Genomic DNA, 57,671 nt, shown 5'->3' with positions numbered 1-57,671 from the left:
AGCCGCCCTTGTGCTTGTTGACCGTCTTCGCCGGGCAACCGAAGTTGATGTCCACCTGGGTAGCGCCCAGTTCGACGGCTCGGGCCCCATGGACACCCATCATCACCGGATCGGAACCGAGTAGTTGCACCGCCACCGGCACGCCGGCCCGGGTCCGGCAGCCGGACTCCAGCTCCGGGGCGTATTTGTGGAACACCCGCGGCGGCAGCAGGCCGTGGGTCACCCGGATGAATTCGGTCACGCAGCGGTCAATGCCGCCCACGGCGGTCAGGGTTTCCCGGATGGGCGCATCCACCAGGCCTTCCATCGGGGCAAGGAAAATTCGCATTCAGGCTCCTGAGGCGATGGCCTCACGACAACGGCACAAACAACAACGCCCCGGAGACCGGGGCGTTGAGGCGCCCGGGGCAGATTGCCCCGGACAGTACAGGCGGGAACAGAACCGGTCAATCAGCGTTTCACGTCAAACCGGTCGGCGTTCATCACCTTGGTCCAGGCGGCCACAAAGTCGTTCACAAACTTCGCCTGGTTGTCGTCCTGGGCATACACCTCGGCGTAGGCGCGCAGGATCGAGTTGGAGCCGAACACCAGGTCAACACGGGTCGCGGTGAACTTGGTCTTGCCGCTCTGGCGATCCACGATGTTGTACGAGTTCTTGCCGGTGGGCTCCCAGCGGTTGGCCATGTCGGTCAGGTTCACGAAGAAGTCGTTGGTCAACTGGCCAACGCGGTCCGTGAACACGCCGTGTTTGCTGCCACCGTGGTTGGTGCCAAGTACGCGCATGCCACCCATCAGGACGGTCATTTCGGCGGCCGTCAGGCCCATCAGCTGGGCGCGGTCCAGCAGCAGCTCCTCCGGCTTGACCACGTAGTCCTTCTTCTGCCAGTTCCGGAAGCCATCCGCCAGCGGCTCCAACGGATCGAAGGATTCCGCGTCGGTCATGTCCGCAGTGGCATCGCCCCGGCCTTTCAGGAAGGGCACGTGCACCGCGTGGCCTGCCGCCTTGGCGGCCATCTCGATGCCCAGGTTGCCACCCAGCACGATCACGTCCGCCACGCTCGCGCCGGTCTCGGCGGAGATCTTCTCATACACCTTCAGCACCTTGGCCAGACGCTGGGGCTCGTTGCCTTCCCAGCTATTCTGGGGCGCCAGGCGAATGCGGGCGCCGTTGGCACCGCCGCGCATGTCAGAGCCGCGGTAGGTCCGGGCGCTGTCCCAGGCGGTGCAGACCAGTTCATTCAGGCTCAGACCGGCTTCGGCGATCTTTTCCTTGACCACTTCCTCGATGTAATTGGTCTCACCCTGGGGGATCGGATCCTGCCAGATCAGGTCTTCCGCCGGCACGTCCGGGCCGATGTAACGGGACTTCGGCCCCATGTCCCGGTGGGTCAGTTTGAACCAGGCCCGGGCGAAGCAGTCCTTGAAGTACTCGGGGTCCTTCATGAACTTCTCGCAGATGGCGCGGTACTTCGGGTCCACCTTCATGGCCATGTCCGCGTCGGTCATCATCGGCATGCGGCGCACGGACGGGTCGGACGCGTCCACCGGCTTGTGCTCTTCCTTGATGTTGATCGGCTGCCACTGGTTGGCACCCGCCGGGCTCTTCGTCAGTTCCCACTCGTAGCCGAACAGCAGCTCGAAATAGCCCATGTCAAACTGGGTGGGGTTGGTGGTCCACGCGCCTTCCAGGCCGGACGTGATGGCGTTGCTGGCCTTGCCCTTCAGGTTGGGGTTGTGCCAGCCGAGGCCCTGCTCGTGAACGTCCGCGCCTTCAGGCTCGGGCCCGAGGGCGTCCGCATTGCCGTTGCCGTGGGTCTTACCCACCGTGTGGCCGCCAGCGGTCAGCGCGGCGGTTTCTTCATCGTTCATCGCCATCCGGGCAAAGGTTTCACGCACCTGCTCGGCGGTCTTTTGCGGATCCGGCTTGCCGTTCACCCCTTCCGGGTTTACGTAGATCAGGCCCATCTGAACCGCGGCCAACGGGTTCTCCATGGTGTCGGGCTTGTCGACGTTCTCATAGCGGTGATCCGACGGCGCCAGCCATTCTTTCTCGGCGCCCCAGTAGATGTCTTTCTCAGGGTGCCAGATGTCCTCGCGGCCATAGGAGAAACCAAAGGTCTTCAGACCAAAGGATTCGTACGCCACATTACCGGCCAGGATGAACAGGTCCGCCCAGCTGATGTTGTTGCCGTACTTTTTCTTCAGCGGCCACAGCAGGCGGCGGGCCTTGTCGAGGTTGCCGTTATCGGGCCAGGAGTTGAGCGGCGCAAACCGCTGGTTACCGGTACCGGCACCGCCCCGGCCGTCCGCCAGGCGGTAGGTGCCCGCCGCGTGCCAGGCGAGGCGAATCATCAGGCCACCGTAATGGCCCCAGTCCGCCGGCCACCACTCCTGGCTGTTGGTCATCAGCTCGTGCATGTCTTTTTCGAGCGCTTCGAAATCCAGCGACCGTACCGCTTCCCGGTAATCGAAGTCCTCCCCCATGGGATTGGTCTTCCGATCGTGCTGGTGCAGGATGTCCAGGTTCAGATTCTCCGGCCACCAGGCGGCTACATCCCCCTGCTCCTGCGTGTTGGAACCGTGCATCACCGGGCACTTGCCACCTGAGCTGCTGTTCTGTGTCATCTTCCTCTCCTTATTGTGTCGGCCGCCCGATGGACGGCGATACTTCATGTCTTTGACTGCGATGTCGTCGACTGCGGACACCGGACAAATGAAACAGTCCGATAACTATAGGTCAGATCCGGCATTCTGCCGTGCGGATTTCCAATGCCCCGCATAGGCAGTGACTATCCCCGTTCGGAGCCTGACTCAGCCACGTCACCACAGGCACCTGAGCTAGTGGGAACAGGCAAAATCGCCGTAATAGTCCGCCAGAATTCCCACACACTCGCGCCACGCCTGAAGGCGCTCGCCACTGAACCAGACTGACATAGCTGCTCCTTGCTGAACGAGTACCCTTAAACCATAGCCTGCCTTCGTCAGCCCGAGACAATTAATTAAAAATAAATTTTTAAAAGCTTTTGGCTATCGGATAGGTGCGGCAGAATCAGGGGCGCCAAGCGGCCCCGACGGCACTGACAACAACGGCGTTGCGGGAGCCTTACAGGCGTTCGATCGCGGAGAATTTGCCCCGGTCATCAAACACAATCCGGAAGCTGCCGTGAATGCCGTCACGGAGGAAAAAGCGGGAGAGAATGCGGGCGGGAAAACGCACGGTACGACCGTCCCGGGCAGTGGTGCGGACGTCGGTGGCGAGGCCCTGATAGAGCTTGACCCACTCATCGGGGCTGATGGAAATATCAACGATGATCTGGTGCATGTGGGGCCCGGTGAGTGGCGATTCTGTTAGAAACGGTTCGTCATGAACCGATCAGGATCGGGCGCCGCCAGCGGCGGCACCCGATCCCTGCACTCAGTTCGCCAGTTCAAGCAGCAGCCGGTTCAGTCGGCTGACGTAGGCACCGGGGTCCTTCAACTGCTCACCGCTGGCCAGGGTGGCCTGGTCAAACAGCACGGCGGACAGTTCGTTGAACCGGGATTCGCCGGTTTCCTTTTCCAGGCGCTGAACCAGCGGGTGGTCCACGTTGATCTCGAAGATCGGCTTGCTGTCCGGCACTTTCTGGCCGGCCGCTTCCATGATCTTCTTCATCTGGGCGCCCATATCGAACTCGCCCACCACCAGGCACGCCGGAGAGTCGGTCAGGCGGTTCGTCACCCGCACCTCCTGAACCCGATCGTCCAGCGCGGTCTTGATGCGCTCGATCAGATCCTTGTGCTCTTTGGCGGCCTCTTCCTTGTGCTTCTTGTCTTCCTCGGTTTCCACCTCACCCAGGTCCAGATCGCCCCGGGCCACGTCCTGGAACTGCTTGCCGTCGTACTCGCTGAGGTAGCCCATCATCCATTCGTCGATGCGATCGGACAGGATCAGTACTTCAAGGCCCTTCTTGCGGAACACTTCCAGATGCGGGCTGCTCTTGGCGGCGGCAAAGCTGTCACCGGTGATGTAGAAAATCTTCTTCTGGCCGTCCTTCATGCGGGCGATGTAATCGTCCAGGGACACGTTCTGAGTGGCCTCACCGGTATGGGTGGACGCAAACCGCAGCAGGCCGGCGATCTTTTCCCGGTTGCTGAAGTCCTCGGCCGGGCCTTCCTTGAGCACGGTACCGAATTCCTTCCAGAAGCCCTGATAGGCCTCGGCGTCTTTCTTGGCCATTTTGGACAGCATGTCCAGAACCCGCTTGGTGACCGCGGTGCGGATGCTCTCCACAGTGCTGTCGTTCTGCAGGATCTCCCGGGACACGTTCAGGGACAGGTCGTTGGAATCAATCACACCTTTGGTAAAGCGCAGGTACAGCGGCAGGAACTGCTCGGCGTCATCCATGATGAACACCCGCTGCACATACAGCTTCAGCCCCCGGGGCGCTTCCCGGTTGTACATATCAAAGGGCGCGCGCTTGGGCACATACAGCAGGCTGGTGTAGTCCAGCTTGCCTTCCACCTTGTTGTGGGACCAGGTCAGCGGGTCGTCGAAATCGTGGGCGATGTGCTTGTAGAACGCCTTGTACTCCTCGTCCTTGATTTCGGTGCGCGGCAGGGTCCAGAGCGCCGTGGCGTCGTTGACGGTCTCCTCCTCGCCGGCCTTGTCCTCGTCTTCGGATTCCGCCTTCATCACCACCGGGAACGAGATGTGGTCGGAATACTTCTTCACCAGGCTGCGCAGACGCCAGCCATCGGCGAACTCTTTTGCCTCGGATTTCAGGTGCAGCACAATCTGCGTGCCCCGCTGGTCACGGCTCACCGGCTCAATGGTAAATTCGCCGTCGCCGGCGGATTCCCAGTGCACGCCTTCTTCGGCAGAGGCACCGGCCTTGCGGGTAAACACCTCGACCCGGTCTGCCACGATGAACGCGGAGTAAAAGCCCACGCCGAACTGGCCGATCAGCTTGCTGTCCTTTTTCTCGTCACCGGACAGCTGCTTGAGGAACTCGGCGGTGCCGGACTTGGCGATGGTGCCGAGGTTGGCAATCACATCGTCGCGGCTCATGCCGATGCCGTTGTCCGTCAGGGTGATGGTGCCGGCGTCCTTATCGAAATCCAGGCGGATTTTCAGGTCGGAATCACCCTCGAACAGGCTGTCGTCTTTCAGCGCCGCGAAGCGCAGCTTGTCTTCGGCGTCCGAGGCGTTGGAGATGAGCTCGCGGAGGAAGATTTCCCGGTTCGAGTACAGCGAGTGAATCATCAGGTGAAGCAGTTGCTTCACTTCCGTCTGGAACCCTAGGGTTTCTTTGTTGGCTTCTACCGTCATGGTGTCTTTTGTCTCCTATTTACAGGGCAACGTAGCCTGAAAGGTCCGGTGGCTGGCCCGGTCCGGCAGGCCTGTCCAAAACACGCTGTGAATACGTCCGTGTACGCTCGGCTCCGCCATCCATGGCTCCGCACGGTTTTGGACAGGCCTGCCGGACCGAGCCGACCGACCAAGGGGTATTTCGACAACAACGCGACAGTCTGGGCGATCGGGCCGGAACGGGTTGCCGAAACCGTGCGGAGCCATGGATGGCGGAGCTCGAGCCGCCCATGGATGGCTTGAGGCGAGTTTCGGCAACCCGTTCCGGCCCGATCGCTTCCCCGAGGTCGCGGGTCATGCGGAGAAAGTGGGGACAGGCGGGCGCATTTCAACCCTCGGGAACGGGCTCAGTCTTCCAGCAGAAAATGCGCCCGGGCCGTGGCGATGGGCTCGGCGCGGGATTTCTGCCAGGCGGTGACCATCACATTGGCCACTCGATTGCCCTGGCGGGTCAGGCGGCACTCGGCGTAGGTCTCACGGTTGAGACCGGCGCGCAGGTAATCCAGGGAAAAGTCCACGATGCGGGGCATCCGGGGCGTGTCCTGATGCATCATCAGGTAAATCGCCGCCGACAGCTCCATGAACCCACCGATCACCCCGCCGTGAATGGCCGGCAGAATCGGATTGCCCAGGTTGGAATCCTTCCGGGGCAGCCGGAAAATCAGATCATCACCGAAGCGCTCGCACACCAGCCCGATCCAGTTGGCATAGGGAATCTGCTCCAGTACGCCGGAAAAATCGCCGGTTTCCCGGGCGTTCGCCATCAACTCGCGATCGGTCATTGCCCCTCCCCCATGATGCGTTCCCGGAACTGCCGTGGCATGGCCTCCTTACCGATGCGCATGAACGTAGCCACGCAGTTGGCCACCGTCTCGCCGCCGGCCTGGAACGCCTCGCAGCGGGTAAAAATGATGTTCTTGGTGATGCGGTAGGTCTGCGCCCTCGCGTACACCGGCTCGCCGGGCTGGGCCGGGCGCATGTAGTCCACCCGCAAGTCCAGGGTCGGGCACAGCTCGAACTCCTCCAGGGCGCAAAGAATCACGCTACCGGAGGCCGTGTCCATCAGAGTGGTGATGGCCCCGCCGTGGATCACCCCGGTGTCCGGGTTACCGATGATCTGCCGGCTGTAGGGCAGGCACAGGGTCAGCTCGCCTTCGCCGGCGTCGGTGACCGTCAATCCCAGGCCCCTGGCCTGGTTCAAGGTTTCAATAAACCGGGTTACCCGGTCGATTCGGGTCTGGTTATCCATCAGACACAGCCTGTGTTAAGCGTTGGTTTTTGAAGCGGATGCGCTTTTGCCGGCGGCCTCGGCGCGGGCCGTCAGGGCTTCATCAAACACCTTGCCGTCCTGCAGGGCCTGCAGGGCGTCGGAGCAGAATTCCCGGCGGTACAGGACCGCCACCACGACGGTGGACGCGACCACGAACGCGATGGGGCTGAAAAACCAGGCCACCACGGCCAAGGCGTAATAGTACGACCGCAACCCCAGGTTGAAGGCATCCCCGGCCAGGTTGCAAATGCTGCCAGCGCTGCGGGCGAACGCTTCCCGGGCCGCCGGGCTGGTCTTGCTGTCCTCCACCAGCGGGGCGCTGCCCACCATTACCGAGACGAAATTGTACATCCGCATCGACCAGGTGAACTTGAAGAACGCGTACACGAACACCACCAGCAGCGTGACCAGCCTCAGCTCCCAGATTTCCCGGCTCGGCACCGTGGAAAACGGCAGCGTGGCAAACACTTCCATCGCCTGGCTGGTGTAGCCCAGGGCGGTGATGATGCCCGCCAGGATCAGCAGGCAGCTGGAGGCGAAAAAGGCCCCGTTACGTTCCAGATTGCCTACCACCGACGCGTCGGCAATGCGGTTCTGCCGACGCAGCATCACCCGCATCCAGTCCTCGCGGTACAGGTCCAGGGTGTTGGAGAGACACGGCCGATCTGCGGCGCGGCGGCGAGAATAGTAGCTGTAGCCCAGCCAGCAGGCCATAAACCAAACCAGTGCCAGCAGTTCCAGCAGATTACTCATGTGCGGTAGGGTCCGGGGTCAGAAATGGAAAAGGAAACGGGACTATACTACGTCAGGACCCGGCGAGCCTCCAGATACCCGTGGCAGGCCCATGCCCGCCGGTCGCCTGGCCCAACGTTTTGTTATTACAGGAGCTGGATGTGCATTTGCAAAGGATCAAATCGTTGTCACTGGCGTTGATTGTCGCCACCGCCGGCCTGGCCGGCTGCACCGTTAACCCGGTGACCGGAGAGAAGCAGTTGTCCCTGGTTTCGCCCCAGGAAGAGATCGCCATGGGCGCCAACCAGTACACACCCACCCAGCAGACCCAGGGCGGCCAGTTCTACGTTGACCCGGAGCTGACCCTGTACGTGCGGAAGGTGGGCGAAAAACTGGCGGCGGTCAGCGACCGCCCTGACCTGCCCTACGAATTCGTGATTCTGAACAACAGCGTGCCTAACGCCTGGGCCCTGCCCGGCGGCAAGATTGCCGTCAACCGGGGCCTGCTGACCGAACTGGACAGCGAGGCCCAACTGGCCGCCGTGCTCGGCCACGAGATCACCCACGCCGCCGCCAGCCACAGCGTTCAACGCATGCAGAAAGCCCAGCTGATCAGCCTCGGGGTGGCGGGCCTGGGCTACGCCATTTCCGACAACCAGTGGTCGGCCCTGCTGATGGGCGGCGCCGCCCTCGGTGCCCAGCTGGCCCTGGCCCAGTATGGCCAGGGCGATGAGCTGGAATCGGACCACTACGGCATGGTGTACATGAAGCGGGCCGGCTACGACGTTCAGGCCGCGGTGAAGTTGCAGGAAACCTTCGTGAAGCTGAGCGAGGGCCAGGAGCAGGGCTTTGTGCAGGGGCTGTTTGCCACCCACCCGCCCTCAACCCGCCGGGTGGAGGAAAACCAGGCGCTGGCCAACAAACTCGGCACCGGCGGCTACCGCGGCGTGGAGGAATATCGCGCCAAGACCACCAAGCTGCGGGAGTACCAGCCTGCCTACAAGGCCCACGATGAAGCCCTCAAGCTGGCCCAGGAGGGCAAGTTTGACCAGGCCCTGGCGAAGGTCAACACCGCGATCAAGCTTCTGCCCCGGGAGGCCATGTTCTATGCCCTTCGCGGACGCATTTACAAGGAACAGGACCAGCTTCAGAAGGCCCAGACGGACTTCGACAGAGCGGTATCCCTGTACCCGGAAATGTTCGAATACCGGCTGTATGACGGCCTGAACGCCCTGGCCCTGAATCAGTTGGACGAGGCCCGGGAAAACCTGCAAGCCGCCAATCAGGTGGTGCCCACTTCCATCGCCTACCTGCGCCTTGGCGATATCGCCGCCCGCCAGTCCCGACGGGACGACGCCATTGCCAACTACTCGCAGGCCGCCAAGGCCGATGGGGACATTGGCAAGGAAGCCCAGCAGAAGCTGGCGAGACTGACCCAGTAGCATTTGCCGCAGCGACGACCAGGGACGGTCACTGGCCGCATTGACTTTTAGAGCAATAACTCTAAAAATCAGATCATCAACAGCCACAACGGATGATGGTCATGCTGCTCAAGCGAATTCAGCCCATGATGTTCCAGGCCCGGCGCCTTTACGTGGACATCATGTTTCAGGTGATGGGCCGCGCGCTCCAGGCGGTCAGTGAAGTCGATGAAACGGTTCGGAAAGAGGCCCGGGGACTGCCCAAGGGCCTCCTGTTCGAAATGACCGTGATGCCGTCCGGGCCCAGCCTGGTGGTGGAACACACCGGCGACGGCCAGTTCCGCTACCACGGCCAGATTGCCCCGCGCCCGGTGAACCTCTCCATCCAGTTCAAACACATGGCCCACGCGTTCCTGGTGCTGTCATTCCAGGAAAAGACCGCCGTGGCCTTCGCCCACGACCGCATGGTGGTGGACGGCGACCTCAGCTACGCCGTGCGCATGACCCGGGTCCTGAACCGCCTCGAGACCTTTATCCTGCCGCGCCTGATCGCCAAACGGGCGGTAAAGGAATACCCCGCCGGCCTTCACCTGCCGGAAAAACTGATCAGCGCCGCCCGCATCTACCGGCGCGTTGCCACCCAATTTCTGCAGACAGCGAGAGCCTGAATGAGCCAGTCCTACTACGAGTTTTTCTGCCCGGTGAAAGTGATCGCCGGCAAAGCCGCGCTTGAACACATGCCGTATGAAATCAACGGCCTGGGTGCCAAGCGCCCGATGATCATTACCGACAAGGGCGTGCGCGCCGCCGGCCTGCTGGACCCGGTGATCGCCGCCTGCGAGGAAGGTGGCCTGGAGATCGTCAGTATCTACGACGACGTGCCGCCGGATTCGTCCACGTCGGTGGTCCGGGACATCGCCGGCATCTACCGCTCCGAGAAATGCGACGCCATCATCGCCGTGGGCGGCGGCTCCGCCATTGATACCGGCAAGGCGGTGAATATCCTGGTGTCCGAGGGCGGCGACGACATTGCCCGCTACAGCGGCGCGGGCGTGCTCAAGCACCCGCTCAAGCCGTTCTTCGTGGTGCCAACCACCGCCGGTACCGGCTCCGAGGTCACGTCTGTGGCGGTGATCACCGATGAGAAAAAGCACGTCAAGCTGGCGTTCACTTCATCTTTCCTGCTGCCCAACGCGGCTATCATCGACCCGCGTATGACCCTGACGCTGCCGCCGCACATTACCGCGGCCACCGCCATGGACGCCATGACCCACGCCACCGAGGCGTTTACCTGCATGGCCAAGAACCCCCTGAGCGACGCCTACGCCACCGGGGCCATCAAGAAAATCAGCACCCACCTGCTCACGGTGATGGACAACCCCAAGGATGCGGATGCCCGGCTGGAACTGGCCCAGGCCTCCACCATGGCGGGTATCGCGTTTTCCAACTCCATGGTGGGCCTGGTGCACTCCCTTGGCCACGCCACTGGCGCCATCTGTCACCTGCCCCATGGCCTGTGCATGAGCCTGTATCTGCCGTACGTGCTGGAATTCAACCTGGAAAGCATCCGCGAGCCCCTGGGCGAGCTGCTGCTGTACCTGGAGGGCCCGGAGGTCTACGCCGCCACTCCGGCCAGCCGTCGGGCGGAAGCCAGTATCGCCGCCCTGCGCAAACTGCGGGATCAGTTGCACAAGCGCTGCCAACTGCCCCGCACCCTGACCGAAACCGGCAAGGTGCAGGAAGCCCAGTTGGATCTGATTGCCGAGCAGGCCCTGGACGACGGCTCCATCATGTTCAATCCCCGCGAAGTTACGGTGGCGGACGCCCGGGCGATTCTTCGCCGGGCCTGGGCATAAACCCGTTGGCGGCGGGGGTGCTCACCCCCGCCGCCAGGGGCGGACGGATCAGCTCATGCCCCGGCAACCTGTTCTGATCAGAAACATTGATGGAGAATCATTGAAATCAATGATCAATTCGGTAACATTCTTAACGCAGGCTGGCAGGGAGGTCGCCGGACCCGAATACCACAGTGCCTTGCTCCGCCGAGTGACGGATGGCTGAGCAACACTGGTAACGCACATGTCCCTCGCACTCTGGTAACGAGAGCCCCATGCCCGACCGCCATCGTCTCCGAATCCTCACTGCGCTGACCCTTCTTGGCGCCCTCGCACTCGTCAGCGGCCGCGCCGCACAAGCCAGACCCGGCGATGACGCCGAGCAGAGCCCGCCGCCCCCGGCCAGCGATAGCGGGCGGGAAATCCGCTTCAACATTTCTCCGAACGGCTATCCGCCATACCTGATCGTCGACCAGGCCGAGCCAAGTGGCATCATGTGGGACGTGATGAAACGGGTGACGGAAAAGCTCGGTTACACGTTAAAGGCGCTGCGAATTCCGCGCAAGCGGGTAGACCGCATGCTGTTAGGCGGGTACCTGGACGCGACATCCCGGGCCCGGGAGTGGGTCGATAATCCGGATGAATTTGTCTTTACAGACCCGATTGTGGCCATAGAGGAAGTCTTCTTCAGCCCGAAGGACTCGGATTTCCGGTTCCAGCAGGTCTCGGATCTGGCCGGCACGACCCTGGTCACCCACCTGGGCTATCACTACCCGGCGTTGCAGGCAGACCTGGACGCTGGCCGGATCAAGCGATTTGACGTCCCCCGGGACCAGGACATGTTCACCTACGTGCTGCACGGCAACGGCTTTGACGCCGCCATCGCCGACCGGCTGGTGGGCCGTTGGATCCTGCGCAACCAGGAGATGCGGGACGATTTCCGGATTTCCGAGCGCGGCATCAGCCACTACGGGTTCCGCATCATGATGCGCAAGGACTGGCAGCCGTTTGTCGACCGCTTCAACCAGGCGCTGGCCCAACTGCGTGACAGCGGCGAACTCGACAACATTCTCGCCAACTATCGATAGGCGGACGGGGCCTACTCCAGGCGACGCAGCAGCAACATGGGCGATACGGTGAGCACCGGCCGCAGTTGCCAGCGACCAAACAGCGCCACCACCGCGGCCGCCAGCAGGGGCAAAGGCACCACCACCGCCCAGTGCCAGCGGAACGCACCGTCGAACAACCGGAACTGAAGGGCGTACACCGCCGCTTCTGCCGACAGGACGCCAATCAGCCCCGCGAGGCCGCCCAACACGGCGAATTCCAGCAATGTACTTCGCACCAACAGGGATTGCCGACCGCCCAGGGTCCGCAGCAATGCCCCTTCCCGCTGCCGGTCCTGGAGCGTGGCGCTGACCACAGCCGCCATCACCACCAGGGCGGCCGCCAGAATCATCACCAGGATGGCTTCGATGGCCAGGGTGACCTGTCCGATGATGTCCTGGATCCGGGCGATGATGTCATCGATCTCCAGCACCGACACCGTCGGAAACGCCCGGGTAAAGTCGTTGAGTGCCGTTTTCCCCTCCGCTGGCAGGTAAAAACTGGTGATCCAGGTGGCCGGCATACCCTCCAGGCCGCCGCCCGGTGGAAACACCACGTAGAAGTTCGGTTTCATGCTGTCCCACTGCACCGTGCGGAAACTGGTGACCGGCTCGGTGAGGGTCTGGGCGCCAATCGTGAACGTCAGCCGGTCACCCAGGGCGAGGCCCAGCCGCTCCGCCAGCCCAGCCTCCACCGAAACGCCGGTGCGCTCATCGGGCCCGAACCAGTGGCCCTGAACGATGCCATTGTCGTTAGGGAGGGATTGCATCCAGGTGAGATTCAGCTCCCGATTCAGGGCGCCGATGTTCTTGTCGCCCACGGCCTGTTTGATGGGTTGGCCGTTCAACTCAGTGAGCCGGCCCCGGACCATTGGGTACAGGTCCGCCAGCGGCCGCCCCCGATCCTGCCAGAACCGGGCCACGTCGGCCCGGGCCTCCGGCGCAATGTTGATCAGGAAGTGATTGGGCGCGTCCGCGGGCAGTTGTCCCTTCCAGTCGTCCAGCAGGGACGTGCGCACCAGGATCAGCGTGGCCGCCAGCATGAGTGTCATGGCGAATACGGCCATCTGTGAGAGGCTGGCCCGGCGGTGCCGGTACAGCCCTACCAGGGCCAGGCGCCAGGCCGTGCCGCCACCGCGAATACGGCGCACGACGGCCATCAGCAGCGCGCCCAGTACGCCCAGAACCACCAGCACCAGAACCACGCCACCCAGAAGCGAGACCACCAGGGCCAGCTCACCCGCGTACAGCCAGACCAACCCGAAAATGGCAACGCCGGCTACGACGATATCCACCCAGACTGCCCGGGACGATTCACCCGATGCGCTGCGCAGGACCCGCATGGCCGGCACCTGGCGCAGCCGGCGAATGGGCGGATACGCAAAAGTAAACAGCGAGACGACGGCGGTGGCCAGGGCGGGCACCAGGGCGGCGGGATCAATGTTGGTGGTCACCGGGCGGTCCAACAGCCGCTCGAGCAGGGACGCCAGGGCCCAAAACAGCGGCAACGCTATGGCCAGGCCCGCCACCGTTCCGGCCAGCCCCCACATGACCAGCCGGCGCAAGTACAGGCGGGTGATGCCCTGGCCGTTCAGGCCCAGGGTTTTCAGAAGCGCCACGGTATCCCGCTGGGCGACCGCGTATTGGCGACTGGCCACGGCCACCGCGACGGCGGCCAGCAGCACCGCAAGACTGCCACCCAGCAGCAGGAACCGCTCCGCCCGCTGCAATGAGCGGGACAACGCCTCGCCGTCACGGATACTGCGCCACTCCTGGCTGGGCGAGAGCTGGGGCTTGAGCCAGGCCTCGTAGGCGGCAAGCGAGGCATCATCGCCGGCAAACAGGTATTTGTACGCCACCCGGCTGCCTTCCTGAATCACACCGGTACTGGCCACATCGTCCCGGTGCATCAACACCTTCGGGGCCAGGGCCGCCATGCTGAAGCCGCCGTCCGGCTCCCGTACCAACAGCGCGGTGATGGTGAGCTTGCGGTTGCCCACTTCCAGGGCGTCGCCCACATTCAGCTCAAGCAACCGCAACAACCGTGGATTCACCCAGACCCCGCCGGGCTCAGGCCCTCGCGACACGGTTTCCCTTGGGCCATCGGGCTGGCGCTGGATCTCGAGGGTGCCTTTCAGCGGATAGCTGTCACCGGCGGCTTTTACCGACACCAGCTGATAGCGGTCGCCGCCGACCACCATGGTGGAAAACTCGATCAACTGCCCGGTTCGCAGCCCATCCGCCCGGGCTTTTTCCAGCCATTGATCCGGCACTGGCCCGCCGTTTTCAGCATCCAGCAGGCGGTCCGCCGCCAGGAAGGTTGAGGCGGAGCTTACCAGGGTACGCTGTAACTGGCTGGCAAACAGGGCAATGGTCGCCACGGTGGCCACCGCAATCGCCAACGCCACCAGAACCACCCGGACATCCCGCTCGCGCCAGTCCCGCCTTACCGAGCCCAGCTTGCCTGCAGCGGCCATCAGGCGGTCTCCGCCCGGGCCGGCTCAGTCACCTGCCCAGCCTCAATATGGAGTTGCCGGGTACATCGGGCCGCCAGGTGCTCATCGTGGGTGACCATCACCAGGGTGGTGCCCTGCTCCCGGTTCAGGGCCATCAGCAGGTCCGAAATTGCCTGCCCGGTACGGTTGTCCAGGTTGCCGGTGGGCTCATCGGCAAACAGGATTGCCGGCTCGCAGGCGAATGCCCGGGCAATGGCCACTCGCTGCTGCTCGCCTCCGGAAAGCTGTCGGGGGGTATGACTCATTCGGTCACCCAGGCCAACCCGCTCCAGCAGCTCCCGGGCGCGACGATCCGGTGCCGGATTGCCAGCCAGCTCCAGCGGCAGCATCACGTTTTCAAGCGCCGTCAGCGCCGGCAGCAGCTGGAATGACTGGAACACAAAGCCCACTCGGTTGGCCCGCAGCTCTGCTCGCTGGTCTTCGCTCAGCTCGCTGATGACCGCGCCGTCCAGCTCAACCCGGCCTTCAGACGGCACATCCAGGCCCGCCAGCAGCCCCAGCAACGTGGTTTTGCCGGAACCGGACCGGCCGACGATGGCGACGGATTCCGCCCGATTGATTTCCAGGTTGACCCCTTGCAAGATCGTCAGCGTATCGGTTTCCAGGCGCACCCGATGGCTGAGCCCGGTTACCCGGAGCATGGGAGCGGCCGTTCGGGGCGTTCCTCCGGCGGTGGTTTCGGTGGTCCGTTCGACGAGGGGTTCGTTCGGTGAGGTCACGCGGGCTCCTGCAGTCCGTCCGTTTTCAATGAGGTCACATCGTTGTGTTGTTCAAGCATACGCTTACCGGTTTTGTCAGATCAGTCATTCTGTTGGCCGCGCTTTTCGTGGCCCTGCCGGCGGCGGCCGCCGACCGAACGCTGTTGATCCTTGGGGACAGCCTGAGCGCCGGCTACGGTGTGCCCACAGAGACCGCCTGGGTACAGCTCCTGCGCCAACGACTGGTGGACCGCGGGCTGGAACACTGGGACGTGGTGAACGCCAGCATCAGCGGGGAGACCACCGACGGTGGCGCCCGACGGCTGCCGGACCTGCTGGAGAAACACCGGCCGGACATCGTGATGGTCGAGCTGGGGGGCAACGATGGCCTGCGGGGCTTTCCGCCCGACGTTATCCGCGCCAACCTGACCACCATGATCACCGAATCCCAGAAGGCCGGCGCGCGGGTCGTGCTGGTGGGCATGCAGATTCCGCCAAACTACGGCCAGCGCTACACCGAGGCGTTCGCGGGGCTGTATCCGAGTTTGTCAGACCGGTACGGCACCGCCCTGGTTCCCTTCTTTCTGGCGGATATTTACAACCACGACGAACTGATGCAAAACGATGGCATTCACCCGACCGAAGCCGGCCAGCCTCGGCTGCTGGAGAACGTCTGGCCGGTGCTGGCGCCGCTGCTGGAGGCATCGGAAACCGCGCGGCGCTGAGGCGCTGAGCAGTGGTTCTCCCCTGACAACCGCCGTGGGCCGACGGCCTCAAGCGAGGTGGGTGACAAACCCCAGGGCCCGGCGCTCGGACCAGTAGTAGCCGTCCCGAGCCCGCTCGACAAACCCGACGTGCCCACCCCATCGGGGCATTTCCAGGGTGACCCAGGGGCCCAGGGCCTGGCGGGACTGCGGGTAACAGGCCGGTGACAGGAACGGATCGTCCGCCGCGTTGATCATCAGCGTCGGTACCCGGATGTCCGGCAGTCTTGGCAGGGCGGAGCAGGCGGCCCAGTATTCCCGGGCGTCACGGAAGCCGTGCAGCGGCGCGGTAAAACGGTCGTCAAACTGGTGAAAGGTGCGGATCTGGTCGAAGCCGTCTACGTCTATCCGATCCGGGAAGCGGCGGGCCTTTTCTTCCATCTTTGGACGAAGGTCTTTCAGAAACCGATTCATGTAGATGCGGCGGCTGGGCAACGCCAGCATGTCGGCGCTGCCCGCCAGGTCGCAGGGCACCGAATAGGCCAGCCCGCCGGCGATGCGGCTGTCGATGCGCTCTCCCTGCTGGGCCAGGTACAGCAGGGTGAGATTGCCGCCCATGCTGAAGCCGGACAGCATCGCGGACCGGTAGCCCGCGGCCAGGCCCCGCTCAACCACCAGCCCGAGATCTTCGGTGGCGCCGCTGTGGTAGAACCTGGGCTGCCGATTCATGACCCCTCCGCAGGAGCGGAAGTTCCAGGCCAGCACATCCCAGCCGTCCGCCAGCAGCGCTCTCGCCAAGCCGAGGATGTACGGCCGGCGGCTATGGCCCTCGAGGCCGTGGCTGAGAATGGCCAGGCGGTCGCTGCCCTGGCGATACCAGTCCAGGTGCAGTTCGTCGTCGTCCGGGGTCGGCAGCGTTTCCGTCTCCGGACCCTGGAGGGACACGGAACGGAACAGGCTCGGCCACACGGACTGCAGATGCCCGCTGCGCAGCCACAGGGGTGGCCGGTATCTCGCCGACTGGGACCGGACTGGAACGCTTTTGCTCACGATTTAACCTATCGAATTCAGGGGGTTGACGGCGTAAACCGAACGGCTTACCATGCGCGCCTCTCGACTGATGTTCCCCGATAGCTCAGTTGGTAGAGCAACGGACTGTTAATCCGTTTGTCGCTGGTTCGAGCCCAGCTCGGGGAGCCACCGAATTTCGAAAGGCCGCTGATCACCGTCAGCGGCCTTTTTTGTTGGGCGAAGGCGGGCCCGATACTCAGAACACCGCCCGCCGCTGGAGAAACTCTGTCAGCACCTGGAAAAGGGTGTACCCGTCCCGGGTGCCCGCCAGTTCCCGAATCGAGTGCATGCCGAACTGGGGTACGCCAATGTCCAGCGTGGTGACCCCGAGATTCGCGGCGGTCAGCGGCCCGATGGTGCTGCCACAGCCCATGTCACTGCGCACCACAAAGGTCTGGTGCGGCAACCCCAGTTCATCACTGATGTGCCGGTACAGGGCCGCCGAGCGGCTGTTGGTGGCGTAACGCTGGTTGTGGTTCACCTTGATCACCGGGCCCTGGTTCAGGATCGGCCCGTGGTTTTCGTCGTGCTTGTCGGCAAAGTTTGGATGCACGCCGTGGGCGTTGTCGGCGGAGACCATCATCGAATGGGCGATGGCCCGCGCCCTACCGGCGCCGCACCAGCGGTCCAGCACCGCACTCAGGAATGGCCCCTGGGCGCCCTCGGCGGACATGCTGCCCACTTCCTCGTGGTCGTTGCACACCAACAGCGCGCCCTCCTCACCGGAGGTGTGAATCAGGGACTGTACGCCGATGTAGCAGCTCAGCAGGTTGTCCAGGCGGGCGGACGCCAGGAACTCCTGGTTCAGGCCCACCAGCGCGGCACCCTGGGCGTCGTAGAAACCCAGCTCATAGCCCAGGATCTTGCTGGCCCGGACGCCGTCTTCCGATGCAATCTGCTCAATCAGGATCTGATCAAACCGGGTGCTGTCGTTGCCCGGCACCTGCATCAGCACGGGCGGCAGATCGGTCTGGGCGTTCACCGACCGGTTGCTGTTGGCCTCCCGGTCCAGATGAATCGCCAGGCTCGGAATAAACGCCACCGGGCGCTTGAAGTTCACCAGCGTGTCGCGCACGGCGCCGTTATCATCCAGGAGGGTTACCCGGCCGGCCAGGGACAGGTCCCGATCAAACCAGGGGTTGAGCAAGACACCGCCGTACACTTCCACACCCACCTGGAAATAGCCTTTGCGGCGCAGTTCCGGATTGGGTTTGACCTTCAGGCAGGGGCTGTCGGTGTGGGCACCCACCATGCGGATGCCCGCGTCGGCGGGATCCCTTTGGCCGGTGCGAAAGGCCACGATAGAGGACCCGTTACGAATAACGTAGTAGCCCTGCCCGCGCGCCAGCAACCAGTCTTCCTTTTCGTCCAGCGCCTGAAAACCGGCCGCGTCCAGGCGAGCCGCCAGGTTGGCGACGGCGTGCCAGGGGGTCGGTGAGGCGTCCAGAAAAGCCATCAGATCCTGCGTAAACTCAACGTGTTCCATGATGTCCCTGATTGATTGATAATACCGGCCACAGTATGGCATGAAGCGCTTGCCGCTCCTACCGTGACGCCTGCGCCCCACGCTTCAGACCAGAGCGCATCGGCCGCGCCCTGCCCGCTGACATGCCCCAACGCCTTCGGAGTTGCCCGTGCCCCTGCCCCGCTTTCTCGATATCGAATACTGCCAGACCGACGATGTCCTCTTCCCGACCGCCATGGCCTGGTCGCTGGAGGACGGACGCATGAAAACCGTGGTGATTGCGCCAGACGACGACTGGCTGCCGGACGACGGGGACCTGGGCGACGTGGACCTGGCGTACCTGGAGGAACAGGGTGTGCCGCTGATCGAACTCGCCCGGGAGCTGCACCAGGACCTGCCGGACCAGACGGTTTACGTGGACGGCCTGGACCCGGATGAGGTGCTTGTGGACAAAATCTTCAGCGCGGTGGCCCAGGAGGCCCCGTTTGAGCTGGCCCCCATTGGCGAACTGATTCCGGACCTGAGCCCGGATGACCTGGAGGACCGGCGCCGCCAGTACCTGATTGACGAGGGCCTGGAGCCCCGGCTGCCGGAAAACGGCGTTTACGGCCTGCTGATGCTGGCCCGGGACGCCGGGCTGATGGACGAGGACTGACCGGCACCGGGAACGCGCGACCGCGCCGGGAACTGTGACGAACGTCCGCGTAACACACCGTTACACAAGGCAGAATGCCCGGACGTTCCGTCAGCCAGGATCCCGACACCCCATGAAAGACCTGCGTTTCGCCCCCATCGCTGTTGCCACTGTGTCCCGAGCGTGTCATCGCGCGAGATTGTCTCCGGGGATGGCCCTGGGCCTGGTTGCGCTGGTCGCCAGCCCACTGGCCATGGCGCAGGACGACACCCCCAAGCCCCGGGCCGACAAGCATTACATCGGCCTGCTGGCCACCACCTTTGACCACCGGTCCGTCGGGCCTCTCGAAGAGGACGCCTGGGGCCAGGCCGGCACCCTGGTGGTCGGCGGCCACATCAATGATATGTTCCATACGGAATTTCGCCTGGGCGGCGGTTACGACGACGCCCAGGTACCGGACAGCGACCTGACCCTGTCCGTGAACTATTACGCCAGCTGGTACATGGGCCTGCATTACCCGATTACCGACTACGCCAATGTTTACGGCCAGTTGGGGTTTTCCTACATCAACGGCGACGCCACCCTGACCAACCTGGACCAGGACCGGAACAAACTGTACAAGGACTTCGGCTCGGAATTCCCAGCCAGCAGTTTTGCGGTGAACTGGCTGGCCGGGATTGATTTCGAGGTGTTCAGCGACACCTATCTGGTGTTCGAGGGCGGCAAACTGTTCGAGGACACGGACACCGGCGTCGAGAGCTTCCAGTTCTCCGGCGGCCTGCGCTACGAATTCTGATGTCGCCGGGCCTCCGGCTGAGCCCCGTCTAGAGCTGGTGCCGGATGTGCCAGCACCGATGGATGCGGGCGTTGCGCTGGAAGTCCCTGTCCAGGGTTTGAGCCGTCACCTCTTCCACTTCAAACTCGTCCTCCAGCGTCGCATCCAGGCGGAATCGGCGGAAGTTGTTCGAGAAGATCAGCAGGCCCTCCGGCGCCAGCCGGGCCATGGCCTGGCGCACCAGCACCGGATGATCCCGCTGGATGTCCAGCACCCCGTCCATCCTCGCCGAGTTGGAGAAGGTCGGCGGGTCCATAAAGATGAGATCAAACACCCCGCGACCTTGAGCCGGCTCCGCCAGCCAGGCCAAGCAGTCCGCCTGCTCAACCCGGTGACGGCGGACATCGGCACCGTTCAGCGCCAGGTTGTCCTGAGCCCACGCCACGTACGTCTTTGACATATCGAGGCTCAGGGACTCCCGGGCGCCGCCAACCACAGCGTGCACCGTCGCCGCCCCGGTGTAGCAGAACAGGTTCAGGAAGCGCTTACCCCGGGCGTGTTCGCCAATCCAGCGGCGCACTGACCGGTGATCCAGGAACAGCCCCGTGTCCAGGTAATCCCGCAGGTTCACTTTCAGGGCGCAACCGTGCTCGTGAACGGTGAAAAATTCCTCGGTTTGGGACTGCTTTTCGTATTGCCGGGTACCTGCCTGGCGCTGGCGCTGCTTGTACACCACCTGCTCTGATGGCACCTCCAGCACCTCCGGAATCACCGCCAGCGCCTCCGCCAACCGCTCCCGGGCGGCGCGCTCATCGACGGTCTTGGGGGGAGCATACTCCTGCACATGCACCCGGCCCTCGTACAGATCGATGGCCAGGGCGTATTCCGGCATATCGGCGTCGTACAGACGGTAGCAGCCAATGTCCTGCTTGCGGGCCCACTGGCCCAGGGTCTTGCGGTTTTTCTTCAGGCGGTTGGCCAGCATGGCGGCCCGCTCCGGGTTGGCAATGCGAGGGCGCACCGTAGCCGGCGCATCCGGGTCCCGGGGGGCGACCGCGTTGTCTGGGCGCACTTCAAACAGCAGCAGCTGCGTTTGCAGCTTGCCGTTAAACAGGCGGTACTGCTTGAAGCTTCGCAGCCCAATGGAGCGACCAAACTCCGGCGCGCCGGTAAACACCCCCAGGCGCCAGCCGGGTACGGCGGACGTTACCGCCTCGCCGAGGGACTGGTAAAGCCCGCTCAGCTCTGCCCGCTCGCTGAGCCGTTCGCCGTATGGCGGGTTGGTCAGCACCAGTCCGTGATCGGCCCAGCCCTCGCCGTCCAGCCGAAACTCATTAACGGGCCGAGCTTCGACATGAACCACGCCCTCGAGCCCCGCCCTCTGGATGTTCTTCCAGGCGGTGGCAATCACCCGGGCGTCGGCGTCAAAGCCGGCGATTTTCGGGACGCGGCCCTGGCGCCCATCGTGGGCGCGCCGCTCGGCCTCCTGGCGCAGGGCCATCCAGACCTCCGGCTGGTGGCCGGGCCATTTCTCAAACCCGAACCGCTCCTGCCGACGCCCCGGCGCGATGTCCAGGGCCATCTGCGCGGCTTCAATCAGCAGGGTGCCGGAGCCGCACATGGGATCGGCAAAATCGCCGCCGGCCGCGGCAATGTCCGGCCAGCCGGCCCGAAGCAGCAGCGCTGCCGCCAGGTTTTCCTTGAGCGGCGCAATGCCCTTCTCGGTGCGGTAGCCGCGCATGTGCAGGCTGTGGCCGCTCAGATCGATGCCGAGGAACAGGCGATCCCGGTGCAGGCGCGCGGACACCGTCAGGTCCGGATCACGGGTGGCCACCGAGGGCCGGGCCAGCCCCTTCGCCCGAAAGCTGTCCACAATGCCGTCCTTGACCCGCTGGGCCCCGTACTGGGTGTTGCGGATGGCCCGGTTCTGGCCGATGAACACCACCCGAAACGAGGTGGCGGGATCGATGTGCTGCTGCCAGTCGAGGCCCGCGACCCCCTCATACAAAGCGTCGTCCGTGTCGCCGTTGATGTCCGCCACCTGCAGGATCACCCGGTTGGCCAGCCGGGACCACAGGCAGGCCCGGTAGCCTGCCGCCAGCTCTCCCTGCACCCAGACCCCCGCCGGCGAGTGCCGGACCGTTTCCAGGCCGAAACCCGCCAGCTCGTCGGCCAACAGGTACTCGATGCCCTTCGGGCAGGTTACAAAATAGACAGGTGTGGACAAGGCAGGCTCCTGGCTGGCAATGCTCATGGCGTTAAGTTTCCGAATTGGCGGCGGTTCTGGGGGAACGACCGTCATTTTTAGTTCATCAGACTATAAGAGAAGGGTCATCTAGATGAAATAAATAGTGTACAGGCGCCGAAGGTTCGTTCTACCTTGTAATTGACGCGTCGTTCCGGGGGACTGAATGCCCTCGTTAACAGGATCCTGACTGCTCTGGCCTGGAGTGGCAATAGGGAGATGTGCCGGCAGGTGGAAGAAGCCCGGTGGTTACCCTCCCGTTTGCTGAGGCCAAGCAGGTGTGCACACGCATGTTCTGTTAATCCATCAGTGAGGAACGGCATGAAGAGACAGAAAAGAGATATGCACGCTCGTGCATTCAAACGGGGTTATCTCGCTGGCGTGTCCGGCAAATCCAAAGACAGCTGCCCGCTGGATCATCCGGAGGTACGCCAGGAATGGCTCAACGGGTGGCGCGAAGGCCGACAAGATAACTGGGAGGGCATGACCGGCGTTTCCGGCATTCACCGAATGGCCACCGTGAACTCCGCCTGAGTCAGGAACGACTCTGCGGCACGGGCCAGACCCCGACCCTGATCTGAATCTTTCACAACAGACTGAGGCAATCGACAGAAACACCCAGACGGGGCCTCCCGCCCCGGACCAACTGAAGATACGCCACGGGGTTTATTCCCCGCACGGGCCCGCTCTGCGGGCCCATCTTCGTTTCAGGCCCTGGACATTTCCCTCCGGATGGCCTCCACCGCCTCCCCGATCAACGCCGGCCCCCGATAAATAAAGCCGGTGTAAATCTGCACCAGCCGGGCGCCAGCGTGAATTTTTTCGGCAGCGCTGGCGCCGTCGGTAATGCCACCCACACCAATGATCGGCAGGCGATCCCCAAGCTCTGCGTAGAGTCCCTGAATCACCCGCAGGGACGCCGCGCGTACCGGCGCACCGCTGAGGCCGCCGGCTTCTTCCGCGTGGCGATGGCCCGCCACGGCATCCCGGGCGATGGTGGTGTTGGTCGCAATCACGCCGTCCAGGCCGGTCTCCAGCAGTGCCTCGGCGACAAAGCGGATACCGGTATCGTCCATATCCGGGGCGATTTTCACCGCAATCGGCACGTACCGGCCGGTCTCGGCCTGACAGCGGCTCTGCTCGTCCTTGATGGCCTCCAGCAGGCGTTTGAGGACATCGCCAAACTGCAGGTCCCGCAGGCCCGGGGTGTTGGGGGAAGACACGTTCACCGTGATGTAGTCGGCACGGGTGTAGACCGCAGCGATGCCCCGGCGGTAGTCGTCCTCGGAGCGCTCATTCGGCGTGTCCTTGTTCTTGCCCACATTGATGCCCAGTATGCCCTGGTACCGGCGCTGGTCAACCCGCGCCAGCAGGTGCTCGAGGCCTTCGTTGTTAAACCCCATGCGATTGATAATGGCCTGATGCTCCGGTAAGCGGAACATCCGTGGCTGAGGGTTACCCGGCTGCGGGCGGGGCGTGACCGTGCCCACTTCAATAAAGCCGAAACCCAGGCTGCCGAGGGCGTCGACGTAATCGGCGTTCTTGTCCAGGCCAGCCGCCAGGCCCACCGGATTCGGGAACGTCAGGCCCATCACCTCCACCGGCAGCGGTTCCACCCGGGGCGCCAGGCACCCCAGCAGCCCCAGCTTGCCCGCAACCGACAGCCCGTTCAGCGCGACGTGGTGGGCCTGCTCAGGGGGCAGGCGAAACAACAGGTTTCGGGCAAGACCGTACATGCACACACTCCAGAATCCGGGGAGGCGGAAGTATACCGGAAGTTTTCCACAGCATCCCGTTCGCCCTCCGGATCGACGCTAACTGATTGACTCTCTGACCCCTCAGACGCTTTTCCACGGATTCTGTGGATAACCCTGTTGAAAATCGCCGGTGACGCTTTCCGATCCCTTGATAACCCTGCCGCTCTACAGATTGATCATTTTTTGATCAGCAAAATTTCTCTTTATTTTCAACAGGATGAAATTCAAACAGGCGATTCATGACGGGATGTTTACGTTTGCTCACACAGTCACGGCATTGTCACCATGTGCATAAACCGGCGAGCGACCGGGGCCCGTCAGCCCCGGCGTTTGGCCTCCATGCGGGACAGAAATTCCTGCATGACCAGGGTGTACAACTCGCCGCCGAGGAACTTGTCTTCAACCCCGGAATCGATGCTCGGGTTGTCGTTGACTTCAATCACCGCCACCCGATTGCCCGACTGCTTGATGTCCACACCGTACAGCCCGTTGCCGATCAGCCGCGTGGCGTTCAGGGCCGCCTGAATCACGTTGCGGGGCACCTCATAGGTGGGCAGGGTCTCGAAGCCGCCGCTCTCGGTCTTGGACTCGTCGTGCTGGTAAATCTGCCAGTGGCCCTTCACCATGAGGTATTTGCAGGCGTAGATCGCCCGGCCGCCCAGCACGCCGATGCGCCAGTCGTAGTCCGTGTACAGGTACTCCTGCGCCAACACCAGGGCCGATTGCCGAAACAGTTCCTTCAGGCCGGCTTTCAGCTCCTTTTCGTCTTTGGCCTTGGTTACGCCTCGGGAGAAGGCGCCGTCCGGGATCTTAATCACCACCGGGAAGCCCAGCTCGCCGCTGATACGCTCTACAGCGTCTTTCTGGTCCCGGGAGATGATCAGGGTTTTCGGCGTGGGCACCTTGTTGTTCTTCAGCAGGTCCGCCAGGAACACCTTGTTGGTGCAGCGCAGGATGGACACCGGGTCGTCAATCACCACCAGGCCTTCTGCGTCCGCTTTACGGGCAAACCGGTAGGTGTGGTGGTCAATGGCGGTGGTCTCCCGGATGAACAGACCGTCGTACTCCGGCAGGCGCATATAGTCCCGGCGGGTAATCCGCTCGACGTTGATGCCCAGCTTGCGACCGGCCTTCTCGAAGCGTTTGAGGGCGGCTTCGTCACTCGGCGGCAGCTGTTCTTCCGGGTTCACCAGCATGGCCAGATCAAACCGGTACTGGCGCCGACTACGGGGCTTGCGCCAGACAATGGTGCTGAACCGGTCCAGGGCGGAGGCAAACACGTCCTGCTCCTGCTCGGTGAGGTCTGCCGGTGACGCCGGGCGCATGGATTCGATCTGCCAGGTCTTGCGGCGCTTGAACACGATCTCCAGCACCGGGCACGGGAATCGCTCGAACAGGGCGCGGGCGACCGGCTTCAGATCCGGATGCTGGGCCTGGCCAAAATAGGTGCGGATGCGCACTTCGTGGGTGGCGCCTTTCTCGTCGCCGTCGCCCTCGATTTCCGAACCGGCGTTCTCCAGCCACTGGATCACGCTGCGGTCCAGTTCCTCCAGCTCCAGAGAGAACAGTCCTTTTCGGCTGAGGTCGTTCAGGGTCATCACCGACGGCACCACGTGGTGGCCCCGGGCCTCGGCCAGCAGCGAGCAGTAATAGCCCTGGCTCAGGTAACGGGCGCTCTGGCACAGGTTGATGACCCGGACCCGGGCGGACGCCGGGGCGGTGTACTGGAGGTATTGCTCGAACGTCAGCACGTCCTCGCTCGGATAATACGGGGCCCAGTCCTTGGCGCGGTCAACGACGATGAGCAATCGGGACATGAGTGTGGTGCCTCCCTGAAGATGCGGCCGCCACTGGCGGGCCGGGTTTGTCATTATGGTCGCCACAATACCGGGCGCGGGACGCCCGGACAATGCGCCGGTCATGCGTGCTTTTACCCATGACAGAAGCACTTGCGTGCAGCTCTACCTCCACCATAATAGCGCCAGGAGACGAACCCGCCAGCCAATCCACCGCCGCCTCCGTCCGGGACCCGAACATGCCTGATGTTGTACTGAGACACGCCACCGTCGACGACCTCGACGCGCTGGTCCGTCTGGAGAACCGGAGCTTCGACGAAGACCGAATTTCCCGGCGCAGTTTCCGCCGTTTTATCGAGCAGCCCAGGGACCGCCTGATCGTGGCGGAACTGGACGGCGAACTGGCTGGCTACTGCCTGGTCTTGATGAACGCCGCCACCCGGCTGGCGCGCATCTATTCCATCGCGGTTTCCCCTGCCGCCCGCGGCCGAGGCCTTGGCGAGCAGTTGATCCGGGCCGCCGAACGGGACGCGGTGGAGGCGGACCGCATCGTCATGCGCCTGGAGGTCCGGGAGGACAACGCCGGGGCCATCGCGCTTTACCGGCGCCTGGGCTATCGGCAATTCGGCACCTACCGGGATTATTACGAGGACCACGGCGACGCTCTTCGCTTCGAACGGCGCATACTCTTTTACGAGCCCTCCCGCGCGTTCACCCCCGTACCTTTTTACCCCCAGACCACTGAGTTCACCTGTGGCCCGGCCGCCCTGATCATGGCCATGGCGGCCCTGGACGAGGACCAGCCGGTGAACACGCTGGAGGAACTGCGGATCTGGCGGGAGGCCACCACCATTTTCATGCTTGCCGGCCACGGCGGCTGCGGGCCTCACGGCCTGGCGCTATCCGCCTGGAAGCGCGGCTTTGAGGCCAGCGCCTGGATCAGCCAGGAGGGCGCCCTGTTCAAGGACACGGTGCGCAACGACGACAAAAAACGGGTGCTGGAACTGGTGCACGAAGGCTTTCTGCATGACATCGGGGGCACGGGCATCGCGCTTCACCACGACCCACTGACTCTGGAGGGCATCGAGGCGGCGCTGCTCGACGGCCGCATCCCGATCATCCTGATCAGCACCTGGCAGCTCAACCGCAGCCGGGTGCCCCACTGGGTGACCGTTTGCGCCATCGACGACCAGTTCATCTACCTGCACGATCCCGAAATCGACGTGGAGATGGGGGAAACCGTCGCCGACAAACAGTACTTCCCGGTGGACAAGCGGGTGTTCAGCCGGATGTCCCGTTACGGCCGAAACCAGCCGCTGCAGGCGGCGGTCATTGTCGGGCCCCGTCGGCCCGCCTGATCAGCCGGTCCGCAGGGCCGCTTCCTTCAGTTCGGAAATCTCATCCCGCAGGCGGGCGGCGGCCTCGAAATCCAGCTCGGAGGCCGCCTTGTACATCTCGTCCTCCAGCCGCGCCACTTCCTTGAGGATGTCCTTCGGCGACCGGTCGCCCACCTTCGCCCGATACTGCTCGGCCTCTTCTGCCGCTTTCGCGCCGGGTCGCTCGGCCTTGCGGCGGCCACGCCCGCCACCGCCGGAGGCGCCTTCCATGATGTCCGCCACTTTCTTGTTCAGGCCGGTGGGCGTGATGCCGTGCTCCTCGTTGAACGCCGTCTGGCGGGCCCGGCGGCGCTCGGTTTCGTCAATCGCCCGGCGCATGGAGCCGGTGATGTTGTCGCCATAGAGAATGGCCTTCCCGTTGACGTTCCGAGCGGCCCGGCCGATGGTCTGGATCAACGACCGCTCGCTGCGCAGGAAGCCTTCTTTATCCGCGTCCAGAATGGCGACCAGTGAGACTTCCGGCATGTCCAGGCCTTCCCGCAGCAGGTTGATGCCCACCAGCACGTCAAACTCGCCCCGGCGCAGGTCCCGGATGATTTCCACCCGCTCGACCGTGTCGATGTCCGAGTGCAGGTACCGCACACGGATGTCGTGTTCCATCAGGAAGTCCGTGAGATCCTCCGCCATCCGCTTGGTCAGGGTGGTCACCAGTACCCGTTCTTCCACCGCTACCCGGGCGTGGATTTCCGACAGCAGATCGTCCACCTGGGTGGACGCCGGCCGGACCTCAATCTCCGGATCCAGAAGCCCGGTGGGTCGCACCACCTGCTCCACCACCTGGCCGGCATGATCGGCCTCATAAGCCGCCGGCGTGGCGGACACAAAAATCATCTGGGGCGCCACCCGTTCCCATTCCTCGAATCGCATGGGCCGGTTATCCAGGGCCGATGGCAAGCGAAAACCGTATTCCACCAGGGTCTCCTTGCGGGACCGGTCGCCCTTGTACATCGCGCCAATCTGGGGAATGGTCACGTGGGATTCGTCCACCACCAGCAGCGCGTTCGGCGGCAGGTAATCAAACAGGGTGGGAGGCGGCTCTCCCGGGTTTCGCCCGGACAGGTAGCGGGAGTAGTTCTCAATGCCGTTGCAGTAGCCCAGCTCCAGCATCATCTCGATGTCGTAGCGGGTACGTTCCTCCAGGCGCTGGGCTTCCACCAGGCGGTTGTTGTCCCGCAGCACCTTAAGGCGTTCGTCCAGCTCGACCTTGATGTGCTCCACCGCATCCAGCACCGTCTGCCGGGGCGTCACATAGTGGGATTTGGGGTAGATGGTCACCCGGGGTACCCGACGCAGCACCTCCCCGGTCAGCGGATCGAAGTAACTGAGGTTTTCCACCTCGTCATCAAACAGCTCAATGCGAATGGCCTCTTTCTCGGATTCCGCTGGAAACACGTCAATCACATCCCCCCGCACCCGGTAGTTGGCCCGGTGAAACTCGATGTCGTTGCGGGTGTACTGCAGCTCGGCCAGGCGGCGAAGAATCGAGCGCTGGTCCACTGGGTCGCCCCGATCCAGGTGAAGCATCATCTTGAGGTAGGACTGGGGATCCCCCAAGCCGTAGATGGCAGACACGGTCGCCACGATGATCGCGTCCGGCCGTTCCAGCAGCGCTTTGGTGGCGGACAAGCGCATCTGCTCGATGTGCTCGTTGATGGACGCGTCCTTCTCGATGAAGGTGTCCGAGGACGGCACGTAGGCCTCGGGCTGGTAATAATCGTAGTAGGAGACGAAATACTCCACCGCGTTGTCCGGGAAAAACTCCCGGAACTCGCCGTAGAGCTGGGCCGCGAGGGTTTTGTTGTGGGCCATGATGATGGTGGGCCGCTGGACCTGCTCGATCACGTTGGCAATGGTGAACGTCTTGCCCGAGCCGGTCACCCCCAGCAGCGTCTGGTGCGCCAGGCCGGAGTGAATGCCGTCCACCAGCCCTTCAATGGCCTTGGGCTGGTCGCCGGCCGGCTGGTAAGAGGACTCGACGCGAAACGCACCGGTGCGGGAAACACTGGATTCTTGATGGGCCATAGCGGACAGACACCCTCCGGGGCTTGGCAGGCACGAACCTGTTGCGGCTCATACCTTTGGGACATTTAGCGTTGCGCGGGCTTCATGATAACATCTTCATGATCGGCGGCTGAGCGAGGTTCAGCCAGCACCGGAGACTGACCCCGGCCCGATCGCCCCCAACAAGACGCAGCTTTAAGGAGCTCAAAGTTTGGACCTTCAACTTTCCAGCCGAGTACAGTCAATCAAGCCCTCCCCCACGCTCGCGGTAACCAACAAGGCGGCCGAATTGCGCGCTGCCGGCCAGGACATTATTGGCCTGGGTGCTGGCGAGCCGGACTTCGACACCCCCCAGCACATCAAGCAGGCAGCCATTGAGGCCATCAACAACGGCCAGACCAAGTACACCGCCGTGGATGGTACGCCCGCTCTGAAGAAAGCGATTATTGCGAAGTTCAAGCGTGACAACGGCCTGGAATACGAAGCAAACCAGATACTGGTCTCCAGTGGTGGCAAACAGAGCTTTTTCAACCTTGCCCTGGCGACCCTGAACCCGGGTGACGAAGCCATCATCCCCGCACCCTACTGGGTGTCCTATCCGGACATGGTGCTGGTGGCGGAAGGCAAGCCGGTGATTGTGGAATCCTCCGCCGAGACCCGGTTCAAGATTACCGCCGAGCAACTGGAAGCCGCCATCACCGAGCGCACCCGGCTGTTCGTGATCAACAGCCCGTCCAACCCAAGCGGCATGGCCTACACCCTGGATGAGCTGAAGGCCCTGGCCGAGGTGCTGAAGAAGCACCCGCAGGTGATGATTGCCACCGACGACATGTACGAGCCGATCCTGTGGACCGGCCAGCCGTTCTGCAACATCCTGAACGCCTGCCCGGAGCTGTACGATCGCACGTTCGTGCTCAACGGCGTCTCCAAGGCCTACTCCATGACCGGCTGGCGCATCGGTTACGCGGCGGGCCCGGCGAAGATCATCGGCGCGATGAAGAAGATCCAGTCCCAGAGCACGTCCAACCCCTGCTCCATTTCCCAAGCGGCCGCCACGGCCGCCCTGGACGGCGATCAGGCCTGTGTGGGCGAGATGGTCAAGGCGTTCAAGGAGCGCCACGACTGGCTGGTGGCGGCCCTGAATGAGCTGCCGGGCGTCGAGTGTCTCAAAGGCGACGGTACCTTCTATGTGTTCCCGAGCTTCCAGGGCGCCATCGAGGCGTACGCCGGTGTCAGTAACGACGTGGAGTTCGCCGAGCAGCTGCTGAGCGAAGCCGGTGTCGCGCTGGTGCCGGGTTCGGCATTCGGTGCCCCCGGGCACATGCGCCTGAGCTTCGCCACGAGCATGGATAACCTCCGCAATGCGGTGGAGCGCCTGCGCAAGGCGCTGTCCTGAGCCGGCGCTGAGAAAGTTGTCGCGAAGGGTTGACGAGGCCGTGGGACGCACTTAATATACGCGCCTCGTCGACTGACGATGTTCCCCGATAGCTCAGTTGGTAGAGCAACGGACTGTTAATCCGTTTGTCGCTGGTTCGAGCCCAGCTCGGGGAGCCACTCTTCTAAAAGCCCGCTAATTCTCTGGATTAGCGGGCTTTTTCGTTTTCGGGTTTTGTGGTTTGCCTGTTGCCGGGTTCAACTTCTGCGGCTTGGTTCGCGCCTGTTGGTTGGGTCGCTAGCCTGGTTGCTGAGGAAAACAAAAGCGAAGAAGGCCAAGAAAAAGACGGGGAACAGGTGGTCAGGCCCTTAGCCGAAGCCGACAGAATAAAAGCGGCGCGAAGATCACCAAGTTCATCTTTTAAGCGGACGAAACCTCAGTTTGAACAGGGGATCGGGCGGGGCGTTCCAAAACTGTGGAGGGCCAGGGATGGCCCGACCCAAGCCCACATGGACGTGCTCGTGGCGTGTTTTGGAACGCCCCGCCCGATCCCCTGTCCCCAAAACCTTCAGGCTGGGGCCCAATCCCCAGGCAACACCAAGCGCTAGACTTTAGAAGAAATCTCTCGATGAATGGCCTCGAGGGCCGCCAGCGGGTCCGGCGCCTGGGTGATCGGCCGGCCGATCACCAGGTAGTCGGCACCGGCCTCAAGGGCCGCAGTCGGGGTCATGACGCGCTGTTGGTCGCCCCGGTCGGCGGTCAGCGGCCGGATACCGGGCGTGACCAGTTTGAAATCGGCGCCCTGAGCCAATTTCAGCGCGGGGGCTTCCTGGGCGGAGCAGACCACGCCGTCCAGGCCGCAGTTGCGGGTCAGGGTCGCCAGGCGGGCGACGTGAGCCTCGGGAGAATCGGTGATGCCGATGCCGGCGAGGTCGGCGGCGTTCATGCTGGTGAGCACCGTCACCGCGATCAGCAGCGGGCGGTCGGCGCCGAACGATTCCAGCCGCTCCCGGCAGGCGGTCATCATTTTTTCCCCGCCGGAGGCGTGCACGTTCACCATCCAGACGCCCAGGTCCGCCGCGGCCGCGACCGCCGCCGAGGTGGTGTTGGGAATGTCATGAAATTTCAGATCAAGAAAGACCTCGAAACCCCGCTGTTGCAGCGCCGACACCAGTTGCGGACCGGACCGGGTGAACAGCTCCTTGCCCACTTTCAAGCGGCATTTGGACGGGTCCAACCGGTCGACCAGGGCCAGCGCGGGGTCCTGGGACGGGAAATCGAGGGCGACAATGAGTTTGGGGTCAGGGACGGATGACACGGTAACGGGTCCTGCGATGATCAAATGAAGTTATTCAGCTTCCACGCCCTGAATCGGGCGCACGGTTTCCCACTGCTTGCAGCTCGGGCACAGCCAGTGAAGGCGCTGGCCGGAAAAGCCACATTCCACGCAGCGGTACACCGGTCGATTAGCCAGCAGCAAATGGCCAATACGGCTGACCAGACGGCCTTCGTCGGTGGTCATGCCCTTTTCATAGCCCGCCAGTTCTACCAGGCGCAACAGCCCACGGACGGACGGGCGCAATTCCAGTTCCTGGCGCAGCAGATCGATGGCAGCCGGGCGGCCAGAGGCTCGCTCAACCGATTCCACCAGCGCCAGGAGCAGGCTGGTGCTGGGATGCCGTTCATACAGTTTGCGCAGCTTCCGGCCGAGGCGGCTGACGTCGCCGTGTTCGTGCTCCAGCTTCATCAGCCGGTCAATGGCCTCCGGACCGAATTCCGGGTTCTGGTCGAATACTTTCAGGCTTTCCCGGCCCGCCTCCCGGAAGCTGCCCTGGCGGATCAGCAGGGTCATCATGATCAGCGTGGCGCGAACGCAGGCGCGGTCGTATTCGAGCGCTTCCTTGACCAGCTTCTGGGCGGCCCAGCGATCGTCGTGGCGAAGCGCTTCGTCGGCCTGTTCGCAGGTCAGATACGCCAGCGTCTTGAACAGTGCCCCATCCGCATCACCCCGGGCGAGGGTGCGAGCCACGTCGGCGGCCTTGGCCCATTCGCGCTCCTGCTGGTAAAGCTCGATAAGGTGTCGGGCACCCTCGCGACCATACTCCCGATCACCCAGAATTTGATGCAACAACGCTTCCGCCCGATCGAGCAGGCCGGCGTTCATATAATCCAGAGCCAGTTCCAGCGTTACCTGGGGCGAATAACGGGCCGGCAACTCGGGGCGGCCCAACAGGTTCTGGTGAATCAGGATGGCGCGGTCGGTTTCGCCCTTGTTGCGGAAGTGACTGCCAATGGAGAGATGAAGGCCAACCGTATCCCGGTTCACGGCCAGGGACTGGACGAAGTTCTCGACCGCCTGATCGGAATAGTTGGTGAACAGGAATTGCAGGCGATCCCGGACCGACTCTTCGTCGGAAATGGCCGTCTGGGAACGGCGACTGCCGCTACCCGACCGGCCCGCCAGCCACCCGGCGGCCACGGCCACTGTCAGCAGCAGCCATTGAAACACAATATCCATTAAAGCGTCCGGTCGGTCTGAACCCTGGCTTTCTCCAATGCCTGTTCGGCACGATCCAGCCGCTTCTGCAGCTGGCGACGGGACACCGAGGACCGTACCGTGGCCAGCAGGGTTACCACGATACCTAGCAAGGCGCCCAGAATAAAGGCGAGAATAATCCAGACCGCCACGCCGTGAGGCTGGGTTTCAAACAGCAGGAGGTTGAGTGAGACCGCCATCTGATTGTTCAGCGAAAACACAAGCGCCAACAGGATCAGGATCAACACCAACACAAGGATCAGGACTTTCTGAAATCCTGCCATAGAATCCGATCTCCTCAGGCCCTGGGGCCAGCCTGCATAGGGTGGGTGTTCAGACGGATCAGAAGCCCTTTTTCAGGCTGTCGTTGACCTGCTCTCGGAGTTCCTTGCCGGGCTTGAAATGTGGAACAAACTTGGCCGGCAGGCTGACCGCCTCACCCGTCTTTGGATTGCGCCCGACCCGGGCCGCACGATGATGCAAAGAAAAGCTGCCGAACCCTCGAATCTCGATCCGCTGACCGTCCGCTAGCGACTGCGACATGTGCTCAATGATGGTTTTTACAGCCAGCTCCACATCTTTGACGGACAACTGCGTCTGCTTTGAAGCAATCAGTTCGACCAACTCGGACTTCGTCATGAGGTGCTTCCCTCTTTCATTATTATCCGACAGCGATACACCGCGTTCCTGAGTCCTAGTTTAGCCAAACCAGAAAAAAACACAAAAAAAACGGGCTCTTAGAGCCCGTTTTTTTGAAGCCAACCCGGAAATCAGTCCTTGCTGGCGTTCTGCTGCTGCATCTGCTCCTTGATGAGATCACCAATGGTGGTCGCACCGGAGGTTTCAGCGGTCTTGCTGCGTACGTTTTCCAGAGCCTGCTTGTCGTCCTCAACGTCCTTGGACTTGACCGACAGGTTGATGACGCGGTTCTTGCGGTCGATGCTGATGATCTTCGCTTCGACTTCTTCGCCTTCCTTCAGAACGTTACGCGCGTCTTCCACGCGGTCACGGCTGATTTCAGAGGCCTTCAGTACCGCTTCAACTTCGTCGTTCAGGGCGATGGTGGCGCCTTTGGCGTCAACCGCAGACACGGTACCCTTCACGATGGAGCCTTTGTCGTTCAGCTGAACAAACTCGGCAAATGGATCGCTCTCGAGCTGCTTGATACCCAGGGAGATACGCTCACGCTCGGGATCAACAGACAGGATGACGGTTTCAACTTCGTCGCCCTTCTTGTACTCGCGAACGGCTTCTTCGCCAGTCTCGTTCCAGCTGATGTCGGACAGGTGCACCAGGCCGTCAATACCACCGTCCAGGCCGATGAAGATGCCGAAGTCAGTGATGGACTTGATCTTGCCGGAGATGCGATCGCCCTTGTTGAAGTTGCTGGAGAAATCTTCCCAGGGGTTGGACACGCACTGCTTGATGCCCAGAGAGATACGGCGACGCTCTTCGTCGATGTCCAGGATCATCACCTGAACCTCATCGCCGACCTGAACCACCTTGGACGGATGGATGTTCTTGTTGGTCCAGTCCATTTCGGACACGTGAACCAGACCCTCAACACCCTCTTCCAGCTCGGCAAAGCAGCCGTAGTCGGTCAGGTTAGTGACGCGAGCCATGACCTTGGAACCTTCCGGGTAACGACCCTTGATATCGACCCAGGGATCTTCGCCCAGCTGCTTCAGGCCCAGGGACACACGGTTGCGCTCGCGGTCGAACTTCAGGACCTTCACATTGATCTCGTCGCCCACATTCACGATTTCGCTCGGATGCTTGATGCGCTTCCAGGCCATATCAGTGATGTGCAGCAGGCCGTCTACACCGCCCAGGTCTACGAACGCGCCGTAGTCGGTCAGGTTCTTGACGATACCCTTGATTTCCAGACCTTCGGTCAGGGTCTCGAGCAGGGCTTCGCGCTGCTCGCTGTTCTCAGCTTCCAGAACGGCGCGGCGGGAAACCACCACGTTGTTACGCTTCTGGTCCAGCTTGATGACCTTGAATTCCAGTTCCTTGTTCTCCAGGTGCGCAGTGTCGCGAACCGGACGAACGTCTACCAGGGAACCCGGCAGGAAGGCACGGATGCCAGCCAGATCAACGGTGAAACCACCCTTGACCTTGCCGTTGATAATACCTTTGACCACTTCTTCCGCTTCGAAGGACTTCTCGAGCACCTTCCAGGCTTCAGCGCGCTTGGCCTTTTCGCGCGACAGACGGGTTTCACCGAAACCGTCCTCAACTGCATCGAGAGCTACATCGACAACGTCGCCGATAGCTACTTCCATCTCGCCTTTTTCGTTCAGAAACTGGGAGGCGGGGATAACGCCTTCGGACTTCAGCCCGGCGTTAACGGTGACCCAGTCGTTATCGATGTCTACAACGGTTCCCTGAACAATGGAACCCGGCTGCATATCGATTTCTTTTAAACTCTCTTCGAAAAGATCCGCAAAGCTCTCGCTCATTATATGTCCTATGTGATCAACGCAAGTACGCTCCGTGCCGCCAGCAACACGGTCTGTTAATGGTTTCCGGGAGCGGCCAAGGGCTGGCAAGATGCGCCACTACCGGCATTTCAACGGCAAAAAGGTGCGGTCAGGCCTGACCTGCAGCGGCCATGCACCTGTCCAACACCTCTTCGATACTCAAACCCGTCGAATCAATGACTTGCGCATCGTCTGCAGGTTTGAGAGGGGCTGCGGAACGGTTCATATCCCGCTCATCGCGAACCCGTATCTCTTCCAAAAGGGCGTCAATGTTAACATCCACCCCAGCGTCCTTCAACTGGTTAAAACGTCGCCGGGCCCGTTCCTCGGCGCTTGCCGTCAGGAAGATTTTGACCGGCGCGTCCGGGAACACCACCGTGCCCATATCCCGGCCGTCCGCGACCAGCCCGGGGGCTTGCCGGAAATCCCGCTGCCGCTGCAGCAGCGCGTCCCGCACCGGCTGGATCACCGCAACCCGGGAGGCGTTATCGCCGCAACGCTCGGTACGGATCTCCCCAGTCACGTCCTGCCCGGACAGCAACACCCGGGCCGGTTCTCCCGGGGGCGTTGGCTCGAAGGTGACGTCCAGGCTGGCGGCCACCGACACCAGGGCCGCTTCGTCATCCAGCGCCACACCCTGGCGCTCGGCGGCCAGGGCGGTCAGCCGATAGAGGGCGCCGCTGTCCAGCAGGTGCCAGCCCAGGCGACGAGCGAGCATCTGGGTGACCGTGCCCTTTCCTGATCCGCCGGGGCCGTCCACGGTAATCACCGGTGCCACAGAATCGGTCATGCCTCACCCTTTGCGCTGATGTGAATGCCAACGCCGGCGGCCAGTTCCACAAAGCCCGGAAAGGACGTGGCCACGTTGGCGCAGTCCCGCACGGTGATGGCGTCGGTTGCCCGGAGCGAGGCCACCGCAAAGGACATGGCGATGCGGTGATCGCCGTGACTGTCGATGGTGCCGCCCCCCAGGGTCTGGCCGCCGTCAATAATGATGCCGTCCGGCGTCACGGTGGTCTGGACGCCCAGGGCGGCCAGGCCATCCGCCATCACCTGGATGCGATCGCTCTCTTTTACGCGCAGCTCCTCGGCGCCCCGCAGGACGGTGCGGCCTGTTGCACAGGTGGCGGCAATAAACAGTACCGGGAATTCATCGATGGCCAGGGGCACCTGGTCCTCGGGGATGTCGATGCCGTGGAGCTCGGCGGAGCGAACCCGCAGGTCCGCGACCGGCTCACCGCCGATTTCCCGCTCGTCCAGTACCTCAATGCTGGCGCCCATCTGGCGCAGGATATTGATCACGCCGATTCGGGTCGGATTCATGCCCACGTGGCGCAGGATCAGGTCGGAATCCGGGGCGATGCTCGCCGCCACCAGGAAGAACGCCGCGGATGAAATGTCCGCCGGCACGTCAATGGCGGTTGCCGTCAGGCTGCCGCCGCCGGAAACGCTGGCGGTCGCCCCGTCCCGGTGTACGTGGTAGCCAAAACCCGCCAGCATGCGCTCGGTGTGGTCCCGGGTCGGTGCCGGTTCAGTCACCGAAGTCACGCCGTCGGCGTACAGGCCCGCCAGCAGCAGGCAGGATTTCACCTGGGCGCTGGCCATCGGCATCTCATAGTGGATTCCGGTCAAGGGCTGTCCGCCCCGGATGCGCAGCGGTGGGCGACCGCCCTCGGCGGTGTCGATCACCGCGCCCATCGCCCGCAGCGGGTCAGCCACGCGGGCCATCGGACGTTTGGTCAGGCTGGCGTCACCGGTCAGTTCGGCGTCGAAACCCTGGGCGGCCAGCAGGCCGGCAAACAGGCGCATGGCAGTACCCGAGTTGCCGACATAGAGTGGGCCCCGGGGAGCCTGCAGTCCATGCATGCCGACACCGTGGATGCGCACGAAGCCGTTGTCCGGGCCTTCAATGGTCACGCCCATGTCCCGGAACGCCTGGAGCGTGGCGAGGCTGTCCTCACCTTCCAGGAACCCTTTCACCTCGGTGATGCCATCGGCCAGGGCGCCGAGCATGATCGAGCGATGGGAAATGGATTTGTCGCCGGGCACCCGGATATCGCCGTGCACCGAGCCGCCGGGCTGGAGCTGGAAAGTTACCTGTTTATCGCTGTTGTTGGTCACGTATGCCTGTCCTGAGAGCATTTTTGAAAAGTGGTCCCGAGCCGCCTTGGCGCGGCTGAACACCCGAAGCAGAGTGGCGCCGTCACCGTTAGCGATGGCCGTGCGCAGCTGGTCGAGGTCCCGGGTGAAGTGATCGATTCCCCGCAGGACCGCGTCCCGGTTTGACAGAAAGATGTCGTGCCACATTACCGGATCGCTGGCGGCAATCCGGGTGAAGTCCCGGAAACCACCGGCCGCGTAGCGGAAGATGTCCATATTCTCATCTTCCCCCGCGAGCGTGTCCACCAGGGAGAACGCGATCAGATGCGGCAGATGGCTGGTGGCCGCGAGCACGTCGTCGTGGTGGGCCACCGTCATGGTCAGCACCTGGGCACCGCAACCGCGCCAGAGCGCGCTCAGTCGCTCGACATCCTCGGAGCGATTGGCCGGCCCCGGGGTCAGAATGGTCTTGTGCCGGGCGAACAGGTCCGGGTTGGCGGCCCGGATGCCGCTGCGCTCGGAGCCGGCGATTGGATGTCCCGGCAGCACGTTCGCCGGCCAGTCACCGAACACCGCCTGAACATCGGCCACAAAGCTGGATTTGGTGCTGCCCACGTCGGTCAGCAGCACGTCCGCCGGAAGGTGCGGCCGCAGCGCTTCCAGCACGGCCCGGTTGGCCCGCACCGGCACCGCCAGGATCACCAGGTCCGCGCCCTGCGCGGCCGCGGCCACCGAGGGCACCACCTCATCCGCCACGCCCAGTTCAACGGCCAGGGCCAGGTCGTCCGCGCGCTGATCAAAGCCCACCACCCGGCCGGCCAGACCGGACCGCCGGATGGCCGCGCCAAGGGAACCGCCAATCAGCCCGAGGCCGATAATGGCGACACGCTGAAACAGCGGCGACTCACCCACCCAGCACCTCGGCCAGGGCATCAAGGAAGCGCCGGTTTTCATGTTCCAGACCCACGGAAACCCGCAGGTGTCTTGGCATGCCATATCCTGCCACGGGGCGGACGATGACACCCCGGACCAGCAGGGCTTGGTAGACGTCGCCGGCCTGGTCGCCCACATCCACGGCGATAAAGTTACCGAACGACGGAATGTAGGGCAGCCCGAGGCCGTCAAAGCCTTCGGCCAGTTGCGCCAGGCCGGCGGTGTTTACCGCGCGGGAGCGCTCAAGATAGGCCTCGTCGTCCAGAACGGCGGTAGCGGCGGCCAGGGCAATGCTGTCCACGTTGAACGGCTGGCGAACGCGGTTGAGAACATCGGCGATCGCCGGGGAGCTGACGCTGTAACCCACCCGCAACGCGGCCAGGCCCCAGGCCTTGGAGAAGGTCCGGCAGACAATCAGGTTCGGGTAGCGGTCCAGCAACCGCAGACCGTCCGGATAGCCATCGCCGTTGAGGTATTCGCAGTAGGCCTCGTCCAACACCACCAATACCCGCTCCGGCACCGCGTCCAGGAATGCCCTGAGCGCCGCATCGGAATGCACCGTACCGGTGGGGTTATTGGGATTGGCCACAAAGATCAGCCGGGTGCGCTCGGTAACCGCCGCCGCCATGGCGTCCAAGTCATGGCCCCAGTCACGGGCCGGAACCGAGACGCCGGTGGCTCCGATGGCCTGGGTGACCAGCGGATAGACGGCAAACGCGTACTGCGAGTAAATCACCTCGCTGTCCGGGCCGGCAAAGCAGCGGGCAATCACTTCCAGCACATCGTTGGAGCCATTACCCAGGGTCAGTTGGCTCATGGACAGGCCGTAGCGCTCTGCCAGTTTCTGTTTGAGGGCAAAACCGTTGCCGTCCGGGTACAGGCAAAGCTCATCCAGCGCCCGACGGGCCGCGGCCAGCGCTTGCTCGCTGGGCCCAAGGGGGTTTTCGTTGCTGGCCAGCTTGATGATGCGGTCCGGGTCCAGCCCGAGTTCCCGGGCCAGCTCCTCAATCGGCTTGCCGGGCTGGTAAGGCTGAAGTGCCTGTACGCCGCTGACGGCGAGGCTCTGATAATCCACGGCCAATTCCGCCTCCTTACTGTATTTGTGTCAAAACCGTCGTTACAGAGCCGCTGTTACAAAACCCCGATGGGGTAAGACCCTAAACGCTTAAGCTCCACCGCCTCGTCATCCACCTCGGCCAGCACCTTGCGCACCAGTTCGTCGTCCGTGTGCCCTTCAAAATCGATGTAGAACACGTAGGCCCAGGTCCCGCTCGGCGACGGCCGGGTTTCGATCCGGGTCAGGCTGAGGCCATGACGGTGGAACGGTTCCAGCAGCTGGTACAGGGCGCCGGGCTTGTTGCGCATGGACACCAGGATGGAGGACTTATCGTGGCCGCTTGCCGGCACCGCTTCCCGACCAATGATCAGGAACCGGGTGGTGTTGTCCGGCCGGTCCTCGATGCTGTTGGCGGTGCGCTCCAGGCCATACAGCTCCGCCGCCATGTCGCCGGCGATGGCCGCCGTGCCCGGCTCTTCCGCCGCGCGTCGGGCCGCTTCCGCGTTGCTGGAGACGGTCACCCGCTCAATCCCATAGCGGTGCGTGTCCAGCCACTGGCGGCACTGGGCGAAGGACTGCTGATGGGAATAGATCCGGGTGATCGGCTGATCCCGGAACTTGGGCGATACCAGCAGATGGTGATGAATGCGCAGTTGCACTTCCCCGCAGATTTTCAGCGGAGAGGACATGAACATGTCGAGGGTATGGTTGATCATACCTTCGGTGGAATTTTCCACCGGCACCACGCCGTAATGGGCCGCACCGGATTCCACTTCCCGGAACACCGCGTCAATGGCCGGCAGCGGCACACTGACAACGGAATGCCCGAAATGCTTGAGCGCCGCTGCCTGGGTAAAGGTGCCCACCGGCCCAAGGAAGGCGATGTGCATGGGCTTTTCCAGGGCCAGGCAGGCGGACATGATTTCCCGGAACAGCCGGGCCATTTCCTCTGCGGGCAGCGGGCCCGGGTTCTCCGCCTTGATGCGGCGCAGCACCTGGGCCTCTCGCTCCGGCCGGTAGAAGACCACGTCCTGCCCCGGGTTGGCGGCCATCTTGACGTGGGCCACTTCCTGCGCGCACCGGGCCCGGGCGCTGATCAGATCCATGATCTGCTGGTCAAGCCGGTCGATTTCGTCCCGGAGTTCGCCCAGACGGGTCTTCTCGTCGGTCATCGTCAGCCCTGCTCCTTCGCAAATTCCGCCATGTAATTGATCAGCGCGTCCACGCCGGCTTCGGGCATGGCGTTGTACAGGCTGGCCCGCATGCCACCAACGGAACGGTGGCCCTTGAGGTTCAGCAGGCCCCGGGCATCCGCGCCTTTCAGGAAGGCGCCGTTCAGGGCGTCGTCGGCCAGGGTGAACGGCACGTTCATCCAGGAGCGGGCGCTGGGATCGATCGGGTTGGCGTAGAACTCGCTGTTGTCGATGAACTCGTACAACTTGCGGGCCTTCCGGGCGTTGATGTCACCCATCGCCTGTACCCCGCCCTGGGCCTTCAGCCATTTGAACACCAGGCCCGCCAGATACCAGGAGTAAGTGGCGGGGGTGTTGTACATGGAATCGTTATCGGCGATGACCTGATAGTTCATCATCGTCGGGGTTTCCTTGCGGGCCTTGCCCAGCAGGTCCTTGCGGATGATGACCACCACCAGCCCGGAAGGGCCGATGTTTTTCTGGGCGCCGGCGTAGATCAGGCCGAACTTCGACACGTCCAGGGGCCGGGACAGCAAGGTGGACGACATGTCCGCCACCAGCGGCACGCCGGCGGTCTCGGGCACAAAGCCAAATTCCAGGCCGCCGATGGTCTCGTTCGGGGTGTAGTGCAGGTAGGCGGCATCCGGGCGAGTGGCCCACCGCGCGGGGTCCGGTACCGTGGTGAAGCCGGTGTTCTCAGAGCTGGCCGCCACGTTCACGTCCGCGTAGCGACGCGCCTCGGCAATGGCCTTCTTGGACCAGATGCCGGTGTTGATGTAGTCGGCGGAGGTCTTGTCACCCAACAGGTTCAGCGGCACCGTGGAGAACTGGCTGGAGGCGCCACCCTGCATGAACAGCACGGCGTAGTCATCGGAAATGCCGGCCAGGTCCCGCAGGTCCTGCTCGGCTTCCTCGGCGATGGCCACGAACTCATCGCTGCGATGGCTCATCTCCATCACGGACATGCCCGTTCCGCGCCAGTCCAGCATTTCATCCCGGGCCTGCCGGAGCACCGGTTCCGGCAGAGTTGCCGGCCCGGCGCAAAAGTTGAACGCCCTGCTCATGCTTCGTTGTCCTCGTCGCCTTCGATCTCGTCATCGTCGGATTCGGCAATCCGCTCCACGCCCACCAGACGTTCGTCTTCCTGGCTCAGGCGAATCAGCCGTACACCCTGGGTGTTCCGGCTCAGCACGGAGACTTCGTCCGTGCGAGTACGCACCAGCGTGCCCTTGTCGGAAATCAGCATCATCTCGTCGCCGTCAAACAGCTGCAGGGCGGTGACCAGGTTGCCGTTACGCTCGGAGCACTGCATGGCAATGACGCCCTGGCTGCCGCGGCTGTAGGCCGGGAACTCGTCAATGGCGGTGCGCTTGCCGTAGCCGTGCTCGCTGGCGGTGAGAATCACCCCGCCGTCCTGCGGAATGATCAGGGACACCACGTGGTGCCCTTCCGGCATCCTGATGCCCCGCACGCCCCGCGCGGTCCGGCTCATCGGGCGCACCTGCTCTTCCTGGAAGCGCACGGCCTTGCCGGCGGTCGAGAACAGCATCACCTCGGCGCTGCCGTCGGTGATCGCCGCGCCCACCAGGGTGTCGCCCTCATCCAGACTCAGCGCGATCAGGCCGCTGCTGCGGGGGCGTGAGAAATTGGGCAGCGGGGTCTTCTTGACCACGCCGGCGGACGTAGCCATCAGCACGAACTGGTCTTCCGGGTAGTCCCGCACCGGCAGGAAGGTGGTGATGCGCTCGCCTTCGTCCAGCGGCAGGATGTTGACCATCGGCCGCCCGCGGCTGCCACGACTGCCGCGGGGAATCTCGAACACCCGCAGCCAGTAGACCTTGCCCCGGTTGGAGAAGCACAAAATGGTGTCGTGGGAATTGGCCACCAGCAGCTTCTCGATGAAATCTTCATCTTTCATTGAGGTGGCGGACTTGCCGCGCCCGCCCCGGCGCTGGGCCTGGTAATCTTCCACCGCCTGGGTCTTGGCATAGCCGCCGTGGGAGATGGTGACCACCAGGTCTTCTTCGTCGATCAGGTCGGCGACGGTCAGGTCCCGGCGGGAGCTGGTGATTTCGGTGCGGCGGGCGTCGCCGTAGTCGTTGACGATTTCCTGCAGCTCATCACGGATCACCTGAAGCAGGCGCTCCGGATCGCCGAGGATGTCCAGCAGGTCCGCGATTTTGGTGAGAATGTCCTTGTACTCGTTCTGGAGTTTTTCCGTCTCCAGACCGGTCAGGCGGTGCAGACGAAGATCCAGGATAGCCTGGGCCTGCTCCGGTGACAGATGGTACTGACCGTTACGCAGGCCGTAGATTTCCGGCAGATCGTCCGGTCGGCAGGCGTCTTCGCCGGCCCGTTCGAGCATCGCCAGAACGTCACCGGGCGCCCAGCCCCGGTCCATCAGCTTTTCTTTGGCTTCGGCGGCGGACGGCGACTGCTTGATCAGCTCGATGATCTCATCGATGTTGGCCAGGGCCACCGTGAGGCCTTCCAGAATGTGGCCCCGCTCGCGGGCCTTGCGCAGCTCGTAAAGGGTCCGGCGGGTGACGACTTCCCGGCGATGGCGCAGGAAGGCGTCCAGCATTTCCTTCAGGTTCAGGGTCTTCGGCTCGCCGTTGACCAGGGCCACCATGTTGATGCCAAACACGGTTTCCAGCTGGGTATGGGCAAACAGGTTGTTGATCACCACGTCGGCATTTTCGCCGCGGCGCAGCTCGATGACCACCCGAATGCCTTCCTTGTTGGATTCATCCCGCAGCTCGGTGATGCCCTCAAGGCGCTTTTCCTTGACCAGCTCGGCGATCTTCTCGATCAGACGGGCCTTGTTCAACTGGTACGGCAGCTCGGTGATGATGACGGACTCGCGGCCCGTCTTCTTGTCCACTTCCACTTCATGACGGGCGCGGATATAGATACGGCCACGGCCGGTCCGGTAGGCCTCAACAATGCCCGCCCGGCCGTTGATGATGCCCTCGGTGGGAAAGTCCGGGCCCGGGATGTACGCCATCAGGTCGTCCACGGACAGGTCCGGGTCGTCGATCAGGGCCAGACAGCCGTTCACCACTTCCGTCAGGTTGTGGGGCGGAATGTTGGTGGCCATGCCTACGGCAATACCGGAGGAGCCGTTCACCAACAGGTTGGGCACCCGGGTCGGCATGACCTCCGGAATCCGCTCGGTGCCGTCGTAGTTGTCGACGTAATCGACCGTTTCCTTGTCCAGATCCGCCAGCAGCGAGTGGGCAATCTTCTCCATACGGATTTCGGTGTAACGCATGGCCGCGGCGCTGTCGCCGTCGATGGAACCGAAGTTGCCCTGGCCATCCACCAGCGGGTAGCGCAGCGAGAACGGCTGAGCCATGCGCACGATGGTGTCGTAGACCGCAGAGTCGCCGTGAGGGTGGTATTTACCGATCACATCACCGACCACACGGGCCGATTTCTTGTAGGCCTTGTTCCAGTCGTTGCCCAGCTCGGACATGGCGAACAGCACCCGACGGTGCACCGGCTTGAGGCCGTCCCGCACGTCCGGCAGGGCGCGGCCAACGATCACGCTCATGGCGTAATCGAGGTACGACTGTTTCAACTCGTCTTCAATGTTGACCGGCAGGATCTCTTTGGCTAACTCACCCATCGAGAAAGGTTCCTTTGCGTTTCTGGAAGTCGTGCAGGACCCTGTAACCGGGCCCCGGATTGGTTCTTCAATAAGCCGTCAAGCATACCACAGTCCGCTCCGCGCCGGAGCAGGCCCCGGTGCGCTCAGTCAAATACCACCGTCTTGTTTTCGTAGGTGATGACCCGGTCCTCGATGTGCGCCCGCAGGCCCCGTGCCAGCACGTTTTTCTCCACGTCCTTGCCCAGGCGGACCATGTCGTCAATGGCGTCGCTGTGGCTGATCCGGATCACGTCCTGCTCGATGATCGGGCCTTCGTCCAGGTCCTGGGTGACATAGTGGCAGGTGGCGCCAATCAGTTTCACACCCCGGCTGTAGGCCTGATGGTAAGGCCGGGCGCCGGCAAAGGACGGCAGGAAGCTGTGATGGATGTTGATCACTTTGCCCGCATACTTCTCGCACACGGACGCCGGCAGGATCTGCATGTAGCGGGCCAGCACGACGACGTCTGCCTCGTACTGCTCCAGCAGCCCGTCGATCTGCTCGAATGCCGCGGCCTTGGTGTCTTTGGTGACCGGCACGTGGTGGTAGGGAATTTCGTGCCATTCCACCATCCGGCGCAAATCGTTGTGGTTGGAAATGACCGCCACGATTTCCACGTTCAACTCGTTGCTGTGCCAGCGGTACAGGAGGTCCGCCAGGCAATGGGATTCCTTGCTGCACATGAGCACCACCCGCTTGCGACGGGCCGAGTCCTCGATGCGCCAGTTCATGTTGAATTCCCGGGCAATCGGCTCGAAAGCGGCGCGGAACTGGTCCAGGCCAAACGGAATGGATTCGGCCTTGATTTCATGGCGCATGAAGAACCAGCCGGTCTGGGCATCGGAATGGTGGCTCGCCTCGGTAATCCAGCCGTTGTAGGTGGACAGGAAATTACTCACCTTGGCAACGATTCCGACCCGGTCCGGGCAGGAAATCACAAGACGATAGGTATGCTGCATAACGCCTTTCCTTAACATGAATCCGGGAAAGCAGGTGCGACGGGAACCGCGTGGGCAGATCGTGGACGGGATCGGTACGCACCATGAAAAATGACCGACTATCATAGCCTATCTGAATGCCTAAAACGAGGAATGGACGCATGCGTACGGTCGTGTTTTTACTGCTGCTGGGCTGGCTGCCCGGCGCCCTGGCCCAGGCCATTCTGGAGGGTGAACGCTTCCACCCCGTACAGGCCCGGCACGGCATGGTGGCCACCAGCCACCCGGCCGCCACCGAGGTGGCGCTGACGGTCCTGAAGAACGGCGGCAACGCCGTCGACGCGGCGGTCACCGCCGGCTTTGCCCTGGCCGTTACCCAACCCCGGTCCGGCAACATCGGCGGCGGTGGTTTCATGCTGTTCGCCCCGGGCGACGGCGGTGAACCAGTGGCCATCGATTACCGGGAAACGGCCCCGGCGGGGGCCACCGAAACCATGTTCCAGAACGCCGAGGGCGAGGTGGTGCCGGAGCGCAGCCGGTTTACCCACCTGGCGTCCGGGGTGCCCGGCACCGTCGCCGGCTTTGCCCTGGCGCTCGAACGCTATGGCACCATCAGCCTGGCGGAAGCCCTGGCGCCGGCCATACGCCTGGCCCGGGACGGGTTCATCGTGCCGCCGCGCTTCACTGAAGGCCTGGAGCAGGCCCGGGACCGCCTGCAACGGTGGGACAGCACCCGCAAGACGTTCTATCACGAGGACGGCAGCGCGCCGCAGCCCGGCGAACGGTTTCGTCAGCCGGCCCTGGCCGACACCCTGCAACGGATCGCCGACCAGGGCGTGAAAGGCTTCTACGAGGGCCGGACCGCCGATCTAATCGCCGAGGAAATGGCCCGGCACGGCGGGCTGATTACCCGGGAAGACCTGAAGAGCTACCGGCCGGTGATCCGCACGCCGGTGCACGGCACCTACCGGGGCTACGACGTCTATTCCATGTCGCCCCCCTCCTCCGGCGGCACCCACATCGTGCAGATCCTCAACTTGCTGGAGGCCTACCCCATCGCCGACTGGGGGTTCAATTCAGCGCGTACCATCCACCACATGGCGGAGGCCATGAAGCTGGCCTACGCGGATCGATCAAAATACCTGGGGGACAGCGACTTCGTGGACGTGCCCGTCCAGGCGCTCACCAGCAAGGCCTACGCCGATGCCCTGCGCAAAACCATTCAGCCGGACCGGGCGCGGCCAGCCAGCGAGATCGGCCCCGGCCAGCCGGCGCCTTACGAGAGCAATGAAACCACCCACTTCTCGGTGGTGGACCGCTGGGGCAACGCGGTCTCCAACACCTACACCATCAACTTCAGCTACGGCTCGGGAATTACCGTTGAGGGCGCCGGCTTCCTGCTCAACAACGAGATGGACGATTTCAGCGCCAAGCCTGGCGTGCCCAACGCCTACGGGCTGATCGGCGGCGAGGCCAACAAGGTGGAACCGGGCAAGCGGATGCTCAGCTCCATGTCCCCCACCATCGTGCGCAAGGATGGCAGGAACTTCCTGGTAACGGGCAGCCCCGGTGGTTCACGAATTATCACCACCACCTTGCAGGTGATCCTCAATGTGATTGACCATGGGATGAACATCCAGACGGCCGTGAGCGTGCCCCGCATCCATCACCAGTGGCTGCCGGATGAGCTGCGAGTGGAACAGGGCGTCAGCCCGGACACCATCGAACGGCTGGAGGCCATGGGGCACCACGTGGTGGTCAAACCCGCGATGGGCGCCATCCAGAGCATCGAGGTGGGTGACGACGGCCTGCTCTACGGCGGCGCGGACCCCAGGCGCAGCACCTCATCCGCCATGGGCTACTGAACACCGCAACCGGACACGAGGAGAACACCATGTATCTTTCCGTTCAACTAAGCTGCTACCCCCTGCGGGACGATTACAAGCCGCCGATTCTCGAGCTGATCGAGCGCCTGCGCCAGAGCGGGTTGGAGGTTTACCCCGGGCGCATGAGCACCGAGATTTTCGGCGAGTACGATGAAGTGATGGCGCTGCTGTCAGACACCATGAAGTGGTCGTTCGAGACCTACGGGAAGGCGGTGTTCGTGGCAAAAATCATGGAGGGTGACCGGCGTCCCAGGGCGTAAAACCGCCCTGGGTGGGGCCGGCCCAAGCATCAGGAGCCGGACTGGCCGCCGATCTTGTCCTGGGTCTTGGTGTCAAAGTCGCTGGCGTCGTGGCGCTCGTGCAGCTGCGACGACGGCTCGCCCCAGGTCCGGTTGACCATGCGCCCACGCTGAACGGCCGGGCGCTTGGCAATCTCATCCGCCCAACGCACCACGTGGGTGTAGGTGTGGGCTTCCAGGAACTCGGCCGCGTCATACACCAGGCCTTTGACCAGCGCGCCATACCAGGGCCAGATGGCCATATCGGCGATGGTGTACTCATCACCCGCGATGTACCGATTGTCCGCCAACTGCCGGTTCAGCACGTCCAGTTGCCGCTTCACTTCCATGGTGTACCGGTTGATCGGGTACTCGTACTTCTCCGGCGCGTAGGCGTAAAAGTGGCCGAAGCCACCGCCGAGGAACGGCGCGCTGCCCATCTGCCAGAACAGCCAGTTCATGGCTTCTGTGCGGCCGGCCAGGTCTTTGGGCAGGAACTCGCCGAACTTGTCCGCCAGGTAGAGCAGGATGGAGCCGGACTCGAACACCCGCAGGGCCGGTTGCTCGCTGTGATCCACCATCGCAGGAATCTTGGAGTTGGGGTTGGCCTCGACAAACCCGCTGCTGAACTGGTCGCCCTCGCCAATGTTGATCAGCCAGGCGTCGTATTCCGCGCCTTTGTGGCCCTTGGCGAGTAGCTCTTCCAGCATCACGGAAGCCTTTACCCCGTTCGGCGTGGCCAGGGAGTACAGCTGGATCGGGTGCTTACCCACCGGCAGCGCCTTGTCGTGGGTCGGGCCGGCAATCGGGCGGTTGATGTTGGCAAAGCGCCCGCCGCTTTCCGAATCCCAGGTCCAGACTTTGGGCGGGGTGTAGGTTGGATCGCTCATACGCCGTGTCTCCATTTGATGAATAGGAAGCTATTCCTGAATGTACAGGAAAATGCGGGTGGCCGGGAACCGATACGAGACAAACGGCAACTGGACCATAAGCGGTAGCCGAAAGCCTCTACCGCCCGTGACCGATTGCCGCAGGCGCGCGCGGAACCCGGGATTTTCATCACGCCAGTGATAGGATTGCGTCTCACTTGCACCCTATCACGAATGGACAGATCCCGTATGGCAACGTCGACTGGCGCAACCTGGCAGGCCCTGCTGACCCGGCTGCATTTTTACATTGGCCTGTTCGTTGGCCCGTTCATCTTAGCGGCAGCTCTGAGCGGCACCCTGTATGTGCTGTCTCCCCAGATCGAACACTTTGTCTACCAGGATGTGCTGACCACGTTACCGAGCGGCACCGAGCAGCCCCTGGCGGCGCAGATTCAGGCAGCACAGGCACACCTGACCACCCCGCTGCCCCTGGTGGCGGTTCGGCCCGCCCCGCACCCGGGAGACACCACCCGCGTTCTGTTCCAGGATCCGGAGGCCAGCCTGTCCGGCGTTCGCGCCGTTTTCGTGGCGCCCGATACCCTGGACATCACCGGCGACCTGCCGGTCTACGGCACCAGCGGTGTGCTGCCGCTGGGCATGACCCTGGACTTTCTGCACCGGCAATTGCTGCTCGGCGAGATGGGGCGCTACTACAGTGAACTGGCGGCATCCTGGCTTTGGGTGGCGGCTCTGGGCGGCCTGTATCTGTGGTCGCAGCGGCGCCGGACAACGGCTACCGGGCCTACCAACCGGCGCACGCTCCGGCGCTGGCATGTCCGCCTGGGCTGGGCACTCGCTCTGGGGCTGGTGTTTTTCTCCGCCACCGGACTGACGTGGTCCCGGTGGGCCGGCGAGAACATCGGCAAGGTCCGGGCCAGTATTGGCTGGGTCACCCCCTCGGTCAGCACCGCATTGCCCCACCACGAACATCACGGCGCCGGGAATGGCCCGGCACCGGAGAGCGAGTCCGCCGGGCCGGCCGCTGCAACATTTGACGAGGTACTCAGCGCCGCCAGAACCGCGGGCCTGGATGCCGCCAAGCTGGAAATCCTACCTGCCGCAGAACCCGGACGAGCCTGGACGGTCCGGGAGATCGACCGCGCCTGGCCCACCCAGGTGGACGCCGTGGCCATCGATCCCGCCTCGCTGACGGTGGTGAGCCGGGCCGATTTCGCCGAGTATCCGCTGATTGCCAACCTGATCCGCTGGGGCATTGACGCCCACATGGGCGTCCTGTTCGGGTGGCCAAACCAGCTGCTGCTGGCGGCGTTCGGCGTCGGCCTGTGCGCGCTGATTGTGCTCGGGTACCGGCTCTGGTGGCGTCGCCGCCCCATGGCGGGCCCGACCCTTCAGCCGCTGCTGGGTGCGTGGCTGGCACTGTCACCCGCGCGACGCTGCGCCAGCGGCCTGGTTGCGATTGCGCTGGGCATCAGCCTGCCGGTCATGGGGGTAAGCCTGCTGGTGTTCCTGATGATCGACGGCATCCGCTGGGCACGCCAGCGGCAGGCCGTCAACCGCCCTGACTCTCCCTCACCAGCGTGTTGATGTCGCCGGTGATGGCGCTGGGCGGATCACTCTGGATGGCCAGGAACGCCGGTTTGCCATCGCCCCGGAACGCGAACACCGCGCTGGAGTGGGTCACGTCGTAGTTGCCGTTGGCGTCCGGGTCACCCAGGGTATAGGTAACCCGGTAGCGATTGGTGACCGCGTCGATCTGCGCCTTGGTGCCGGTCAGGCCGATGAACTGCGGGCCGAATGCGTCGGTGTAGGTCTTCAGGATCTCCGGGGTATCGCGCTTGGGGTCCACGGAAATGAACAGCACTTGCAGGTCGTCCCGCAGCGCCGGATCCAGCTTGCGGATGCTGAGCATCAACTGGGCCAGCGTGGTCGGGCAAACGTCCGGGCAGTGGGTGTAGCCAAAGAACATGAGGGTGGGCTTGCCGGCGTAGTCGTCCCAGGTGACCGCCTGGCCGTCTTCGTTCATCAGATCAAAATCCAGCGCCGGCATCCGCTCGGAGATGTCCGTGGTTCGCCAGTCCTCGCCGCCGCACCCCGCCAGCACCAAGGCCACCAGGGCCGGTATCAGATATGCCCGTAACACCATCGTTCCCACTCTCCGTCTGATTACATGGCCGCCGGTGAGACCACCTTGAACATGACCGGCAGGGCGTCGCGCCCGTCAAACTCCAGCGTCACCGGCACCTCATCCCCGATGGACAGCGGCGCCTGCCGTTGCATCATCATCAGATGATAGCCGCCTGGCTTCAGCTCTACGCCGGCCCCCGGCGCGATCTCCAGGGATGGCACCGCATGCATGCTGGCCATGCCGTCTTTCTGCATGCTTTCGTGCAGCATGATGTGCAAGTAGGCGTTGCTGCGGGCGCCGGTGAGCCGCACGGGCTCCTCCGTGCCGTTATGCAGGCGGAAATAACCCGCGCCGGGTGTATCACCGGGCAGCAGGCGGATACGAGCGTCCGAAACCTCAATGCCGGCCGCCAAGGCGAGTGACGGCAGCAGGGCCAGCAGCGGGCCGGCGGTGGTCAGGCAGCGGAAAGCCGTACGCATGGCGGAGTCCTCAAATCAGGGATAAGGCCCGGAATGGACCTGTTCGGATGAACGGCGCCCTACTCTATCAGGCAGCCACCACGGGACGCCCGTGTGCGACATTATGACCCAGCCCCATCGACGGACGCCGGAGCCAGACATCAGTTGTCACAGAGGGTTGCCAGGCCGCAGTTTTCCTCAAACACGCGGGACTGTACGTCCAGCACCACCCGGCGATTGACCGCGTCGTAGTAAAACGAGGAAAAACCGCCCCGGTTATCCGCGGTGCGATAGGTCCCACACACCACATAGCCGTGCTGGGTGCGCTCCAGATTGGCCAGCTCCACCGGCTTGCCTGACGGCAGGCTGCTGGAAATGGCCTGGCGGATGTCGCCGTTTTCCTGGTGTTCAGACCAGGCCTGCCCGCCAAAGATGACACCGCCCAGCACGGCGAAAAAGGCCAGGGGGAGAATGACCAGCAGGAACGAGGCTCGGGAAGGCTTTTTCATAACGCGGTCGATACCAGAGAAGTCAGGATTCCCAGGGGTTCGGTGGGAGTCTCCGTATGTGAATGTGGCTGAGCAGACGGATGGTCGGGCGAACCAGGAACTGGGCGCTGCCCACAATAAACAGCCAGATTGCTGCGGTTTCATACGCCGGGTACAGGAACAGGATGCTGCCGATCAGGAACCAGATGGCGATGAAAAAATCGTTGGCAATGCTGATCACCTCGTAACGCCGGCGAATGACCAGCTCTTCGTGCCCCAGTTTCAGCGTCAGTGGATTGTCCGCCGGATGCTCGGCCATGCTCCTACCTTATCCGTTCATGGGTTTCCCCGAGTTATGGGTGCAACCCGGAGGTTTATCAACCCTGCCCTGACAGACCACATCGCTTGAAATAGGTTCCCTTTCAGAATACTGTATATTTAAACAGTATTATGGGACATCCATCATGAGCGAACTGCTGAACACCCTGATACAGGATGCCCGGGTCTGGCAGGGTCGGCCGCAACACCAGAGCGCTCTGCCGGCAGAGCCCACCGGATATCAGGCCCTGGACAACCAGCTGGGCGGCCTGGGCTGGCCCCGGGGCGCCCTGAGCGAATGCCTGCTGGACGCGCCGGGCATTGGCGAGCTGCAGCTGGTGCTGCCCCTGATGCGGCGCCTGGGGGACGCGGGCAAGACTGTCTTCTGGATCAATCCGCCCCACACGCCTTACGCGCCGGCGCTGGCCCGGGACGGGGTAAACCTCGACGCCCTGGTCATCGTCCACACCCGCCCGGCCGATACCCTCTGGACCCTGGAGAACTGCTTGCGGTCCCCGGTGACCGGCCTGGTTCTGGCCTGGCCCGGCACCCTGGCCACCCGCGATCTGCGCCGCCTGCAGCTGGCGGCGGAAGCCGGCAGTAACGTGTGCGTGCTGTTCCGGGAGCGCCGGCTGGCCGAACAGAACTCACCCGCAGCCCTGCGCCTGGAGCTGGCCGCAGACCACCGGCACCGGCTGAACGTCCACGTGCTCAAACGCCGGGGCAGTTGGCCCGGCCAACGCTGCGCCCTGGACCTGGGGCACCGGGCAAATCTGGCGCCTGCCACACCGCCAACCCAGCCACAGGCGGCCAGGGAAAACGCACCGGTACGCACGCCGGTGCTCCAGGGCCCATGGCCCGGTCCCTAACGGCACGTTTGGCGGTAATTCCATGCTCTGGTTGTACCTGCACTTCCCGCACCTGTTACTGGATCACCTGCGCCGTGACCGGCAGGATGATCAACCGCTGGCCATTGTCGATAGCGCGGGCCAGCGGATCGTCCAGGCCTGTCCGAACGCGTCACACCTGGGCATCCAGGCGGGCCAGCGCCTGAAAACCGCCCTCAGTCTTGCCGAATCACTGCACCTGGTGCACACCGATTCGGCCCGGGAGGCCCGCCTGCTGGATGAACAGGCAGGGTGGTTGTATCACCTGGCCGCCCATCTGGTTCCGGAACCGCCGGATGGCCTGATGGCGGAAGTCGGTAGCCTGCAGAGGCTGTACGGCGGTCTGCCAGCCGTCTGGCAGTCCGTGGAACAGGCCCTGAACGAACGCCGGTTGACCGCCTGGGTGGCCACCGGCCACACGCCACTGGCCGCGCGACTGCTTGCCCGCAGCGGCCGGGGCGAATGCACCGATGACGCAGGGCACCACCGGCGCCTGCTGGACAACCTGCCCCTGGCACAGGCCGGGTTCGACGCCACCACCAGCACCCGGCTTCAGCGCCTGGGCCTGACCACCTTTGGCCAGGTGGCCGCCCTGCCCCCGGCGGAGCTGGCCCGGCGCCTGTCCCCGGAAACCCTTGCGTACCTGCAGAAAGTGTTGGGCACCCGGCCCGATCCCCGGGCGCCCTGGCAACCGCCGCACGAGTTCCGCCAGCAGGCGGATTTTGTGCAGGACATCCAGCACACCCAGGGTCTGCTGTTTCCGCTCCAGCGCATGCTCAATGAGCTGGAAGACGACCTGTGCTGGCGCCAGCAGGACACCGACAGTCTGCACCTGCGGCTGGTACACCGGCACCACGAAGACACCCGGCTGCGTATCCGCACCGCCGCGCCGGAGCACCGGGCGGAGGCCTTCCTGAACCTGATCCGGCTGCGCCTGGACCAGCAGACCCTGGCCGCCCCCGTGGTGTCCCTTCGGCTTCTGGTTCGCCGTTTCCTCGGCCGCGACGCTCCGGCCGGGCAGGACCTGCTGGGCGAGCAGACCGACCTGAACGAAGCCTGGTACACCCTGATCAGCCGGCTCCAGGCCCGGCTGGGCGACCAGGCGATCACCCAGCTGGCCCCGGCGGCGGACCACCGCCCGGAGCGGGCCTGGTTGGCCCGGTCCATACGGCAGGCGCAGGCTCCACGGAAGCCAACGCATGAGCATGCCCCGCACCGCCCCCTCTGGCTGCTGCCGGGCCCGCATCCGCTGACCGAAACCCCGGTGGACTGGTTGTCCGGGCCGGAGCGTATCCGGGGCGGCTGGTGGGACGGGCAACCGGTCCACCGGGACTACTACATTGCCCGCCTGCACAGCGGCCAGCTGGCGTGGGTATTCCGGGACGTGCGCGACGGCTGGTTCATCCACGGCTGGTTTGGATAGCGCCATGGCCGGTTACGCCGAGTTGTCCTGTGTCAGCAACTTCACCTTCCTGACCGGCGCCTCCCATCCCCACGAACTGGCTGCCCGGGCGGCGGAGCTGGGTTACCGGGCGCTGGCGATCACCGACGAGTGCTCCGTGGCCGGCATGCCCCGGGCCTGGTCCGCGCTCCGGGACAGCCCGGTGCGCCTGATCACCGGCAGCCGTTTTACCCTCTCGGACGCGGCGGACGGTGGCCTTCCGCCCCGGTTCATTTTGCTGGCCCGCAATCGCCAGGGTTACGCCCAGTTGTGCCAGTTGATCACCACCGGCCGGCGACGGGCCAGCAAGGGCCAGTATGTGCTGCATGGCCAGGATCTGGACCGGCATGATCTGGACCAGTGCCTGTGCCTGTGGCAGCCGCCCGCTGACGGCGACGACCACCAGGCCCTGGCCACCGGCGATTTTCTGGCCCGGCGGTTCGAACATCGGTTCTGGATCGCCGCCACCCGCACCCTGGACGCCGACGACGACCGCCTGCTGGCCCGGGTGCGCTGGCTGGCCGGCGAGCTTGGCTGTCCGGTGGTGGCCACCGGGGATGTACACATGCACGCCCGGGAGCGCCAACCGCTGCAGGATGTGCTGACCGCCCTGCGCCACCGGACCTCCCTGGAGCAGGCCGGCCACCGGCTGTTCCAGAACGCCGAGCGCTACCTGCGGCCCTGGCCGGTACTGCAGCGGCTGTTCCCCGAGGCCTGGCTGAGGGAAACCCTGGCGGTGGCCGACACCTGCACCTTCGACCCGGGCACCCTGCGCTACGAATACCCGCCCGACCTGGTGCCCGAGGGGGAAACCCCCGCCGGCCATCTGGCGCGCCTCACCCGGGAAGGCGAACGGCGGCGTTATCCGGAGGGCACACCGCTAACGGTACAGGGGCTGATCCGCAAAGAACTGGCGCTGATTTCCGAGCTGCGCTATGAGCACTACTTCCTGACCATCCACGACATCGTTGCCTTCGCCCGGCAACAGGGCATCCTGTGCCAGGGCCGGGGCTCCGCCGCCAACTCCGCAGTCTGCTATTGCCTGGGCATCACCGAGGTCAACCCGGCCCGGGTGGAGCTGCTGTTTGAACGGTTCATCTCCAAGGACCGGGACGAGCCGCCGGACATTGACGTGGATTTTGAACACGAGCGCCGGGAAGAAGTCATCCAGTACATCTACCGGCGCTATGGCCGGGAGCGGGCCGCCCTGGCCGCCACGGTGATCCGCTACCGGCCCCGAAGCGCCATCCGGGACGTGGGCAAGGCCCTGGGCTTTGACCCGGCGCTGGTAGAGCAACTGCTGGACGGCATCGACTGGCGGGACAAAGCCAGCCAGTGGCGCCAGCAGATCCTCGATAAGAACCTGACCCGCAACCCGAAGGTGGCGGAGCAGTTCTTCACCCTGGTCAACACCCTGCTCGGGTTCCCGCGCCACCTGTCCCAGCACGTGGGTGGGTTTGTCATCAGCGCCGGCCCGCTGGCGGATCTGGTGCCGGTGGAAAACGCCGCCATGGCCGAACGGACGGTGATCCAGTGGGACAAGGACGACCTGGAAAGCCTGGGCCTGATGAAAGTGGACGTACTGGCCCTGGGCATGCTGTCGGCCATCCGCAAGGCCCTGGCCCTGATCAGCCAGCAGCGGGGCCGCCCCCTTCACATCCAGGACATTCCCCAGGAAGACCCGGCCACCTACGCCATGCTGCAGGAGGGTGACAGCATCGGCGTGTTCCAGGTGGAGTCCCGGGCGCAGATCAACATGCTGCCCAGGCTTCGACCAGAAACCTACTACGACCTGGTGATTGAGGTGGCCATCGTCCGCCCGGGGCCGATCCAGGGCGACATGGTGCACCCCTATCTGCGCCGCAAGCACGGCCAGGAGCCAGTGGACTACCCCAACGACGCGGTGCGCCGGGTGCTGGAGCGAACCCTGGGGGTGCCCATTTTTCAGGAGCAGGTGATCAAGCTGGCCATGGTGGCGGCGGGCTTCTCCGCCGGGGAAGCCGATCAGCTGCGCCGGGCCATGGCAGCCTGGAAATCCCACGGCGATCTCACCCCGTTCCGGGACAAACTGGTCCAGGGCATGCTGGAGCGGGGCCACGACCCGGACTTTGCCGAACGGTTGTACCAGCAGATCTGCGGTTTTGGCGGCTACGGTTTCCCGGAGTCCCACGCTGCCAGCTTTGCCCTGCTGGTGTACGTCTCGGCGTGGATCAAGCGACACCACCCGGCGCCATTTTATTGCGCCCTGCTCAACAGCCAGCCCATGGGGTTCTACTCGCCGTCCCAGCTGGTGCAGGACGCCCGGCGTCACGGTGTGGTCGTACACCCGCCGGACGTCAACCAGAGCCAGTGGGACCATACCCTGGAGGGACCGGACCAGCAGCTCCGGCTTGGGCTTCGGCTGATCCGGGGCCTGAGCCAGGCCGGAGCCGAACGCATTCAACAGCGCCGCCCAACCGGCGGCTACCGGAGCGCCGCCGAGCTGCGCCAGCGGGCGGTCCTGAACCAGAGGGACCTGGAACTGCTTGCCGGCGCCCACGCCATGCCCGGCTTTACCGCCAACCGCCACCAGGCCTACTGGCAACTGCTGGACCGGGACACCCCCACCGAACTGTTTGCCGACAGCGAGCTCGCCCCGGACGTTCGCCCCTGCGACCGGCTACCGGAACCCAGCGAAGGCCAGAACGTATTGGCGGACTACGACAGCCAGGGCCTGACCCTGCGCCGGCACCCACTCGCCCTGCTGCGGGAGCAGGGCCACCTGCAATCGTGCCTGACCGCCGAGCAGTTGGCGGCCACCCGTTCCGGCGTCCCCGTTCAGGTGGCCGGGCTGGTAACCGGGCGGCAGCGGCCCGGCACCGCCTCCGGCGTCACCTTCGTGACCCTGGAAGACGAAACCGGCAACGTCAATGTGGTGGTCTGGCTGGCCACGGCCCGCCGTCAGCGACGCCCTTTGCTGACCGCCAGGCTGCTGCATGTGCGTGGCGTGCTGGAGCGCCAGGGCGACATCGTGCACGTGATGGCCGGACGACTGTCCGATCTCAGCCATCTGATCGACACCCTGCCGGTGTCGTCCCGGAATTTCCGGTAGCTTCCGCGCCGGCGCCGGTGGGTATACTGTCCGTGGGTGGGTATACTGGCGGCCATCCAGACACGCATCATTCACGAATCCAGACACCCCTGGATGATCCGAGGAACACCACCATGGCATCCCTGCAGGACCAGTTGATGAAGGTTGGCCTGGCCGATGAGAAAAAGGCCCGGGCCGTGCGCACCGAAAAGCGCAAACAGCGCAAGCAGCAGCCCAAAGGCACTACCCAGGTGAGCGAGGCCGAGCTGCGCGCCCGCCAGGCCCGGGAAGAGAAGGCCGAGCGCGATCGGCAACTGAACCTGGAACGCCAGCGCGCCGCCGAGCTGAAAGCCATACAGGCTCAGATTCGCCAGCTGATTGAAACCCATCGGCTCGACCGCCGGGGTGCGGAGGCCACGTACCAGTTCGTCGACGGCAAGACCATCAAGAAGCTGTCGGTGAAAGACGCCATGGTTGACCCACTGTCCCGGGGGCGCCTGGCCATCGCCCGCCTCGGTGAAAATTACGAGGTGGTGCCTGAGACCGTCGCCCGCAAGATTATGGAGCGGGATGCCGGCGCGGTGGTGGTGCTGCACGAGAAGGCCAGCGATGACACCGGCGAGGACGATCCGTACGCGGGCTACGAGATTCCGGACGATCTGATGTGGTAATGACCAAAACGCCCCGCCTTCTGCGGGGCGTTTTTTGGGCGCGTCACATAGCAAAACGCCTCAGTCTGCGGGGTGCACAAACTGAGGCGTTCTGATCTTGATATGGCGCGGCTGGGAGGATT

The 57,671-nt window shown here is 63.7% G+C and carries 49 protein-coding genes and 2 tRNA genes (1 of these 51 only partly in view); 19 read left to right on the top strand and 32 right to left on the bottom strand.

Features of this window, described 5'->3' with window-relative positions:
• The 7 genes from V3388_RS16150 to V3388_RS16120 all read right to left on the bottom strand — a co-directional run.
• Positions 1–328 carry the 5' portion of a tRNA dihydrouridine synthase gene (locus V3388_RS16150; protein WP_336368597.1) on the bottom strand. 656 nt of this gene lie to the left of the window's left edge, so 328 of the gene's 984 nt are visible here — the first part of the coding sequence; the start codon lies at positions 326–328; its stop codon lies beyond the left edge, outside the window.
• Positions 329–450: 122 nt separating this feature from the next.
• Positions 451–2,625: a catalase/peroxidase HPI gene (katG, locus tag V3388_RS16145; protein WP_336368596.1), complete on the bottom strand. Its 2,175-nt coding sequence runs from the start codon at positions 2,623–2,625 to the stop codon at positions 451–453.
• Positions 2,626–3,103: 478 nt separating this feature from the next.
• On the bottom strand, positions 3,104–3,322 hold the full coding sequence (locus tag V3388_RS16140) for a DUF2835 domain-containing protein (RefSeq protein ID WP_336368595.1): 219 nt from the start codon (positions 3,320–3,322) through the stop codon (positions 3,104–3,106).
• A 93-nt stretch (positions 3,323–3,415) separates the two neighbouring features.
• Positions 3,416–5,308, bottom strand: coding sequence for a molecular chaperone HtpG (gene htpG / locus V3388_RS16135; protein WP_336368594.1), 1,893 nt, complete (start codon positions 5,306–5,308; stop codon positions 3,416–3,418).
• 386 nt (positions 5,309–5,694) lie between these two features.
• Positions 5,695–6,129 (bottom strand): PaaI family thioesterase, encoded by a 435-nt coding sequence (locus tag V3388_RS16130; RefSeq protein ID WP_336368593.1) that lies wholly within the window; start codon positions 6,127–6,129, stop codon positions 5,695–5,697.
• A complete protein-coding gene (locus V3388_RS16125; RefSeq protein WP_336368592.1) occupies positions 6,126–6,596 on the bottom strand; it encodes a PaaI family thioesterase in 471 nt (156 codons plus the stop codon). The genes V3388_RS16130 and V3388_RS16125 overlap by 4 nt, the downstream gene beginning before the upstream one ends.
• Positions 6,597–6,611: 15 nt before the next feature.
• Positions 6,612–7,370 (bottom strand): DUF599 domain-containing protein, encoded by a 759-nt coding sequence (locus V3388_RS16120; RefSeq protein ID WP_336368591.1) that lies wholly within the window; start codon positions 7,368–7,370, stop codon positions 6,612–6,614.
• A 140-nt stretch (positions 7,371–7,510) separates the two neighbouring features.
• Here V3388_RS16120 and V3388_RS16115 point away from each other — a divergent pair, with 140 nt between their 5' ends.
• The 4 genes from V3388_RS16115 (at position 7,511) to V3388_RS16100 (ending at position 11,693) form a co-directional block, all read left to right on the top strand.
• Complete coding sequence (locus V3388_RS16115; protein WP_442915658.1) at positions 7,511–8,791, top strand: M48 family metalloprotease; 1,281 nt, start codon at positions 7,511–7,513, stop codon at positions 8,789–8,791.
• Positions 8,792–8,892: 101 nt separating this feature from the next.
• Positions 8,893–9,438 (top strand): hypothetical protein, encoded by a 546-nt coding sequence (locus V3388_RS16110; RefSeq protein WP_336368590.1) that lies wholly within the window; start codon positions 8,893–8,895, stop codon positions 9,436–9,438.
• Positions 9,439–10,626 carry an iron-containing alcohol dehydrogenase gene (locus tag V3388_RS16105; RefSeq protein ID WP_336368589.1) on the top strand — a complete coding sequence of 396 codons (1,188 nt, stop codon included), beginning with the start codon at positions 9,439–9,441 and terminating at the stop codon, positions 10,624–10,626.
• A 254-nt stretch (positions 10,627–10,880) separates the two neighbouring features.
• A complete protein-coding gene (locus tag V3388_RS16100; RefSeq protein ID WP_336368588.1) occupies positions 10,881–11,693 on the top strand; it encodes a substrate-binding periplasmic protein in 813 nt (270 codons plus the stop codon).
• Positions 11,694–11,704: 11 nt separating this feature from the next.
• Here the strand turns inward: V3388_RS16100 and V3388_RS16095 are convergent, their stop codons facing one another.
• Together V3388_RS16095 and V3388_RS16090 are read right to left on the bottom strand one after the other, a co-directional pair.
• On the bottom strand, positions 11,705–14,188 hold the full coding sequence (locus V3388_RS16095) for an ABC transporter permease (protein ID WP_336368587.1): 2,484 nt from the start codon (positions 14,186–14,188) through the stop codon (positions 11,705–11,707).
• Complete coding sequence (locus tag V3388_RS16090) at positions 14,188–14,868, bottom strand: ABC transporter ATP-binding protein (RefSeq protein WP_336368633.1); 681 nt, start codon at positions 14,866–14,868, stop codon at positions 14,188–14,190. Before V3388_RS16090 ends, V3388_RS16095 begins: the two co-directional genes overlap by 1 nt.
• A gap of 125 nt (positions 14,869–14,993) precedes the next feature.
• Between V3388_RS16090 and V3388_RS16085 the strand changes: the two genes are divergently transcribed.
• Entirely contained in the window at positions 14,994–15,650 is a 657-nt protein-coding gene (locus V3388_RS16085; protein ID WP_442915662.1) for an arylesterase, read from the top strand.
• Positions 15,651–15,698: 48 nt separating this feature from the next.
• Here V3388_RS16085 and V3388_RS16080 read toward each other — a convergent pair whose 3' ends face one another.
• A complete protein-coding gene (locus V3388_RS16080) occupies positions 15,699–16,679 on the bottom strand; it encodes a YheT family hydrolase (RefSeq protein ID WP_336368585.1) in 981 nt (326 codons plus the stop codon).
• Between the two features lie 74 nt (positions 16,680–16,753).
• On the opposite strand from V3388_RS16080, the gene V3388_RS16075 reads away from it, so the two are divergent.
• A tRNA-Asn gene (locus V3388_RS16075) sits at positions 16,754–16,829 on the top strand.
• Between the two features lie 67 nt (positions 16,830–16,896).
• On the opposite strand, the gene V3388_RS16070 is transcribed toward V3388_RS16075, so the two are convergent.
• Complete coding sequence (locus V3388_RS16070; protein WP_336368584.1) at positions 16,897–18,186, bottom strand: M18 family aminopeptidase; 1,290 nt, start codon at positions 18,184–18,186, stop codon at positions 16,897–16,899.
• A gap of 148 nt (positions 18,187–18,334) precedes the next feature.
• On the opposite strand from V3388_RS16070, the gene V3388_RS16065 reads away from it, so the two are divergent.
• Together V3388_RS16065 and V3388_RS16060 are read left to right on the top strand one after the other, a co-directional pair.
• On the top strand, positions 18,335–18,820 hold the full coding sequence (locus tag V3388_RS16065) for a hypothetical protein (RefSeq protein WP_336368583.1): 486 nt from the start codon (positions 18,335–18,337) through the stop codon (positions 18,818–18,820).
• 112 nt (positions 18,821–18,932) lie between these two features.
• The gene (locus tag V3388_RS16060; RefSeq protein WP_336368582.1) at positions 18,933–19,595 is read left to right on the top strand and encodes an outer membrane beta-barrel protein; all 663 of its coding nucleotides are present in this window, start codon (positions 18,933–18,935) and stop codon (positions 19,593–19,595) included.
• A gap of 28 nt (positions 19,596–19,623) precedes the next feature.
• Here V3388_RS16060 and rlmKL read toward each other — a convergent pair whose 3' ends face one another.
• Positions 19,624–21,828 (bottom strand): bifunctional 23S rRNA (guanine(2069)-N(7))-methyltransferase RlmK/23S rRNA (guanine(2445)-N(2))-methyltransferase RlmL, encoded by a 2,205-nt coding sequence (gene rlmKL, locus V3388_RS16055; RefSeq protein ID WP_336368581.1) that lies wholly within the window; start codon positions 21,826–21,828, stop codon positions 19,624–19,626.
• Positions 21,829–22,140: 312 nt separating this feature from the next.
• Here rlmKL and rmf point away from each other — a divergent pair, with 312 nt between their 5' ends.
• Complete coding sequence (gene rmf / locus V3388_RS16050) at positions 22,141–22,353, top strand: ribosome modulation factor (protein ID WP_336368580.1); 213 nt, start codon at positions 22,141–22,143, stop codon at positions 22,351–22,353.
• Positions 22,354–22,526: 173 nt separating this feature from the next.
• Here the strand turns inward: rmf and V3388_RS16045 are convergent, their stop codons facing one another.
• Complete coding sequence (locus V3388_RS16045; RefSeq protein WP_336368579.1) at positions 22,527–23,555, bottom strand: quinone-dependent dihydroorotate dehydrogenase; 1,029 nt, start codon at positions 23,553–23,555, stop codon at positions 22,527–22,529.
• 338 nt (positions 23,556–23,893) lie between these two features.
• Positions 23,894–25,393, bottom strand: coding sequence for a RimK family protein (locus V3388_RS16040; protein ID WP_336368578.1), 1,500 nt, complete (start codon positions 25,391–25,393; stop codon positions 23,894–23,896).
• Positions 25,394–25,611: 218 nt separating this feature from the next.
• On the opposite strand from V3388_RS16040, the gene rimI reads away from it, so the two are divergent.
• Positions 25,612–26,730: a ribosomal protein S18-alanine N-acetyltransferase gene (gene rimI / locus V3388_RS16035; RefSeq protein WP_336368577.1), complete on the top strand. Its 1,119-nt coding sequence runs from the start codon at positions 25,612–25,614 to the stop codon at positions 26,728–26,730.
• Here the strand turns inward: rimI and uvrB are convergent, their stop codons facing one another.
• Complete coding sequence (gene uvrB / locus V3388_RS16030) at positions 26,731–28,791, bottom strand: excinuclease ABC subunit UvrB (protein ID WP_336368576.1); 2,061 nt, start codon at positions 28,789–28,791, stop codon at positions 26,731–26,733. It abuts the gene before it with no gap.
• 190 nt (positions 28,792–28,981) lie between these two features.
• Here uvrB and V3388_RS16025 point away from each other — a divergent pair, with 190 nt between their 5' ends.
• Both V3388_RS16025 and V3388_RS16020 read left to right on the top strand, forming a co-directional pair.
• Complete coding sequence (locus V3388_RS16025; RefSeq protein ID WP_336368575.1) at positions 28,982–30,166, top strand: pyridoxal phosphate-dependent aminotransferase; 1,185 nt, start codon at positions 28,982–28,984, stop codon at positions 30,164–30,166.
• 82 nt (positions 30,167–30,248) lie between these two features.
• Positions 30,249–30,324 (top strand) — tRNA-Asn (locus V3388_RS16020).
• Between the two features lie 425 nt (positions 30,325–30,749).
• Here V3388_RS16020 and pyrF read toward each other — a convergent pair.
• The 12 genes from pyrF to purU form a co-directional block, all read right to left on the bottom strand.
• The gene (pyrF, locus tag V3388_RS16015) at positions 30,750–31,463 is read right to left on the bottom strand and encodes an orotidine-5'-phosphate decarboxylase (RefSeq protein WP_336368574.1); all 714 of its coding nucleotides are present in this window, start codon (positions 31,461–31,463) and stop codon (positions 30,750–30,752) included.
• Between the two features lie 30 nt (positions 31,464–31,493).
• Positions 31,494–32,663 (bottom strand): lipopolysaccharide assembly protein LapB, encoded by a 1,170-nt coding sequence (lapB, locus tag V3388_RS16010; RefSeq protein WP_336368573.1) that lies wholly within the window; start codon positions 32,661–32,663, stop codon positions 31,494–31,496.
• The gene (locus tag V3388_RS16005) at positions 32,663–32,965 is read right to left on the bottom strand and encodes a LapA family protein (protein WP_336368572.1); all 303 of its coding nucleotides are present in this window, start codon (positions 32,963–32,965) and stop codon (positions 32,663–32,665) included. Before V3388_RS16005 ends, lapB begins: the two co-directional genes overlap by 1 nt.
• Positions 32,966–33,023: 58 nt before the next feature.
• Positions 33,024–33,320 (bottom strand): integration host factor subunit beta, encoded by a 297-nt coding sequence (locus V3388_RS16000; protein ID WP_336368571.1) that lies wholly within the window; start codon positions 33,318–33,320, stop codon positions 33,024–33,026.
• Positions 33,321–33,451: 131 nt separating this feature from the next.
• On the bottom strand, positions 33,452–35,143 hold the full coding sequence (rpsA, locus tag V3388_RS15995) for a 30S ribosomal protein S1 (RefSeq protein WP_336368570.1): 1,692 nt from the start codon (positions 35,141–35,143) through the stop codon (positions 33,452–33,454).
• 130 nt (positions 35,144–35,273) lie between these two features.
• Complete coding sequence (cmk, locus tag V3388_RS15990; protein ID WP_336368569.1) at positions 35,274–35,954, bottom strand: (d)CMP kinase; 681 nt, start codon at positions 35,952–35,954, stop codon at positions 35,274–35,276.
• The gene (locus tag V3388_RS15985) at positions 35,951–38,197 is read right to left on the bottom strand and encodes a bifunctional prephenate dehydrogenase/3-phosphoshikimate 1-carboxyvinyltransferase (RefSeq protein WP_336368568.1); all 2,247 of its coding nucleotides are present in this window, start codon (positions 38,195–38,197) and stop codon (positions 35,951–35,953) included. Before V3388_RS15985 ends, cmk begins: the two co-directional genes overlap by 4 nt.
• Positions 38,169–39,278, bottom strand: a complete 1,110-nt coding sequence (gene hisC / locus V3388_RS15980) for a histidinol-phosphate transaminase (RefSeq protein WP_336368567.1) — start codon at positions 39,276–39,278, stop codon at positions 38,169–38,171. Before hisC ends, V3388_RS15985 begins: the two co-directional genes overlap by 29 nt.
• Before the next feature lie 50 nt (positions 39,279–39,328).
• A complete protein-coding gene (gene pheA / locus V3388_RS15975; RefSeq protein WP_336368566.1) occupies positions 39,329–40,426 on the bottom strand; it encodes a prephenate dehydratase in 1,098 nt (365 codons plus the stop codon).
• Positions 40,427–40,428: 2 nt separating this feature from the next.
• Entirely contained in the window at positions 40,429–41,511 is a 1,083-nt protein-coding gene (gene serC / locus V3388_RS15970; protein ID WP_336368565.1) for a 3-phosphoserine/phosphohydroxythreonine transaminase, read from the bottom strand.
• Positions 41,508–44,078, bottom strand: a complete 2,571-nt coding sequence (gyrA, locus tag V3388_RS15965) for a DNA gyrase subunit A (protein ID WP_336368564.1) — start codon at positions 44,076–44,078, stop codon at positions 41,508–41,510. Before gyrA ends, serC begins: the two co-directional genes overlap by 4 nt.
• 125 nt (positions 44,079–44,203) lie before the next feature.
• On the bottom strand, positions 44,204–45,058 hold the full coding sequence (gene purU, locus V3388_RS15960) for a formyltetrahydrofolate deformylase (RefSeq protein ID WP_336368563.1): 855 nt from the start codon (positions 45,056–45,058) through the stop codon (positions 44,204–44,206).
• Between the two features lie 140 nt (positions 45,059–45,198).
• On the opposite strand from purU, the gene ggt reads away from it, so the two are divergent.
• Both ggt and V3388_RS15950 read left to right on the top strand, forming a co-directional pair.
• Entirely contained in the window at positions 45,199–46,902 is a 1,704-nt protein-coding gene (gene ggt / locus V3388_RS15955) for a gamma-glutamyltransferase (protein ID WP_336368562.1), read from the top strand.
• Between the two features lie 29 nt (positions 46,903–46,931).
• Positions 46,932–47,183: a thiamine-binding protein gene (locus V3388_RS15950; RefSeq protein ID WP_336368561.1), complete on the top strand. Its 252-nt coding sequence runs from the start codon at positions 46,932–46,934 to the stop codon at positions 47,181–47,183.
• A 29-nt stretch (positions 47,184–47,212) separates the two neighbouring features.
• Here V3388_RS15950 and yghU read toward each other — a convergent pair whose 3' ends face one another.
• Positions 47,213–48,091: a glutathione-dependent disulfide-bond oxidoreductase gene (yghU, locus tag V3388_RS15945; RefSeq protein WP_336368560.1), complete on the bottom strand. Its 879-nt coding sequence runs from the start codon at positions 48,089–48,091 to the stop codon at positions 47,213–47,215.
• A gap of 228 nt (positions 48,092–48,319) precedes the next feature.
• On the opposite strand from yghU, the gene V3388_RS15940 reads away from it, so the two are divergent.
• Positions 48,320–49,675 carry a PepSY-associated TM helix domain-containing protein gene (locus V3388_RS15940; RefSeq protein ID WP_336368559.1) on the top strand — a complete coding sequence of 452 codons (1,356 nt, stop codon included), beginning with the start codon at positions 48,320–48,322 and terminating at the stop codon, positions 49,673–49,675.
• Here the strand turns inward: V3388_RS15940 and V3388_RS15935 are convergent.
• From V3388_RS15935 to V3388_RS15920, 4 genes are all read right to left on the bottom strand, one after another.
• Positions 49,641–50,234, bottom strand: a complete 594-nt coding sequence (locus V3388_RS15935) for an SCO family protein (protein ID WP_336368558.1) — start codon at positions 50,232–50,234, stop codon at positions 49,641–49,643. The two genes, V3388_RS15940 and V3388_RS15935, sit on opposite strands and share 35 nt — an antisense overlap.
• A gap of 20 nt (positions 50,235–50,254) precedes the next feature.
• A complete protein-coding gene (locus V3388_RS15930; protein WP_336368557.1) occupies positions 50,255–50,695 on the bottom strand; it encodes a copper chaperone PCu(A)C in 441 nt (146 codons plus the stop codon).
• 140 nt (positions 50,696–50,835) lie between these two features.
• Positions 50,836–51,183, bottom strand: a complete 348-nt coding sequence (locus V3388_RS15925) for a hypothetical protein (protein WP_336368556.1) — start codon at positions 51,181–51,183, stop codon at positions 50,836–50,838.
• 22 nt (positions 51,184–51,205) lie between these two features.
• Positions 51,206–51,481, bottom strand: coding sequence for a YrhK family protein (locus V3388_RS15920; RefSeq protein WP_336368555.1), 276 nt, complete (start codon positions 51,479–51,481; stop codon positions 51,206–51,208).
• Positions 51,482–51,626: 145 nt separating this feature from the next.
• Between V3388_RS15920 and imuA the strand changes: the two genes are divergently transcribed.
• The 4 genes from imuA (at position 51,627) to V3388_RS15900 (ending at position 57,549) form a co-directional block, all read left to right on the top strand.
• A complete protein-coding gene (gene imuA / locus V3388_RS15915; RefSeq protein ID WP_336368554.1) occupies positions 51,627–52,349 on the top strand; it encodes a translesion DNA synthesis-associated protein ImuA in 723 nt (240 codons plus the stop codon).
• A 22-nt stretch (positions 52,350–52,371) separates the two neighbouring features.
• The gene (locus tag V3388_RS15910; RefSeq protein WP_336368553.1) at positions 52,372–53,790 is read left to right on the top strand and encodes a Y-family DNA polymerase; all 1,419 of its coding nucleotides are present in this window, start codon (positions 52,372–52,374) and stop codon (positions 53,788–53,790) included.
• Positions 53,791–53,794: 4 nt separating this feature from the next.
• On the top strand, positions 53,795–56,899 hold the full coding sequence (locus V3388_RS15905; protein ID WP_336368552.1) for an error-prone DNA polymerase: 3,105 nt from the start codon (positions 53,795–53,797) through the stop codon (positions 56,897–56,899).
• A gap of 113 nt (positions 56,900–57,012) precedes the next feature.
• Positions 57,013–57,549 (top strand): DUF2058 domain-containing protein, encoded by a 537-nt coding sequence (locus V3388_RS15900; RefSeq protein WP_336368551.1) that lies wholly within the window; start codon positions 57,013–57,015, stop codon positions 57,547–57,549.
• The last annotated feature ends 122 nt before the right edge of the window (positions 57,550–57,671 follow it).

The organism is Marinobacter sp. C2H3, from assembly GCF_037080155.1.
In the GTDB taxonomy this organism is placed as follows: Bacteria; Pseudomonadota; Gammaproteobacteria; order Pseudomonadales; family Oleiphilaceae; genus Marinobacter.
Note: the sequence above shows the minus strand (reverse complement) of the source record. Positions and strands in the feature narration are given on the sequence as shown.

Bases quoted from the DNA above. Each gene is read 5' to 3' on its own strand.
- V3388_RS16105 (WP_336368589.1), top strand. From the start codon at position 9,439: ATGAGCCAGTCCTACTACGAGTTTTTCTGCCCGGTGAAAGTGATCGCC.
- V3388_RS16130 (WP_336368593.1), bottom strand. From the start codon at position 6,129: ATGACCGATCGCGAGTTGATGGCGAACGCCCGGGAAACCGGCGATTTT.
- V3388_RS15910 (WP_336368553.1), top strand. From the start codon at position 52,372: ATGCTCTGGTTGTACCTGCACTTCCCGCACCTGTTACTGGATCACCTG.
- V3388_RS16140 (WP_336368595.1), bottom strand. From the start codon at position 3,322: ATGCACCAGATCATCGTTGATATTTCCATCAGCCCCGATGAGTGGGTC.
- V3388_RS15900 (WP_336368551.1), top strand. From the start codon at position 57,013: ATGGCATCCCTGCAGGACCAGTTGATGAAGGTTGGCCTGGCCGATGAG.
- pheA (WP_336368566.1), bottom strand. From the start codon at position 40,426: ATGACCGACGAGAAGACCCGTCTGGGCGAACTCCGGGACGAAATCGAC.
- V3388_RS15930 (WP_336368557.1), bottom strand. From the start codon at position 50,695: ATGCGTACGGCTTTCCGCTGCCTGACCACCGCCGGCCCGCTGCTGGCC.
- lapB (WP_336368573.1), bottom strand. From the start codon at position 32,663: ATGGATATTGTGTTTCAATGGCTGCTGCTGACAGTGGCCGTGGCCGCC.
- rpsA (WP_336368570.1), bottom strand. From the start codon at position 35,143: ATGAGCGAGAGCTTTGCGGATCTTTTCGAAGAGAGTTTAAAAGAAATC.
- V3388_RS16120 (WP_336368591.1), bottom strand. From the start codon at position 7,370: ATGAGTAATCTGCTGGAACTGCTGGCACTGGTTTGGTTTATGGCCTGC.
- V3388_RS15920 (WP_336368555.1), bottom strand. From the start codon at position 51,481: ATGGCCGAGCATCCGGCGGACAATCCACTGACGCTGAAACTGGGGCAC.
- V3388_RS16095 (WP_336368587.1), bottom strand. From the start codon at position 14,188: ATGGCCGCTGCAGGCAAGCTGGGCTCGGTAAGGCGGGACTGGCGCGAG.
- V3388_RS16090 (WP_336368633.1), bottom strand. From the start codon at position 14,868: ATGCTCCGGGTAACCGGGCTCAGCCATCGGGTGCGCCTGGAAACCGAT.
- serC (WP_336368565.1), bottom strand. From the start codon at position 41,511: ATGAGCAGGGCGTTCAACTTTTGCGCCGGGCCGGCAACTCTGCCGGAA.
- V3388_RS15950 (WP_336368561.1), top strand. From the start codon at position 46,932: ATGTATCTTTCCGTTCAACTAAGCTGCTACCCCCTGCGGGACGATTAC.
- gyrA (WP_336368564.1), bottom strand. From the start codon at position 44,078: ATGGGTGAGTTAGCCAAAGAGATCCTGCCGGTCAACATTGAAGACGAG.
- V3388_RS15925 (WP_336368556.1), bottom strand. From the start codon at position 51,183: ATGAAAAAGCCTTCCCGAGCCTCGTTCCTGCTGGTCATTCTCCCCCTG.
- yghU (WP_336368560.1), bottom strand. From the start codon at position 48,091: ATGAGCGATCCAACCTACACCCCGCCCAAAGTCTGGACCTGGGATTCG.
- V3388_RS16070 (WP_336368584.1), bottom strand. From the start codon at position 18,186: ATGGAACACGTTGAGTTTACGCAGGATCTGATGGCTTTTCTGGACGCC.
- V3388_RS16005 (WP_336368572.1), bottom strand. From the start codon at position 32,965: ATGGCAGGATTTCAGAAAGTCCTGATCCTTGTGTTGGTGTTGATCCTG.
- V3388_RS16100 (WP_336368588.1), top strand. From the start codon at position 10,881: ATGCCCGACCGCCATCGTCTCCGAATCCTCACTGCGCTGACCCTTCTT.
- V3388_RS16060 (WP_336368582.1), top strand. From the start codon at position 18,933: ATGAAAGACCTGCGTTTCGCCCCCATCGCTGTTGCCACTGTGTCCCGA.
- V3388_RS15935 (WP_336368558.1), bottom strand. From the start codon at position 50,234: ATGGTGTTACGGGCATATCTGATACCGGCCCTGGTGGCCTTGGTGCTG.
- V3388_RS16045 (WP_336368579.1), bottom strand. From the start codon at position 23,555: ATGTACGGTCTTGCCCGAAACCTGTTGTTTCGCCTGCCCCCTGAGCAG.
- V3388_RS15985 (WP_336368568.1), bottom strand. From the start codon at position 38,197: ATGCCCTGGCCGAGGTGCTGGGTGGGTGAGTCGCCGCTGTTTCAGCGT.
- katG (WP_336368596.1), bottom strand. From the start codon at position 2,625: ATGACACAGAACAGCAGCTCAGGTGGCAAGTGCCCGGTGATGCACGGT.
- ggt (WP_336368562.1), top strand. From the start codon at position 45,199: ATGCGTACGGTCGTGTTTTTACTGCTGCTGGGCTGGCTGCCCGGCGCC.
- imuA (WP_336368554.1), top strand. From the start codon at position 51,627: ATGAGCGAACTGCTGAACACCCTGATACAGGATGCCCGGGTCTGGCAG.
- rimI (WP_336368577.1), top strand. From the start codon at position 25,612: ATGCCTGATGTTGTACTGAGACACGCCACCGTCGACGACCTCGACGCG.
- V3388_RS16040 (WP_336368578.1), bottom strand. From the start codon at position 25,393: ATGTCCCGATTGCTCATCGTCGTTGACCGCGCCAAGGACTGGGCCCCG.
- V3388_RS16000 (WP_336368571.1), bottom strand. From the start codon at position 33,320: ATGACGAAGTCCGAGTTGGTCGAACTGATTGCTTCAAAGCAGACGCAG.
- uvrB (WP_336368576.1), bottom strand. From the start codon at position 28,791: ATGGCCCATCAAGAATCCAGTGTTTCCCGCACCGGTGCGTTTCGCGTC.
- V3388_RS15940 (WP_336368559.1), top strand. From the start codon at position 48,320: ATGGCAACGTCGACTGGCGCAACCTGGCAGGCCCTGCTGACCCGGCTG.
- cmk (WP_336368569.1), bottom strand. From the start codon at position 35,954: ATGACCGATTCTGTGGCACCGGTGATTACCGTGGACGGCCCCGGCGGA.
- htpG (WP_336368594.1), bottom strand. From the start codon at position 5,308: ATGACGGTAGAAGCCAACAAAGAAACCCTAGGGTTCCAGACGGAAGTG.
- V3388_RS15905 (WP_336368552.1), top strand. From the start codon at position 53,795: ATGGCCGGTTACGCCGAGTTGTCCTGTGTCAGCAACTTCACCTTCCTG.
- V3388_RS16125 (WP_336368592.1), bottom strand. From the start codon at position 6,596: ATGGATAACCAGACCCGAATCGACCGGGTAACCCGGTTTATTGAAACC.
- rlmKL (WP_336368581.1), bottom strand. From the start codon at position 21,828: ATGAGCATTGCCAGCCAGGAGCCTGCCTTGTCCACACCTGTCTATTTT.
- rmf (WP_336368580.1), top strand. From the start codon at position 22,141: ATGAAGAGACAGAAAAGAGATATGCACGCTCGTGCATTCAAACGGGGT.
- V3388_RS16110 (WP_336368590.1), top strand. From the start codon at position 8,893: ATGCTGCTCAAGCGAATTCAGCCCATGATGTTCCAGGCCCGGCGCCTT.
- purU (WP_336368563.1), bottom strand. From the start codon at position 45,058: ATGCAGCATACCTATCGTCTTGTGATTTCCTGCCCGGACCGGGTCGGA.